General features: G+C 71.3%; 41 protein-coding genes (2 of these 41 running past the window's edge). 17 read left to right on the top strand and 24 right to left on the bottom strand.

Features of this window, described 5'->3' with window-relative positions:
• From MQV74_RS26275 to MQV74_RS26235, 9 genes are all read right to left on the bottom strand, one after another.
• Window positions 1–51: the 5' portion of a DUF5936 domain-containing protein gene (locus MQV74_RS26275; RefSeq protein WP_242722056.1), read on the bottom strand. It extends 840 nt beyond the left edge of the window; the window shows 51 of its 891 coding nt (coding positions 1–51); it begins with the start codon at window positions 49–51; the stop codon falls past the left edge of the window.
• Between the two features lie 14 nt (window positions 52–65).
• Window positions 66–1,013: a type II secretion system F family protein gene (locus tag MQV74_RS26270; RefSeq protein ID WP_242722053.1), complete on the bottom strand. Its 948-nt coding sequence runs from the start codon at window positions 1,011–1,013 to the stop codon at window positions 66–68.
• 125 nt (window positions 1,014–1,138) lie between these two features.
• Entirely contained in the window at window positions 1,139–2,479 is a 1,341-nt protein-coding gene (locus MQV74_RS26265; protein WP_242722050.1) for a CpaF family protein, read from the bottom strand.
• Between the two features lie 5 nt (window positions 2,480–2,484).
• Window positions 2,485–2,835 (bottom strand): TadE/TadG family type IV pilus assembly protein, encoded by a 351-nt coding sequence (locus tag MQV74_RS26260; RefSeq protein ID WP_242722035.1) that lies wholly within the window; start codon window positions 2,833–2,835, stop codon window positions 2,485–2,487.
• 122 nt (window positions 2,836–2,957) lie between these two features.
• A complete protein-coding gene (locus tag MQV74_RS26255; protein ID WP_242722032.1) occupies window positions 2,958–4,577 on the bottom strand; it encodes an AAA family ATPase in 1,620 nt (539 codons plus the stop codon).
• A gap of 330 nt (window positions 4,578–4,907) precedes the next feature.
• Window positions 4,908–5,618, bottom strand: a complete 711-nt coding sequence (cpaB, locus tag MQV74_RS26250; RefSeq protein WP_242722029.1) for a Flp pilus assembly protein CpaB — start codon at window positions 5,616–5,618, stop codon at window positions 4,908–4,910.
• Window positions 5,619–5,720: 102 nt separating this feature from the next.
• A complete protein-coding gene (locus MQV74_RS26245; RefSeq protein WP_242722027.1) occupies window positions 5,721–6,620 on the bottom strand; it encodes a hypothetical protein in 900 nt (299 codons plus the stop codon).
• A gap of 1,290 nt (window positions 6,621–7,910) precedes the next feature.
• A complete protein-coding gene (locus MQV74_RS26240; RefSeq protein ID WP_242722024.1) occupies window positions 7,911–14,846 on the bottom strand; it encodes a polymorphic toxin-type HINT domain-containing protein in 6,936 nt (2,311 codons plus the stop codon).
• A gap of 96 nt (window positions 14,847–14,942) precedes the next feature.
• Window positions 14,943–17,651 (bottom strand): LamG domain-containing protein, encoded by a 2,709-nt coding sequence (locus tag MQV74_RS26235; protein ID WP_242729156.1) that lies wholly within the window; start codon window positions 17,649–17,651, stop codon window positions 14,943–14,945.
• Between the two features lie 1,594 nt (window positions 17,652–19,245).
• On the opposite strand from MQV74_RS26235, the gene MQV74_RS26230 reads away from it, so the two are divergent.
• The gene (locus MQV74_RS26230; RefSeq protein ID WP_374120691.1) at window positions 19,246–20,313 is read left to right on the top strand and encodes a chitinase; all 1,068 of its coding nucleotides are present in this window, start codon (window positions 19,246–19,248) and stop codon (window positions 20,311–20,313) included.
• 75 nt (window positions 20,314–20,388) lie between these two features.
• On the opposite strand, the gene MQV74_RS26225 is transcribed toward MQV74_RS26230, so the two are convergent.
• The gene (locus MQV74_RS26225) at window positions 20,389–21,720 is read right to left on the bottom strand and encodes an Nramp family divalent metal transporter (RefSeq protein WP_242722020.1); all 1,332 of its coding nucleotides are present in this window, start codon (window positions 21,718–21,720) and stop codon (window positions 20,389–20,391) included.
• A gap of 344 nt (window positions 21,721–22,064) precedes the next feature.
• Between MQV74_RS26225 and MQV74_RS26220 the strand changes: the two genes are divergently transcribed.
• Window positions 22,065–23,408 (top strand): M14 family metallopeptidase, encoded by a 1,344-nt coding sequence (locus tag MQV74_RS26220; RefSeq protein WP_242722003.1) that lies wholly within the window; start codon window positions 22,065–22,067, stop codon window positions 23,406–23,408.
• A gap of 530 nt (window positions 23,409–23,938) precedes the next feature.
• Here MQV74_RS26220 and MQV74_RS26215 read toward each other — a convergent pair.
• The 4 genes from MQV74_RS26215 to MQV74_RS26200 form a co-directional block, all read right to left on the bottom strand.
• On the bottom strand, window positions 23,939–25,450 hold the full coding sequence (locus MQV74_RS26215) for a GntP family permease (protein WP_242721990.1): 1,512 nt from the start codon (window positions 25,448–25,450) through the stop codon (window positions 23,939–23,941).
• Window positions 25,451–25,673: 223 nt separating this feature from the next.
• Window positions 25,674–26,093, bottom strand: coding sequence for a RidA family protein (locus tag MQV74_RS26210; RefSeq protein ID WP_138961538.1), 420 nt, complete (start codon window positions 26,091–26,093; stop codon window positions 25,674–25,676).
• Entirely contained in the window at window positions 26,090–26,854 is a 765-nt protein-coding gene (locus tag MQV74_RS26205) for an IclR family transcriptional regulator (protein ID WP_242721988.1), read from the bottom strand. The genes MQV74_RS26210 and MQV74_RS26205 overlap by 4 nt, the downstream gene beginning before the upstream one ends.
• Window positions 26,851–28,032 carry a sugar kinase gene (locus MQV74_RS26200; protein WP_308402319.1) on the bottom strand — a complete coding sequence of 394 codons (1,182 nt, stop codon included), beginning with the start codon at window positions 28,030–28,032 and terminating at the stop codon, window positions 26,851–26,853. Before MQV74_RS26200 ends, MQV74_RS26205 begins: the two co-directional genes overlap by 4 nt.
• A gap of 218 nt (window positions 28,033–28,250) precedes the next feature.
• On the opposite strand from MQV74_RS26200, the gene MQV74_RS26195 reads away from it, so the two are divergent.
• Window positions 28,251–29,576, top strand: a complete 1,326-nt coding sequence (locus MQV74_RS26195) for an alanine racemase (RefSeq protein WP_242721985.1) — start codon at window positions 28,251–28,253, stop codon at window positions 29,574–29,576.
• Between the two features lie 182 nt (window positions 29,577–29,758).
• Window positions 29,759–31,372, top strand: coding sequence for an N-acyl-D-amino-acid deacylase family protein (locus MQV74_RS26190; protein WP_242721982.1), 1,614 nt, complete (start codon window positions 29,759–29,761; stop codon window positions 31,370–31,372).
• Between the two features lie 23 nt (window positions 31,373–31,395).
• On the opposite strand, the gene MQV74_RS26185 is transcribed toward MQV74_RS26190, so the two are convergent.
• Window positions 31,396–32,295 carry a S1 family peptidase gene (locus MQV74_RS26185; protein WP_242721979.1) on the bottom strand — a complete coding sequence of 300 codons (900 nt, stop codon included), beginning with the start codon at window positions 32,293–32,295 and terminating at the stop codon, window positions 31,396–31,398.
• Between the two features lie 222 nt (window positions 32,296–32,517).
• On the opposite strand from MQV74_RS26185, the gene MQV74_RS26180 reads away from it, so the two are divergent.
• Together MQV74_RS26180 and MQV74_RS26175 are read left to right on the top strand one after the other, a co-directional pair.
• A complete protein-coding gene (locus MQV74_RS26180) occupies window positions 32,518–33,729 on the top strand; it encodes a pyridoxal phosphate-dependent aminotransferase (RefSeq protein WP_172383446.1) in 1,212 nt (403 codons plus the stop codon).
• 104 nt (window positions 33,730–33,833) lie between these two features.
• Window positions 33,834–34,238, top strand: a complete 405-nt coding sequence (locus tag MQV74_RS26175; RefSeq protein ID WP_242721976.1) for an SCO4983 family protein — start codon at window positions 33,834–33,836, stop codon at window positions 34,236–34,238.
• Window positions 34,239–34,307: 69 nt separating this feature from the next.
• Here MQV74_RS26175 and MQV74_RS26170 read toward each other — a convergent pair whose 3' ends face one another.
• Window positions 34,308–36,158, bottom strand: coding sequence for a phosphoenolpyruvate carboxykinase (GTP) (locus MQV74_RS26170; protein ID WP_242721973.1), 1,851 nt, complete (start codon window positions 36,156–36,158; stop codon window positions 34,308–34,310).
• Window positions 36,159–36,398: 240 nt separating this feature from the next.
• On the opposite strand from MQV74_RS26170, the gene trhA reads away from it, so the two are divergent.
• Entirely contained in the window at window positions 36,399–37,151 is a 753-nt protein-coding gene (gene trhA / locus MQV74_RS26165; protein ID WP_374120690.1) for a PAQR family membrane homeostasis protein TrhA, read from the top strand.
• Window positions 37,152–37,365: 214 nt separating this feature from the next.
• On the opposite strand, the gene MQV74_RS26160 is transcribed toward trhA, so the two are convergent.
• Both MQV74_RS26160 and MQV74_RS26155 read right to left on the bottom strand, forming a co-directional pair.
• A complete protein-coding gene (locus tag MQV74_RS26160; RefSeq protein WP_242721970.1) occupies window positions 37,366–37,887 on the bottom strand; it encodes a hypothetical protein in 522 nt (173 codons plus the stop codon).
• A gap of 265 nt (window positions 37,888–38,152) precedes the next feature.
• Window positions 38,153–40,177, bottom strand: coding sequence for a thioredoxin domain-containing protein (locus MQV74_RS26155; protein WP_242721967.1), 2,025 nt, complete (start codon window positions 40,175–40,177; stop codon window positions 38,153–38,155).
• 204 nt (window positions 40,178–40,381) lie between these two features.
• Here MQV74_RS26155 and MQV74_RS26150 point away from each other — a divergent pair, with 204 nt between their 5' ends.
• The 4 genes from MQV74_RS26150 to MQV74_RS26135 are packed head-to-tail and all read left to right on the top strand — an operon-like array spanning window position 40,382 to window position 48,479.
• On the top strand, window positions 40,382–43,609 hold the full coding sequence (locus MQV74_RS26150; protein ID WP_242721963.1) for a tetratricopeptide repeat protein: 3,228 nt from the start codon (window positions 40,382–40,384) through the stop codon (window positions 43,607–43,609).
• A 53-nt stretch (window positions 43,610–43,662) separates the two neighbouring features.
• Window positions 43,663–46,122: a tetratricopeptide repeat protein gene (locus tag MQV74_RS26145; protein ID WP_242721948.1), complete on the top strand. Its 2,460-nt coding sequence runs from the start codon at window positions 43,663–43,665 to the stop codon at window positions 46,120–46,122.
• Between the two features lie 6 nt (window positions 46,123–46,128).
• Window positions 46,129–47,421 (top strand): CHAT domain-containing protein, encoded by a 1,293-nt coding sequence (locus tag MQV74_RS26140; protein WP_242721946.1) that lies wholly within the window; start codon window positions 46,129–46,131, stop codon window positions 47,419–47,421.
• Complete coding sequence (locus MQV74_RS26135; RefSeq protein ID WP_242721943.1) at window positions 47,418–48,479, top strand: hypothetical protein; 1,062 nt, start codon at window positions 47,418–47,420, stop codon at window positions 48,477–48,479. The genes MQV74_RS26140 and MQV74_RS26135 overlap by 4 nt, the downstream gene beginning before the upstream one ends.
• A 24-nt stretch (window positions 48,480–48,503) precedes the next feature.
• On the opposite strand, the gene MQV74_RS26130 is transcribed toward MQV74_RS26135, so the two are convergent.
• Window positions 48,504–48,743, bottom strand: a complete 240-nt coding sequence (locus tag MQV74_RS26130) for a hypothetical protein (RefSeq protein WP_242721940.1) — start codon at window positions 48,741–48,743, stop codon at window positions 48,504–48,506.
• Window positions 48,744–49,625, bottom strand: a complete 882-nt coding sequence (gene mca / locus MQV74_RS26125) for a mycothiol conjugate amidase Mca (RefSeq protein WP_242721937.1) — start codon at window positions 49,623–49,625, stop codon at window positions 48,744–48,746.
• A gap of 122 nt (window positions 49,626–49,747) precedes the next feature.
• Between mca and MQV74_RS26120 the strand changes: the two genes are divergently transcribed.
• Together MQV74_RS26120 and greA are read left to right on the top strand one after the other, a co-directional pair.
• A complete protein-coding gene (locus tag MQV74_RS26120) occupies window positions 49,748–50,179 on the top strand; it encodes a DUF4307 domain-containing protein (protein ID WP_242721935.1) in 432 nt (143 codons plus the stop codon).
• 193 nt (window positions 50,180–50,372) lie between these two features.
• The gene (gene greA, locus MQV74_RS26115; protein ID WP_242721932.1) at window positions 50,373–50,870 is read left to right on the top strand and encodes a transcription elongation factor GreA; all 498 of its coding nucleotides are present in this window, start codon (window positions 50,373–50,375) and stop codon (window positions 50,868–50,870) included.
• Window positions 50,871–50,932: 62 nt separating this feature from the next.
• Here greA and MQV74_RS26110 read toward each other — a convergent pair whose 3' ends face one another.
• The 3 genes from MQV74_RS26110 to ilvA form a co-directional block, all read right to left on the bottom strand.
• Window positions 50,933–51,778: an ABC transporter permease gene (locus MQV74_RS26110; protein WP_242721929.1), complete on the bottom strand. Its 846-nt coding sequence runs from the start codon at window positions 51,776–51,778 to the stop codon at window positions 50,933–50,935.
• On the bottom strand, window positions 51,775–52,800 hold the full coding sequence (locus MQV74_RS26105) for an ATP-binding cassette domain-containing protein (protein WP_242721925.1): 1,026 nt from the start codon (window positions 52,798–52,800) through the stop codon (window positions 51,775–51,777). The genes MQV74_RS26110 and MQV74_RS26105 overlap by 4 nt, the downstream gene beginning before the upstream one ends.
• A gap of 210 nt (window positions 52,801–53,010) precedes the next feature.
• Window positions 53,011–54,240, bottom strand: coding sequence for a threonine ammonia-lyase (gene ilvA / locus MQV74_RS26100; RefSeq protein WP_242729150.1), 1,230 nt, complete (start codon window positions 54,238–54,240; stop codon window positions 53,011–53,013).
• Between the two features lie 145 nt (window positions 54,241–54,385).
• On the opposite strand from ilvA, the gene MQV74_RS26095 reads away from it, so the two are divergent.
• The 3 genes from MQV74_RS26095 (at window position 54,386) to MQV74_RS26085 (ending at window position 55,874) form a co-directional block, all read left to right on the top strand.
• On the top strand, window positions 54,386–54,898 hold the full coding sequence (locus MQV74_RS26095; protein ID WP_138961521.1) for a MarR family winged helix-turn-helix transcriptional regulator: 513 nt from the start codon (window positions 54,386–54,388) through the stop codon (window positions 54,896–54,898).
• Between the two features lie 239 nt (window positions 54,899–55,137).
• Complete coding sequence (locus tag MQV74_RS26090; RefSeq protein ID WP_242721922.1) at window positions 55,138–55,623, top strand: sigma factor-like helix-turn-helix DNA-binding protein; 486 nt, start codon at window positions 55,138–55,140, stop codon at window positions 55,621–55,623.
• A complete protein-coding gene (locus MQV74_RS26085; RefSeq protein WP_242721919.1) occupies window positions 55,620–55,874 on the top strand; it encodes a hypothetical protein in 255 nt (84 codons plus the stop codon). Before MQV74_RS26090 ends, MQV74_RS26085 begins: the two co-directional genes overlap by 4 nt.
• 36 nt (window positions 55,875–55,910) lie before the next feature.
• Here MQV74_RS26085 and MQV74_RS26080 read toward each other — a convergent pair whose 3' ends face one another.
• Entirely contained in the window at window positions 55,911–57,065 is a 1,155-nt protein-coding gene (locus tag MQV74_RS26080) for a cystathionine gamma-synthase (RefSeq protein WP_242721902.1), read from the bottom strand.
• 121 nt (window positions 57,066–57,186) lie between these two features.
• Between MQV74_RS26080 and MQV74_RS26075 the strand changes: the two genes are divergently transcribed.
• Window positions 57,187–57,671: the 5' end (the start) of a hypothetical protein gene (locus MQV74_RS26075; RefSeq protein WP_242721885.1), read on the top strand. 634 nt of this gene lie beyond the right edge of the window; the window shows 485 of its 1,119 coding nt (coding positions 1–485); its start codon is at window positions 57,187–57,189; the stop codon falls past the right edge of the window.

Below are 57,671 nucleotides of genomic sequence, written 5' to 3'. Positions count from 1 at the left end.
GACTCCCGCGACCGCCAGGCCCATCAGCAGGGCGAGCAACAACGCCGGCATCGTGTCCCCCTCCCTCAGACCTCGATCTTGCCCAGGCGTCTGATCACGAAGAAGCCCACCGCGTACAGGCCCAGCGAGATCAGGATCAGGGTCTGCCCCAGGGGCGAGCCCGTCACGCGCTCCAGCGCGCCCTCGTTTGAGGAATTGATCAGCAGGAGCGAGCCGAGGCCGAGGAGCGGCACCGTGAAGGCCGTGGCGTGGACCTCCGAGAGCATCGTGCGGACCTCGCGCCGGGTCTCCTTGCGGTCCTCCAGGGTCTGGGTGAGGTTGCGGAGGGAGTTGACCACCGAGCCGCCCGCCTTGTTGGACAGGACCAACGTCGTGACCAGCACTATCAGTTCGCGGGACGGCAGGCGCTTGGCCAGCTCCTCCAGGGTGTCGTCGATCGAGCGGCCGACCGTCAACTGATGGGCGACGTGCGAGAGTTCCTCGCCCGCCGGGGACTCCAGCTCCTCCGCCGCCATCGCCAGGGAGGTGCGCAGGGCGAGGCCCGCCGCCGTCGCGTTGGCGAGGATGCGGGCCACGTCCGGGAGCTGGTTGATGAACGCCTCGATGCGCTTCTGCCGCTGCCAGTTGAGGAAGATGACCGCTCCCCAGACCGCCACCACTCCCGCGATCGGGCCGAAGAAGGGGGCCAGGGATGCCGCCGCGATCAGCCACACGGCGGCCACGACGGCCGCGACGTACGTGAAGAACTCGCCGGGCGTCAGGTCGAGGCCCGTCGCCGAGAGCCGCAGGTGCAGGGCGCGGCCCAGGCGGGTGCGGCGCAGCCTGCGGTCGACCGCGGTGAACCGGCGCCTGCGCCCGCCGCCCTCCAGGGCCGCGGGCCCGCCCTCGGCGGACAGCCGGTCCACAAGGGCTTGGCGCTGGGCGCGGCCGGAGGCGTACGTCTGGATTCCGGCGACGGCGAGCGTGCCGGTGAGGAGCGTGGCGCCGAGGGCCAGGAGCGTGGGGTTGTTCATGGGCTGTCCTCAGGTCTCCTCATGTCTCCCGCCATGTCTCCCGTCACGTCTCCCCCCATGCCTCCCGTCACGTCTCCCCCCCATGTCTCCCCCATGTCTCCCGGCATGTCTCCCGTCACGTCTCCTCAGCCGATCGCTTCGCGCGTGTTCAGTACGTCGATGGCCTCGGCCACGCCGTACGCGGGCGGCACCGGCTCACCGGCGACGTACAGGCGCTCGGCGACGGGGCGCGGCAGCGGCAGGTGCTCGAAGTAGCCGTGGACGACCCGGTCGGGGCCGACCGGGTGCGGGACGAAGCGGGTGACGGGTGCGATGCGGAACTGCTGGCGGCCGTGCGAGACGAGCAGCACGATCTCGGCGACCTTGCGGGAGCCGTCGGCGTGCCGGGCGAGCTGGACGACGACGTCCACGGCGGAGTTGATCTGGTCGCGCAGGGCCTCGAAGGGGACCTGGACCTCCGACATGGAGCCCAGGGTCTGGAGGCGGGTGAGGGCGTCTTCGGCCGTGTTCGCGTGGACCGTGGCCAGGGAGCCGTCGTGGCCCGTGGACATGGCCTGGAGCATGTCGAGCGTCTCGCCGCCGCGGACCTCGCCGACGATGATGCGGTCGGGTCGCATGCGCAGGGAGTTCCTGACCAGGTCGCGGATCGTGATCTGCCCCTTGCCCTCGACGTTCGGCGGGCGGGATTCGAGGCGGATCACATGGTCCTGCTGGAGCTGGAGTTCGGCCGAGTCCTCGATGGTGATGATGCGCTCGTGGCCCGGCAGGAGGCCCGAGAGGGCGTTGAGGAGCGTGGTCTTGCCCGAGCCGGTGCCGCCACTGACGATGACGTTGAAGCGGGCCCGTACGAAGGCCGCGAGGAGCATCAGCATGTGCTCGTCGAGGGAGCCGAGGCCGATCAGCTCCGGCAGCGTGTACGCGCGCGGGAAGCGGCGGATCGTGAGGGTCGCGCCCGTGAGGGCGAGCGGCGGGATGATGACGTTGACGCGCTCGCCGGTGGGCAGGCGCGCGTCGACCATGGGGTTCGACTCGTCGACGCGGCGGTTGACCGTGGAGACGATGCGTTCGATCGTCTGCATCAGCTGGTCCTCGGACGCGAAGCGGAGCGGGAGCTGCTCCACGCGGCCCGCGCGCTCCACGAAGATCGAGTCGGGGCCGTTGACCATGATCTCGGTGATGGAGGCGTCGGCGAGCAGCGGCTCCAGGACGCCGAGGCCCAGGGCCTCGTCCACCACGCGCCGGATCAGGTGCGCCCGCTCGGAGGCCGAGAGGACGGGGCCCTCGCGGCTGATGATGTGGCCGAGGACCCGCTCCAGGCGGGCCCTGCGGTCGGACGCCGACAGGGACGACATCTCGGCCAGGTCTATCTCTTCGAGCAGCTTCGCCCGGTACGTCGCCACGAGGCCGTCGTCGCGGCTGGGCGCGGCGGCGTCGGCGGGCGACGCGATGCGGGAGCGCAGGCTCATGCGGGTCAGCCTCCTGTCCCGGGGGCGCCGGGTTCCGCGGGGTCGTCGTTGGGCATGGTCACGGTCTTCTCGACCTCCCAGTCCGTGTCGACGAAGGGCAAGAGCGTGGGGACCTGGACGGTGACCGTGGCGGTGGTGGTGTCGCCGCCCCCTCCGACCGATACGTCCGCGTCCAGGCCCGAGTCCATCGCGGCGTGCCCCGCGGCCTCGCCGCCGGATCCCTCGCGGGACTCGACGCGGGCGGCGGCGCGGGCACCGGAGCCCGCCTGGTTCGCCGCGTAGCCGACCAGGCCGAGCTGGATGGCGGCGAGGCCCACGAGGAGCAGGACGGGGAGGAAGCCGGCGAACTCCAGCATGGAGACGCCCTTGTCGCCTCGGGGGCGCCTGCTCGGCCCGGCAGGGGCTTGCGCGGGAGCAGGCGCGCGCCTCCGGCCGCGGCGGCACCGTAACGCCAGGTCCCTCACTGATGTCATGCCCCTCACGGCGTCGCCTCCTGCTCGTCCGCCGCCCCGGCCTCCGCGTCGACCGTCCAGCCCGCGTCCGTCCCGGGGAAGAAGACCGGCACCTGGAGCCGTACCCGGGCCTTGATGACCTCGCCGTCCTGCCCGCAGGAGATGTCCGCGCTGCCCTGCCACGCCGAGGGCAGGTGCTCCTGTCCGGCCTGGGAGCAGGCCCCGGCCATGTCGCCGTCCACGGCGCGTGCCGCGGCGGCGGCCCGAGCCGCCTCGTCCGCCGCGTTCCCCGCAAGGGAGTACGAATAGCCGTACAGCGCGCACTGCCACAGGATCCCGAGGACGGCGAGGAGCAGCGGGAACATGCCCGCGAATTCGAGGGTGACGGCGCCGCGGTCCGACTTCGGGGCGCGGCGCAGGCCGCGGCCGCTCTTGCGGCCGCCCCCGGTCTCCGGTTCCACGACGCCCAGTTCACCGGCGAGCCCCCACAGCGCCTGCTTGACGGTGGACTTGGCGTCGAGGTCGTGGAGGCGGCCCGCGTCGACGACGCCGTGGAGTTCCTTGGGGACGTCAGGAACGGTGGTGCGGGCGGCGCGCGTGCCGGTGACGCGGGCGACGAGTGCGGGCTGGATCTCGGTGCCGCGCGTGTGCCGGTTGACGACGGTGACCGTCTCCTCGGCCTTGCGGATCTGGAGCCGGTCCCAGAGCCGGACCATGCGTTTGGCGGCGCGTACGGCGACGACGTCGGGGGTGAGCAGCAGGACGGCCTGGTCGGCCGTCTCCACGACGGCCGCACCCGCGGGCGTGACGTACGTGCCGCAGTCGACGACCACGACGTCGTACCGTCCGCGCAGCGCGTGGACCGTCTGCCGGGCGACGCGTTCGGTGATCTCTTCGCCGCGCTCGCCCTCGGCGGGGGCGAGGAGGAGGCCGATGCCGGTCTCGTGGGCGTAGACGGCGTCCTGGACGACGCGCGGCGTGAGGTCGCTGATCGCGGCGAGGTCGGCGACGGAACGGCGGAACTGCACGTCGAGGTACGAGGCGACGTCGCCGGACTGGAGGTCCAGGTCGAGCAGCGCGGTGCTGCGGCCCGAGGCCTGCGCGGCGAGGGCGAGCTGCACGGCGGTGAGGGTGGTGCCGACGCCGCCCTTCGCGCCTGTCACGGCGATGACCTGGCCGCTGCCGGGGGCGGCCGCGCCGGATCCCGGGCCGTACAGCTCGACGGCGCCGGTGCCGAGGTGGCGCCGCATGCCGGTGGCCCAGCCCGCCGCGGCCTGGACGCGCTCGGCCAGGGCGTCGTACGCCGGCGGATGGGTGACGATGCCGCGCGCCCCGCAGTCCATGGCGGCGGTGAGCAGGGCCGGGCTGGTGTCGGCCGTGACGAGGACGACGCCGACGGCGGGGAAGCGCAGGACCAGGTCGCGGATGAGGTCGAGGGCGGGCACGGGGGCGATGCGCTCGTGCACGAGGACGACCTCGGGCAGCTCGTCGACGGACTCGGCGGCGAGGCGGGCGAGAGTGTCGAGGAGCTCGGTGGAGTCGGCGACGGGCGCGGCGGGTTCGGCGTCCGGGAGCTGCGCGGCGAGCCCGCTCAGGCTGCGGGCGGCCTCCGGGTCGCCGACGGCGGGGAGGATGCGGATGGTCATGGGCGGCCGCCTTCGGGCTGGGGGGCTCCTGGGCGCCCGCCCCGGCCGGCGAGCGCGCGGTGGTGGCCGCGGGCAGCGGCCCCGGACCCGGCCGACGGCCTCCCGCCGGGTGTGGTGCGCGACGGGCTCGGGGCCCCCGGCGGACGCGCGGGGTGCGCGGCGCGCGCCGGGCGCACGGGATGCGCGGGGCACGCGGGGTGCACGGGGCGGCAGTCACGGGCGGGGCGCCAGCGGACCGGCGGCGCCCCCGAGGACCCGCCGTGGCGCCGGGCACGCGCCACCAGAACCGCGCGAGCCACACCGGCCAAGGGAACGTTCACAGCGGGCCCCCTACTTGTCCTCGTCCAAGGTGTACGTACGGTCCCCGCGCGGTACGTCCGCGTCGCCGCCCCGGCCGACCAGGGCGAGCCGGACGTGCGAGGCGAACGACTCGGCGTACGCGACGCGCTGGGCGTCCCGCGTGTCGAGGGCGAACGTGATGGGCACGGCCTCGTCGGTGCGGCGGCGGCTGCGGTCGTCGCGGTCGGGTTCGAGGGCCGTCAGCTTGCCGACGTCGATCACCTTGGCCTGCTCGACGATGACCTTCGACTGGTCCTTGCCGCGGTCGGTCTCGGCCTTGAAGGTGGCGTAGATGTTGACGGTCGAGCCGGGGGTGATCTTCCCGGCGACGCCGGTCGCCGCGTCGATCATGATGGCGATCTCCTGCTGCCCCGGCGCGAGCCGGGGCCGCTTCACGATCATGTCGCTCTGCAGCAGGGAGCCCTTCCGCAGCTGGGTGACGGCGATCTTCCCGCGGATCGCCCGGAGGTCGGTGACGGCGTTGTCCGAGAGCCACCGCTCGGGCATCTCCACCTTCTTGAACTGGCCGGGCTCCAGCTCCTTGTACGGCGCGATGTCCGTCTTCAGCTCGTACGCCGCGGTTTCGGGGCCGACCTTCGAGTTCACGTCGCGGATCACGGAGAGGACGCCCGCGAAGGCGCCGATCGCGCACAGGACCGACAGGACCATCAGGATGACACCGCGGCGCTGGCGTGAGTTCATGGGCCGGACTACCTACCTCGTTCGATCGTGCAGCGAGTGCGTGTGGCTACGGACGGTGAGCGCGGTGGTGCGTGAGCCGGTGGGGCACGGACTGAAGGGGGCCTAGGTGGCGCCGCGGGGCAGCGCCCGCGTCCCGGTGGTCACCTCGGGAGCGGCGGCGGTCCGCTCGGACGGCGGGAGCAGCGGCGCCGAGCAGAACGCGCAGCGGTCGCCGATGAGTTCGAGACCGCACCAGTGGCAGTCCTCCCTCCGTACGGACGACACCAGTTGGTAGAGCACGGAGATGTCCGGGATGGCCGCGGCGAACTCGACGAGCTTGCCGGTGGCCCACCAGCGCGCGGACTCACCGGGCAGCGGCACGTCGACGGCGCCCTGCACCTGCCAGACGTCCGCGAGCGTGTCGGTCACCCAGCCCGGGGCGAGCTGGCCGGACGCGTACAGCAGCTTCGTACCGAACTCCGGCGCGGGCAGCACGGCGTCGGCATGCGCCTTCACCATCGCGGTCCGCGGCGCGGCGAGTACCGCGAACTGCGTTCCCGGAACCCATGACTTGGTGTGCGAGCGCAGCGTGACGGGCACGCGGTCGAGCTTGGCGACGGACCCGAGCAGGGCACCCGCGTAGATGTAGTGGGTCAACAGCCGCGCGGCGGAGGCGAGCACGCCGGGGCTGAAGTCGCAGATGGACAACTGCCGCAGCTGCAGGGCGAGTACGGAAAGCCCGAGCGGCGGCAGCTCACTCCGCACGAAGGCGATCCGATCGCTTTCGAGCACGGACCGGATCGCGTGCAGCCGGTGCCGCACCGCCTGGGGCGCGGACGCCGGACAGAGCACGATCACATACCCGTGGTACTCGATGAGCTGGTGCATCTCGGTGAGCGCCCGGTCCAGCGAGTACGTCTTCGACGACTGCCCGGCGCTCTTCAGGGCGACGGCGGTCGGGGTGTGACGATCGGGCGAAGGCAGCACCAGCTCCGGGCTGGTGACAGCTATCGCGGTCGGCATGCGCACACCCCCGGCTCCGAGTCCTCACGCTCCCGTCCGCGCACGCCGACGTTCACGTGCGCCCCTAGCTGTGCACCATATCCACGCGGGGGCCGCCCTAACACCCAACTTCCCACTGTTCACCTTGTGGTTGTCGTGATTGGCCGGCATCCAGGTTTGGCCAGGGCAGCCAGCGCGAGGCCGCTCCACCGCAAGGCTTTGCCTCCATCACACACCCAATGATTCACCGAGCGCAGCCGCCCCCCGACGGGACCGTCAGCGACGCAGGGACCCGCCTGATACATCCGCCGCACCAGCAGGGACGGCCTCACCGCGCTGCCCACCGGGATCCATGCCTCCGAACGCCGCATCGCCCTGCCCGTCCGCCACATCCAGTCGCTGCAGCTCCACCACGAACAGCACCAGCGTGAGTGCGAGGCAGCAGGCACTGCGGGGCAGCACAGCGGGCATATGTCCACCACTGCGCAGGCCGGATCGACCGACCTCACCCGCGCCTTCCCACGCTTCTCCGCAAGGCCGCCCTTCGCCGTATCCGCTTCCACGACCTCCGCCACTCGACCGCCACCCTGTTCCTGGACTAGGGCGTCGAGCTCGTCGCGATCAAGGAATTCCTCGGTATCGACGTCCAGGGCACCACGCTCGTCGACCGAGGGCCACCAAGACGGCGCACTCCGACGGCGAAGAACCGGCGCCGTGCGCCTCACTCGTCCGCTGACGTTACACGGTCAACTAGTGCCGTAAATTGCCCCTGAAGCCCCACCAGTCACACATGGCGGGGCTTCAGGTTTTTCGAGGCAGAAGCTTCGAGATGCGTTCAGGGATGATCAATCCCGGCCTCGGGAGTCCTTCGGGTACCGCGGCACCTACCCGCCAGCGCCCCGAGCTTGATCTCGCAGTTCTGGCGGCAGCCCCTCCGAGGCAGCCATTTCGACGAGAAGTACTCGAGTGGCCTCTTGGTCAAATTCCCCTCGCCGAGCCATCCCGATAGCCCAAATCGTGGCTAGCTCCATCCAGTATGACCGGCCGGACTTCCACGCCGTCTCCACTGTCAGTTCGATGAGCTTCTCAGGGGTTGGAACGCCACCCTGACCGAGATGCTCCCACGAGCGGGAAAAGTCGGCCAAGCATGCGGAGAGGTCACGCTCCAAATATGGCCACATGGGAACGAATCCCGATCCTTCAAGGGAGGACCGGGCTTCTGACTCCACGCCTACTCCGATCCGACCGTCGGGCATGACCCCAATCCAAGCGCCATCTCCCCGATACACTACTGGAGTCCAGTTTCCCATCTCAACCCCATGGCCTGTAATCGAAGTCAATCCCTTGATCGCTCATAAACTTCTGGAACTGCTGGCGTGTAGCATCCGTCCACCGATGGCCGTAGTGACCACTATTTTCGGTGAACACTAGGCGGCCATTATCCCGGAAGAGCGTGCCACCCAGCACCGTCCCTCTGTCCATGCCTGCCTTCTCTGCCAATTGCTCATGAGGACTGAGGCCTCCAGGAATTCTTTCACGATCTCCCCCCAGAAACCTTCCGGCGCCAGCGTCGAAGACGAACTCGGTCTCCGGCTTCGTTGAGGTGAAGGCCTTCAAGGCGTCAGCAGATCCCTCACCGCCCCCCAGAACGACGTCACCACAGTTACTGTTGTGAACCAGGACCGGCGTGGCGCCCGCCAGCACATAGTACGTGTGAATGTCCGCAACCGTAAGGTTGTACGTACGCGCACGCTGCGTGAAAGCCAGGTTCTTGGTCACGATGACGGTGTCGCCGTCATCCGTCCGCAGCGTCATGCCGGGTTTCAAGTCTCCGGCCTCAACCCAGCGGTCCTCAGATGGCGACCAGAACGGGTGCTCGTGGGTCGCCGTTAGCTTTTCGATCCCGTCGGCAGTCGCGATGGAGAGCTTATTGAAGTGTTTGTCGCTGTCCGTAACGATGAGGCGCGTTACTGCCTTTGGCTCTGTTCTGCCGGTTTTCGGGTCCGTGGCAAGCACCTCGTCGCCGAGCCTGACGGCTTCGATATCCTTGGTCTTACCGTCCGCCATGAGGACATTGGTTCCAGCGAGGAAGCACTTGCAATCAGCCAGTGCTCCTCCCGCCTTCTTCGCCTTGCTTGCGCCTTTCTCGCCCCTCTTGGTCAGTTTGAGGACGCCCTTGCCCAGCTTGAATGGCTTACCCGCCGGAGTATCAAGCAGAAGCACACCGCAGCCCATGCTCAGTTCCTTCGAGCAGCGCTTCCACGCCCCGAAATCAGGGAGGACAGCGGCGACCACAACACCCACGGCCTTGGTGAACCAATTGCCATTGTCGCTGGGGCCCTTTTTGAGTGAGTGCAGTCTGTCTATGCGTGGCCCGTAGCCCGTCACCCCACTGCTTGCGCAACCGACGTACCCGCACTGGTAGTCTCTTGCGGCGCCGTAACCGGAGTTGTTCGTGGGGAAGTTCGGGTACTTGTCACCCCACGTCTGGCCGGAAGAGAAGTCTGGCGCGGCGTTGGAGTCGATGAAGTCGGCTGCTCCACCACCACAGCCTTTGCCCTTGCACGTGAAGGAGCTGTTCAGACCCGACGGGTCGGATGCCGTAACGGGGTTGTTCTCCGCGTAGCTATAACCATTGAGGCTGCCCGTCTTGGCCACCTCCAGCAGCGGATCCACGCTGATGAACTGGCCGATGGCCGGGTCGTACTCCCGCGCCCCGACGTGTGTCAGCCCAGTCCCCTTGTCCACCGGCTTCCCCAAGAAGCCCTTGTCGTCCGGCCAGGCAGGGGTCTTCTCCCCGCGCGGGGAGCCGAAGGGCGTCGTGTAGCGCTTCGTCACCGCGTACGTCTTCGCGTCCAGCGCGATGCTCGACGTGCCGTGGTGGTCCGCTGCCAGGAAGCTGAGTTCCGTGTCCGTGGCGCCGCTCGTGCCGGTGCGGACCGCGATGGTCTGGCCGTTGGCGGTGTAGTAGCGGGTGCCGGTGAGGGTCTTCTTCGTGCCCTTCGTCGTCAGGCGGACTTCCGTGGCCCCGAGGTAGAGGACCGTGTCGCCGTCGCCCTTGGCCCGGCGGATGAGGAGTTCGCCGTCCGCGTCATAGAGGTAGGCGGTCTCTGCCGTGCCTTCGAGGGTCTTGGCCAGCTTGCCTTCCGTGTTCCATGACAGGGTCTGTTGGGCCTTCGGCCCGGGGCGCTTCGTCGTGTTGCCCGTCTTGTCGTACGCGTACGTGGCCGCACGGGACCCCGTCGTCTTGGTGAGCGGGTGGGGCTGGCCCTCCGGCGTGCCGTACCCGTACGACGTGGTCTCGTCGCCCGACGCCGTGTGCTGCGTTTCGGACTTGCGCTGGCCCGCGTCGTTGTACGTGTACGACGTCCAGTAAGGGGCCGCCCCGTCGATGTTGGCCTTCGTGCGCTTCGCCGCGGCGCAGTCCGCCGTCTTCGGGGTCCAGGCCTCGGTCAGGCGGCTGTAGCCGTCGTACTCGAAGCACTGATGGTCGGCCTTGCTGGTGCCGCCCTGCGTCGTGGCGTCGAAGATGGAGAGGACGTTTCCGGCGTCGTCCCGCTTGAACTTCAGCTCCTGCGGCATGTAGCCGTGCACGTCGTCGGTGACGTAGGAGCGGGTGAGGCGGCGGGTTCCCGCCTCGTAGTCGTAGGAGAGGTAGGCCTTCTTCTCCGTGCTGGCACCGCTCATGCCCAGCGTGAGCTGGCGCAGGTCGCCCTGCGGCGAGAAGGCGGCGCCGTGGAGGTAGCCCGTTGTGCCGTCCAGGCCGGTCTGCTGGCCCGTGGCGTTGTACTCGTAGCCGATCGTCTCGGCCTTGAGACCCGCCACGGCGGGTTGTGAGGCCTGGCTGATCGTGCCGTCGAAGCGGTAGCCCGTGCTGAAGGACAGCTTCTGCGGGACACCCGCCTTCACGATCGGATCGTCGTCGGGGAGGCTGAGCTCGCTCTCCTTGACCTCGTAGAGCGGGGTGTAAGTGGTGACCTTCTGGGTGTACGCCTTGCCGGTCAGGCCGCCGTCGTAGCGGGTGGCCGTGTCCTGCTGGCCCTTGGCCAGGTCATCGAAGGACCAGGCGGCGAGCTTGTTGGCGTCCGTCTTCTCGGTGTGCCACATGCCCGTCTTGCGGCCGAGGTCGTCGTAGCCGTACAGCAGCTTCCGATTCTCGATGTCCTTGGTCGTGACGGGCCGGTCGAGGCTGTCGTACGTCGTGGTCGTGACGCCCTTGTCCGGGTCGTCCGCGCTGGTCTGGCGGCCGAACAGGTCGTAGGAGTAGGACCACTTGGCCTTGTCCGGGCCGGTGATCGTCTCCTGCTGGCCTCCGGGCGTGTAGGTGTAGCGGGTGCTCGTGAAGTCGGTCCCGGCCGGCTTCGGGCCGCCGTACTCGCGGCGCAGCACGACCTGGCCGCGGGCGTCGGAGACTTCGGCCGTGGCCTGCCCGCCGTCAGGGGCGCTGGTGGCCACCGCGTCGCCGGAGTAGGTCGTCGTGGTCGTCCAGCGCGTCACGCCGAAGTTCTTCGTGACGGCCTTCGTGGCACGGCCCGCCGCGTCGAACGTGGTGTCGGTCTGGAGCGGCGCCTGACTGCCCTCGGTCTGTACGGGCGTGCCGCTCGGGGCCGACGTCTCGTCCCAGGTGTCGCCCTGGGCGCTGACGGCGAGGCCTCGCGTGTCATAGAGCGTGATCCCGATCAGACGGCCGCCCACCGGTGTGGGGGTCTGGGTCTGACGGGGACGCAGGAGGGAGTCGTAGAACTCGTACGAGGTGTTGTAGCCGGAGCCGTCGCCCTTGAGGGTGCCGGTGGACACCCAGGACATGGCCTTGCTGGTGACCTTGTAGTCGTAGACGTGGTTGGGGGTCTTGTCGAGCACGCGGAGCCTGTTGGGCAGCCAGACCTGCGTAGTGCGGCCGAGGCTGTCGTACGTCGTCTCCGTGATCTTGCCGTTGGGGTCGGTGACCTTCACCGGAGCACCGGTGGCGAACTCGACGTCCGTGGTGACCTTGTGGCCCTTGACGTTCGAGACGCTGGTCGACGTCAGCGGACCGGCGGCCGCGGGCGTGTAGGCGGTCTTCGCCGTCGTCAGACCGTTGGTGTCCTTGACCTCGGTCGGGCGCCCCAGCGAGTCGTACGTCGTCGTGGCGGCCTTCTGCCAGGACGCGACGTTGTCCGTGCCGTAGGACTTGGCCCGGCCGGTCCAGGTCGGCTGGCCCTTGGTCGGCTTCTGGGCGGAGGTCCACTTCGTGGCGTCGGGATCGTCGTAGACGGTCGCCGTGTCGGTCACGACGTCGCCCGGCTTGTCGGAGTCGGCGGGCAGATCGAGATCCGCGACCGTCGTCGAGCAGGGCTTGGCGACCGTACGGGTGCGAGAGGCGAGGGAGTTGATGCCCTTGTCGTCGTTGCGCGCGTACCAGGTGCGGGTGCAGGTCTCGTCACCCGTGACGTCGTCGTCGCCCTTGTCCTCGACGGACTCGGGCATGCCGTAGTCGTCATAGGTGGTCCTGACGGTGCGGACGCGGTCGCGCGGAGTGTCGCCGCTGGTGACGCGGGTGCGCTCGTGCGTGGCGGCCGCGCGGACGTAGTACGCCTCGGTGTCCGCGTACGACTTGTGCTGCGTGGCGGTCCGCTTCGACCAGGGATCGGTGATCGTCGCGGAGACCTCGGTGTCGCCGTTGTAGGTGACCGTCTCGCGCGTGAAGCCCGCGTACTGGTCGGAGTCGGTGATCTCCTCTGCCTTGATGCCACCGGCCTTGGCCGTCCTGCGCTTGTCCGGGTCCGGTGTCTTGCCGTCGGAGCCTGCGACGCGGTCGCCGTTCATGCCGCGCATGTAGATGTTGACCGTCTTCAGGCGATCGGCGCCCTTGTCACCGGTGTAGTGCGTGACCTTCTCGTAGCCGCGCCAGACCGACCAGGTGCGCTCCTTCGCGGGCGTCATCGGGTCGTCGTTGTAGTGCCAGGCGCCGCCGCCGGCGTACTCGTACGTGTGCTGCACGGCTTCCGCGCCGCCGCGGGGGTCCGTGGTGGAGACGGAGGTGACGGGGTACTTCTGGAACCAGTCGAGCTTCGGGGTCTTCTCGCCGTTCGGGGACCAGTACACGGGGTAGCAGCGCCGGGTGTTGTCGTCCGGCTTCGGCATCGTCTGGCCCGCCACGCAGTCGGCTGGCTGGTAGGACACGATCGTCTGCGCGCCCGTCTCGGACGTGACCGTGCGCAGGCGCGGCTTGTCCAGGGAGAGGATGTCGTCCGACGCGCCGTCGACCCTGTTGGGCAGGAAGGCGTGGGTGAACTTCACCGGGTCCAGCGAGATGTCGTCGCCGCGCTTGCCGGTGTGCTGGATCTCGTCGAGCCACAGGGCCTGGTCGGTGCTGTCACCGGTGTCGCCCGGGTCGAGGTAGAGATGCTTGAGCTTCCAGCTGTCGACCTGCCAGTAGGCGGGCACGTCCAGTGCGGCGTTCCACGCGTACGTGGTGACGGCCGTCATGCGCTTGCGGGTGAAGAACGACGGCCCGACGTTGCCGGTGCACTTCTTGTCGTCCTTGCAGACGCTGTCGAAGGGCACGTCCGGCCAGTTGTCCCGCTTGTCCTCGGTCAGCTCGTCGCAGCCGGTGCCGGACGCCAGGCAGCGTTCGGCATGGGTGAAGGTCACCTTGTTGGAGGCGGCGGGCTTGGCGGAGAAGAGCGCGTCGGCGCGCTGGCCGTAGCGGATCTCCTTGAGGTAGCCGCCGCGCGTGTAGTCGGTGCCGGTGTTGTCGTCGCCGAGCTTGTCGTAGTTGTTGTGCTCGGCCTCGTACCAGTACGTCATGGCGTTGCCGCGGGTGTCCGCGACGAGGTCGAGGTTCCAGCGCCAGGCCTGCTTCTTGTCGCGGTCCGAGAAGCCGCTGCCGTCCGCGTAGCCGGGCTCGCCCTCGTCGTCGCCGAAGACCGGCACGGTCCACACCGAGTCGGTGCGGTCGTCCGCACCCGCGCCTTCCAGCTTGTTGAGGCCGAACGTGTAGGTCGTACCGTCGCCGGTCGTGACCGTCCAGTACTCGCCGTTGTCGTCGCCGTTGCTCGCACCTGTGTGGTGCTTGACGGTGGACGCGTCGTCGTTCTTCAGGCGCCACTCACCGCTGGTGTCGTCCTTGACCAGCTCGGTGGCCTTGCCGTTCAGGACGAGGGACGCGTTGTCGTACTTCCAGCACAGGTCGTACTTCTTGTCGTGCCCGTCGTCCTCGCAGGAGCCGTACTTGCGCTCGATGTAGGAGGAGGTGAGGTCGAAGCCCTCGCCGATGGCCGTGCCCTGGTTGTTGGTGGAGGCGGTGCGGCCGTCCACGCTTCCGGAGTCGTACGAGATCGTCAGGTCGGGCGCGGGGCCCGCCGCTGCCGGGGGCGTGCGCAGCGGGTACGACCACGTGAAGGAGCCCGACGAACCGCCCGCCTCCCAGGTGGAGGAAGCCGCGAGCGGGGTCGCCTTGTAGTCACCGGCGCCCGACTTGGTGCCCGCGGCCAGGGCGAGGACCACGGTCCGGCCCGCCTGGGCGCCCGACGCGGCCGAGGGGAAGGACAGCTCCGCCTTCAGCCTCTCGTCCTTGCGGGCGTTGGTGAAGTCGACCGGCTCACGGGTGCGGCAGTCGGCCTTGGCCGGGCTCACGAGCGCGCAGTCCGGCAGGCGCAGCACCTGGAGGCGGCCCGCCCAGTCGCCGCCGTACGCGGAGGCGAAGGCGGAGTAGTCGATGCCCAGACCTGCCCTGCCGCCGTCCTTGGGGCCCGTCGCCGTGAGGACGACGCCCTTGACACCGAGTCTCCTCGCTTCCCGCTGGCCGAGGACCTTTACCTTGAGCCGGTCGACGGCCCGCTCGGGCGCTCCCTTCGCGGCCTTCGGCGCGGAGAGCGTGACCGGCAGGGATCCGGGGCCGGCCTTCGCCGCGCCCGAAGCAGGCAGCTTCAGGGCCGCCGTGCCGCCCTCGGGCCACGTCACGGTGCGTCGCTGGTCGCCGCGGGCCCGCTCGGCCGCCTTGCGGTCGGCGTCGGCGGACTTGCGGACCACACCCGCGTTCTTGTCGTTCGCCTCGGTGGTGAACGGCGAGACCTCGGCCGAGCGGGGGGCGTCCAGCTTTGGTCGGCCGAGCGGGTCCGTGGCCGCGGACGCCGTGTTCGTGAACATCACCGGGGACAGCAGCCCCGGCAGGAGGGCGAAGCCCGTGACGACGGCGATCCGCGAGCTCCATCGGCGTCTCGCTGATCTGCCGGTTCGGGGCAGCCCGAAGCCAAGCTGTTTCATGTGTGTCTCCTCGCGTGCGGCCGCCGTCGGGGCGGCCGCACGCCTTCGAAGCCAGTGAGGGAGAAGAAGGGAACAGGGGGGAGGGCCCGGTCAGGCCTACGTCGAGAGCTCCGCGATCTGGTCGGCGACCTGCTCCCGGTTCATCGCCCCGGCCCATACGCGCAGCTTCGCGAGGTCCCCCGGCAGGTAGTGGCCGGTCTTGCCCTGGGCGGATCCCCGGCCCACCGTCAGCGCGCCCTCCCCCTGCTGGGCCTTGGCAAGTCCGGCGTCGTCCTCGCCCTGCTGAACGAACCTTCCGACGTAGAGCCGGGCCACGCCGAAGCGCTGATCGCCCTCGTCGTCGGTGAAGTCGAGACCGGCGTCGAAGACTCCGGTCACGTCGACCCAGGTGTCCCACTCCTTCTCACCGATCGTGTCCTCGGCCGGTGCGACTGCCGTCGCGACGACCTTGCCGTCGGCGTTGACCGCGGTGCGTCCGAACTTCCACTGGTAGGAGTCGGCGGAGACCTTCTCCACCCACAGCGCCCAGGACGACTCCTTGCCGGCCGGCGTGGCCTGTCCGGCCACGAGCGACCGGTAGCCGATGTCCTTGCCCGCGAACTCGGCCTTGGTCAGCCGCACCCGTGCGGAGACGGTGAACGACCCGGTCTCGTCGACGACGGGGCCGCCGACCGAGGCGTATCCGCTCTTGCCGTCCAGGACGAGGGAGGTGGCGTCCTCACCGGTCAGGCGGGCACCGGAACCGGACAGGTCCAGTGGGCCCCGGCGGTAGGGGAAGGCAGCGCTGGACGGGTCGCCCGGGTCGGCCGGGCTCTCGACGACCTGGTCTCCGGAGGAGATGGTGGCGTCCCAGTGGCCGACGAGTTCGTTGGTGGGCAGGCCGCCTCGCTCCAGGCGGTTCTCCTCCCGGATCTGCTCGTCGGTCAGCGGACGCTGCCACGTGGCGACCTCGTCGATCCGCCCCAGGAAGTACTCGGCGTACGAACCGCCCACCTTGGAGCGCCCGACCATCATGTTCCGGTCGGCGGTCCACGGCGTGTACTTGGGCGCCTCGTCAGCCAGCACCACCGGCTTGCCCTGGGGCCTGCCGTTGAGGAAGAGCTGGATGGTGTCGTCCTTCTCGTCGGCGTTGTCCTGCGTGTTGAAGACGCCCACGAGATGCGTCCACACCTTCAGGGGCGGGTTCTCCGCGTCAGCCGTGGACCGGATGTAGACGGGCCCGTCCTTGTCCTGGTCGGTGCGGTTGAACACCCACTTCTTGAGGGCGGACGAGTAGTACAGCGTGAAGGCCGAACCGTGCTCTCCCGGAGCCGACAGCACGACGCGGTTGGACTTGTCGTCGGTCAGGTAGGCCCAGGCGGACACCGTGAAGGAGCTCTGTGTGTTGACCGGGACGCCGTCCGTGGAGGCGTAGCCGATCTGCTTGTCGGGGTCACTCTGGTTGTCGTTCAGACGCAGTGAGTAGTCCCCGGCGCCCCGGCGACCCAACGTCGACCAGTCGGTACTGGCCTCGTCGCGCATCACGATGTCATGGCGGCTGCCGACCTGGCCGGTGTCGTTCGCGACGGTCTTGCCGGACCCCGGCCCCGCGTCGTCGAAACGCCACCGCCCGGTCGTGCCTTCGGCCGCGCCGACCTTGAAGACGAACTCGGCGGGCGGGCCCCAGCGCACCCGGCCCTCCTTGTCCTTCTTCAGGTCACTGGCCTCCACGGAGAGGGTCTGCGTACCCGCGAGGCCGGGCTTGATGGACGGGACCATGGCGGAACCGTCGCCCATCGACTTCACCGTCCTGGTCGCGTCGGCGTCCGACGTCAGGAGGCGCCACCGGTACTCCTTCACGTCCTTGTCGGCCTTGTTCGGGCGGAAGAAGAAGACGCCGCCCTTCCCCGGCCCGCCGTGGGCCGCGCAGTCGTTGGTAGTGCACTCGGAGTACGGATCGAACGACTGGATCGTCGGCTCCTTCGGCGCCGTCGAGTCGATCCGCAGGTAGCACCACTTCGAGTACGGGGAGAAGAGGTCGCCCTTCTTGCCGCCGTAGACCCAGTGCGACTGGGTGCGGGCCTTGAAGCGGTACAGGCCGCCGTCCGCCCGCTTGCTGGTGGTGATCGTCTCCCGTGTGCCGTCCGGATCCCAGCCCGAATCCGGCTTGTAGTCCTTCCAGACGTCGTCCCACGATCCCGACGTCGTGTCCGTACTGGAGCGCTGCATCACGAACTCGGCCTGGAGGGAGCCCTCTTCCTCTCCCTGGTGCTGCTCGACCTTGGTCTGGACCGTGGCCTGGATCTTCGGAGTGTCCACCGTGACGGTCACGGGGTCCTTCGCCGGGCGGCACTGCGCCTTGCCGTTGCCCGTGCCGGGGATGGCGCCGACGGACGTCGGTACTCCCGGTTTGTGCATGTACCAGACTTTGAGCTCGGCGTTGTTGTCGAACCGCTTCCACGCCCGCGGCTCGCCCTCGTCCTTGGCCCGCAGCATCAGCGTGAGACGCGAGATCTTGCCGTTGGCGAGGGAGCGCACCGTGGAGGTGAGGTTCTCGTCCTTCTCGTCGGGGTTGTCGTTGAACTCGATCCAGGAGTTGGGCTGCTCGGGGCTGCACAAGTTGCCGCGCCCCGCGGAGACGTACCGGTCGCCCATCTGGTCGAGCCCCTTCGGGCCCGGCCAGCGCGTGCCCTCGGAGATGTTGTCCGTGCGCTCCAGGTCGACCCAGTGCGGCCGGCAGTTGAACGACCACGTCTCGTACGCGCGGAACGTGGCGTCGAGGACGTGCTTGCCCGCCAGCTTCGAGGCGCCGAACTCGAAGTACATCCGGTCCGTGTAGCCACCCAGGCTGCAGTAGTAGCCGTCCGCGATGCCGCAGCGCCCTACGCCCTTGGGCTCGCTGAACTTCCAGAACTTGTCGCCGTCCGACGACAGCTTGGTCCACTCGGACAGGCCCAGACCCACCGAGGGGTCGATGAAGACCGGGTACACGGTCTTCTTGCCGCGCAGCAGGTCCAAGTCGGGCGTCACCGAGACGGCACCGTCCCCGACGGTCACGGGCAGGTCGGCGGTCGTGTCCCCCTGGCCGGGCTGCGCCGGGTCCTCTGCGGCGCCCCTCTCCGTGGGGCGGTCCTCCGGGGCGATCGCGCGCAGACTCTTGCGGGGCGCGGGCGCGGTGTCGCCCGCCGAGTCCCACATCTGCCCGGACGGCCCCCGGAACACGGCGTTGCCGTCGGCATCGACCGCACGCAGACCGCCGCCCTCACCAGGGGTCACGCTCAGGCCCTCGCCGCGCGCGGTGAGCCTGACCTTCTCCAGCTCGGGGCTCGCGGCGGCCTCGGCCGACTTGACGACCAGGACCTCGCGGTAGCCCTCGGCCGTCGCCGTCATCTGCAGGTCCACGCCCTTGACCGGTACGTCCGCGTAGGTGGCGGTCGCACCGTCGAGGGTCGGCTCGGGCAGGGCGGCCGGCCATCCGAGCTTGAGGCGTTGGCCCTCGGCGCCCAGGGCCAGCAGCCCGGATCCGCTGCCGCCGCCCGAGAAGGCGAGGTCCACCACGGCGGACTTCGGCCCCACGGTTCCGTCGGCTCGCTTCTCCAGCGTGACGTCGATGCCCTGCCACGCGCCGTTCTTGTCGCGGGCCCGCTGCGGCTCCGTCGACTGGGTCATGACGAACGAACCGTCGGGGTTCGCCATCGTCGTCGTGTACTCGGTGCGCTCCGACGTCACCTCGACCGGATCGCCCGTCGCCGCCGCGCGTTGCGACGCGGTCTGCTCCGTCAGCGGCCCGGCGGGCGCCGAGGCACGCGCCTCACCGCCGGGAACAGCGAACGCGACCGCCGGAAGCAGCGACAGGAGGAGAGCCGTCGCCGACACTCCTCCGGTGACGCGTCGTGATCCTCTTCGTTTTCGGGCATGGCTATGCCCCCACCCCAACTCCACAGTCCCCACCCCAGAGTTACGAAAACTTCACAGTTTGCAGGTGGAGAGAGTTAACGCCCCCTGAGTTCCTTGCGTCAATGTGACCTGCGCCACAAAACAACATGTCTATGCAACCCCAAAAAGGCTCACACGAACGGAACTTGAGGGTCCGTTGACGTGCACCCACTCCCCCACCGCTACGAATCCGCCACACTGCGCAAATAGCACCCCAAGGCGGCGTCATGAATGCGCCATTCCCGAGACAGTCGGGATGCAGGGTTTGAAGCGTGCATTCTTTGCCAGAGCGACGTCATGAGCCAGTAGGCCGACCCGCACACCCGTCCACAATCGGCCACATGCGCCCGCCGGGGCTCACACCACGCACCCTCTTGACAACCACATTGGTCTGGACCAACTTGTACGACCAAGCAACAGCGGTGGCCACCGCCCCCTTCCGGCCCGTACGGGCCCCTCCCCCCATCCCCCCACGGAGGCAGAAGTGGACCGCGCACGCACACGTACACGCAGAGGCAGGAGCAGCGTTCTCGCCGGAATGCTGGCCGCGTTCGGGCTCGCGGTCGCGGGGCTCGCGACCGGTGGGGTCGGGAGTGCCGACGCCCGGGACGCCGGGGCGCCGGGGCAGGGCCAAGCCCAGGTGCGGGCACAGGCGCAGACCCGGGCCGTGCCCAAGCACGCCGTCACCGGGTACTGGCAGAACTTCAACAACGGCGCCACCGTGCAGCGGCTCGGCCAGGTGCAGGACCAGTACGACATCATCGCCGTCGCCTTCGCGGACGCCACCGGGACGCCGGGGAAGGTGACCTTCAACCTCGACTCCGCGGGGCTCGGCGGGTACACCGTCGCCCAGTTCAAGGCCGACATCAAGGCCAAGCAGGCGGCGGGGAAGTCCGTGATCGTCTCGGTCGGGGGCGAGCGCGGGGCCGTCTCCGTCACCAGCTCGGCCGCCGCGGCGAACTTCGCCGACTCCGTGTACGCGCTCATGCGGGAGTACGGCTTCGACGGCGTCGACATCGACCTGGAGAACGGGCTCAACGCCACCTACATGACCCAGGCTCTCAAGTCCCTGTCCCAGAAGGCCGGGCCCGGGCTCGTGCTCACCATGGCGCCGCAGACCATCGACATGCAGTCGACGTCCAACGCGTACTTCAGGACGGCCCTGAACGTGAAGGACATCCTCACCGTCGTCAACATGCAGTACTACAACAGCGGCGCGATGCTGGGGTGCGACGGCAAGGTCTACAGCCAGGGCTCCGTGGACTTCCTGACCGCGCTCGCCTGCATCCAGCTGCAGGGCGGGCTCGCGCCGTCGCAGGTGGGGATCGGGGTTCCCGCATCGCCGCGCGGGGCCGGATCCGGGTACGTCTCGCCGACCGTCGTGAAGAACGCCCTCGACTGCCTCGCCCGGGGCACCGGCTGCGGCTCCTTCAAGCCGTCCAGGACCTACCCGGGCATCCGCGGCGCCATGACCTGGTCGACCAACTGGGACGCCCTGAACGGGAGCGCGTGGTCCAACGCCGTGGGACCGCACGTCCACGGCCTTCCGTAGCAGCCACCGGAGGCCGTCCCGCCGCGGCGCCGCCGTTCCTCCGGCGGCGCCGCGGTCACGCGCTCGCAGGCGCCCCTAGAAGAAGCTGCCCCAGTCCTGATCCGTGATCTGCTTGACGCACAGCACCAGGAACAGCAGCCCCGCGATCGCCAGCATGCCGTTGCTCAGCCAGCCGTTGCGCCACTCCGCGGGCGTGCGGGACGAGTTGAGGAGCCAGATCAGGGTCAGGGCGAGGAAGGGCATGAAGGCCGCGCCCAGGACTCCGTAGATGATGATCAGACGGAACGGCTGGCCCTGGAAGAGCAGGATGATCGGGGGGAAGGTCAGCCAGAGCAGGTACGCGCGGAACGGGACCGAGCGCTCGCGGGCGCCCGAGGCCACCTCGGCGCCGGTCACGGCGGCGCCGTCCGCGCCGGCGCGGGACTTGCGGTAGCGCTCCACGAAGTCCGCGAACATCAGGCTCACACCGTGCCAGACCCCGATCAGGGACGTGAAGGACGTGGCGAAGAAGCCGATGAGGAAGAGCTTCGCCGTGGCGGTGCCGTACTCCTTCTCCAGGATGCCGCTCAGCTGGACCAGGCCCTTGTCGCCGCTCGCGATCGCCACGTTCGCGGAGTGCAGCAGCTCCGCGCCGACGAAGAGCATCGCCACGACGAAGACGCCGGTCGTGACGTACGCGACGCGGTTGTCCAGGCGCATCACCTTCATCCAGCCGGTGTTCGTCCAGCCCTTGGCGTTCACCCAGTAGCCGTACGCGGCCAGCGTGATGGTGCCTCCGACACCGCCGATGAGACCCAGGGTGTTGAGGACCGAGTCCTTCTCGTCGGGCAGGACGGGCAGCAGGCCCGCGACGGCGTCGCCGAGGTTCGGGGTCACGCGGATCGCCAGATACACCGTGACGACGAACATGACGCCCACCAGGACGGTCATGACCTTCTCGAACACGTCGTACTTGTTGAACCAGACGAAGACCAGGCCCAGCACGCCGGTGAGCACGCCCCACCACTCCAGGTCCATCACGTCGGGGAACAGGGCCTGGAGCGGCAGGCCCGACGAGGACATCGCGGCGGCGCCGTACGCGTAGCCCCAGACCACGACGTAGACGACGAAGAACCACGTCGTCCAGCGGCCGAGGCTGGCCCAGCCGTCGAAGAGCGTGCGGCCGGTCGACAGGTGCCAGCGGCCCGCCGCCTCGGCGAGGGAGATCTTCACGACGCAGCCGAGGACGGCGGCCCACAGGAGCGTGTAGCCGAAGTTGCTGCCCGCGATCAGCGTGGCCACCAGGTCACCGGCGCCGACCCCGGTGGCGGCGACGACGATGCCCGGACCGATGTACTTCCAACTGGACTTGCGGGGCGCCGACTCGACGTCCCCGGCGGCGATGGGTCCACCCTTGGTTTCGGCCATGCGATCAAGAAAGCGCAAGGACGCCCGGCGCACAAGAGGTCGTGCGGCAGCGGACTGTGAGACACCAGAGGCCGAAACGACGGCCACGCGACCGCCCCCGCCCCCGCCGGGCCCGCGCCGCTCCCCCACCGCCCAGGCGCCTTGAAGCCGCCGCACCTCGCCGCACGGCCGCCTCACAGTCACCCCACAGCCACCCCACAGTCGGCTCAAAGGCGTGTTGACCAGAACATGCCATGCCGCGACCATGGGCCAGCACGGACCGTGCCCATCCGGCACCCCGCGCGCTCGTGCCACCCGCACCACATGCGTCGCAATGCACCACTCCCACCCCCACAGGAGCATTCATGCGACTTCGCATACGCGGAAAGAGATCAGCGGCTCTCGCGGCCGTGCTCGCCCTCGCGGTCGCGGCGCCCCTCAGCGCCAACGCGTCCGACTCCTCGTCCCCTTCGGCCAGGAAGGCGGCGGCGGCCGCCGCGGCCGAGGACGAGATCCGCCAGTACTCCGTGCCCGGACCCGCTACGCGCGCCGCCCGTACGGTGCTCGCCGCGACCGGCGTGTCCATCGACGAGGCCGGCGACCACGGGGTCGTCGTCTCCGCGAACGCCGCCCAGGCCAAGAAGCTGCGCGCGCTCGGGTACACGCTCAAGCCGCTGGCCGGGCCGCCGAAACGCGCGGGCGACGGGCCGGTGCGGGTGCGGGACTTCCCGCCCGCCGACTCCCGCTACCACAACTACGCGGAGATGACCGCGGAGATCGACCAGCGGCTCCAGCAGTACCCGAACATCATGAGCAAGCGCGTGATCGGCAAGTCGTACCAGGGCCGGGACATCGTCGCCATCAAGATCAGCGACAACGTCGGCACGGACGAGAGCGAGCCCGAAGTCCTCTTCACCCACCACCAGCACGCCCGTGAGCACCTGACGGTGGAGATGGCCCTCTATCTGCTGCGCGAGTTCGGCGCGGGCTACGGCAGCGACGCGCGCATCACCAAGATGCTCAACGAGCGCGAGATCTGGATCGTGCCGGACCTCAACCCCGACGGCGGCGAGTACGACATCGCCACCGGCTCCTACCGCAGCTGGCGCCTGAACCGGCAGCCCAACTCGGGCGGCGCCACCGGCACCGACCTGAACCGCAACTGGAACTTCAAGTGGGGCTGCTGCGGCGGCTCTTCGGGCACCCCCGGATCCGAGACCTACCGCGGCCGCGCGCCCGAGTCGGGCCCCGAGGTCAAGGTCGTCGCGGACTTCGTGCGCAGCCGGGTGGTCGGCGGCAAGCAGCAGATCAAGGCGGCCATCGACTTCCACACGTACAGCGAGCTGGTCCTGTGGCCGTTCGGCTACACGTACAACGACACGGCGCCCGGTCTGACCCAGGACGACCACGACGCCTTCGCCACCGTCGGCCGCAAGATGGCCGCGAGCAACGGCTACACGCCCGAGCAGTCCAGCGACCTCTACATCACCGACGGCACCATCGACGACTGGCTCTGGGGCAACCAGAAGATCTTCGGCTACACCTTCGAGATGTACCCGCGGTCCGGCGGGGGCGGCTTCTACCCGCCCGACGAGGTCATCGAGCGCGAGACCTCCCGCAACCGGGACGCGGTGCTCCAGCTCCTGGAGAACTCGGACTGCATGTACCGCTCGATCGGGAAGGAACAGCAGTACTGCACCGGCCAGTGACCGGGCGCGCGTAGCCCCCTGGGGTCCTTGTTGATCACTCACAGGGGTTGATTCCCGGCGCCGCATGCATAGCGGGGCAGTTCAGGCGCAGCCTCTCGGCGGGTGATCACAAAAGCGGATCACCCGCTGACCGGACTACGGAGAGGAAGTGCTCTGTGCGCGCTGTGTCCTCCATGCTTTCGATGCTCTCGGCGTCTCCCGGACCCTCGCGGCGACGGGCCGCGCTGGCCGTCGCGGGAGCCGTGACAGGAGTGGTCGTCGCCCTGGCAGCGGACGTCGCCAGGGCGGCGGCGACCACCGGCTCCCGGGCGGGCCGCTGCTGCGGAATGCACCGCCCCCTGCGCGTGCTGCGCAGGCGGCGTAACGATCAGGCACGGTCGGTTCGGCGACCGGGCCAGGAAGGCGTGGTGCTGCGCCAGTCGTGAAACGGCGCCGGAGCGGGGGCACTCGGTGATCCACCGGGTGCCCCCGCTCCGCCTTGCCGTGTGCGGTGGCGATCGCCCGCGACGGCCCGTTGCCGTGTGCGGCGGCTACACGAAGAGGCTCACCACCGCCGCCACCGCGAAGCCCGCCACCGAGAGGACCGACTCCAGGACCGTCCAGGTCTTCAGGGTGTCGCGCTCGGTGATCCCGAAGTACTTCGCCACGATCCAGAAGCCGCCGTCGTTGACGTGCGAGGCGAAGATCGAGCCCGCGGAGATGGCCATGATGACCAGGGCCGTGAAGGCGTGCGAGTAGTCGCCCTCGGCGAGCAGCGGGGCGACGATGCCCGCGGTGGTGACGATCGCGACCGTCGCCGAGCCCTGCGCCACGCGCAGGACCAGGGAGATGAGGTAGGCGAGGACGATGACCGGCAGGCCCACGTCGTTGAAGGTGTCGGCGAGGGCGTCGGCGACGCCGCTGCCCTTGAGCACGGCGCCGAAGACCCCGCCCGCGCCGACGACGAGGAGGATGTTGCCGACGGGCTTGAGCGACGCCGTCGACACCGTCTCCAGGGACTTGCGGGACCAGCCGCGCCGGATGCCGAGCAGGTAGTACGCCATCAGGAGCGCGATCGTCAGGGCGACGAAGGGGTGGCCGAAGAACTCGATCACGCTGCGGAGCGTGGAGGGGTCGAAGGCGATGGAGGAGAACGTCGCGAGCAGGATGAGCAGCAGCGGGGTGCCGATGATCAGGAACACGGTGCTCAGCGCGACCGGCTCCTCCGTCGGGGTCAGGCCCTGCGCGCGCTGCTCCTCGGCCACGGCCGCCTTCGCCTCCTCGGAGGCCTCCAGCATGTCCTGCGGTACGGGGACGAAGATCCGCTTGCCGATCCAGGCGGCGTACGCCCAGGCCGCGAGCACGGCCGGGATGCCGCAGACGATACCCATGAGGATGACCCAGCCGAGGTCCACCTTGAGCAGTCCGGCGGCCGCCACGGGCCCGGGGTGCGGGGGCAGGAAGGCGTGCGTCATCGAGAGGCCGGCGAGCAGCGGCAGACAGTACAGGAGGATCGACTTGCCGCTGCGCTTGGCGGCGGCGTACACGATCGGCGCGAGGACGAAGATGCCGACGTCGAAGAAGACCGGGATGCCGAAGATCAGACCGGTCAGACCCATGGCCACGGGGGCGCGCTTCTCCCCGAAGAGGTCGAGGAGGCGCCGGGACAACACCTCGGCCCCGCCGGAGACTTCGAGGATCGCGCCGAGCATCGTGCCGAGGCCGATGATGATCGCCACATGGCCGAGGATGCCGCCCATGCCGGTTTCGATGAGCGAGGTCGCGGTCGACTTCTGGACCGTGCCGAAGAGTTCGGTGACCGACAGGCCGGCGGCGAGTCCGACGGCTATGGAGACGGCGAGCAGGGCCACGAACGGCTGGAGCCTGACCTTGATGATCAGGTAGAGGAGCAGCAGGATGCCGAGGGCCGCGACGGTCAGCAGTCCCGCCGTGCCGTCGATCAGGGCCATCAGGCCACCGGTGTGCGGGACCTTCTCCGGTTCTTCGGCGGCGGCGAGCGCGGTGAGGGCTCCGGTGGAGCCCGAGGGGGCGAACGGGGACATCGTTGACCTCGTAAGTGCATGGGGCTTTCTGGGCAGGGGGGATCGCGGCGTGGTCCTCACGCCGGACGGGTCGAGCGGTATCGCGCTGCGCGCTTGTCCTCAAACGCCGGACGGGCTGGGATGGTGCCGGTCAGCGGCTGTTCAGCCCGTCCGGCGTTTGAGGACGAGGCGCGAAGCGCCGATGGACGGGGGCACCGGGCGATGGTGCCGCGTGGGAAAAGCCTCAGCCGAGGACGGCCAGCGCGTCGATCTCGATGAGGAGGCCCTTGGGCAGGCCGACGTACACCGTGGTGCGGGCGGACGCGGGGGCCTTGAGGCCCTGCTCGTCGAAGTACTGGTTGTAGATCTCGTTCATCTCCGCGAAGTGGTCGACGTCCGTGAGGTAGACGCGCATCATCATCACGTCGTCCCAGGTGGCGCCGCCCTCTTCGAGGATGGCCTTGACGTTGGCGAAGGTCTGCAGGGTCTGCTCGCGCAGGGTGGGGCCCGCCGGGGTGGGCGCCTTGCCCTCCTCGGCGGGGAGGAAGCCGACCTGCCCGGCGACCTGGAGGATGTTGCCCTTCTTCACGCCGTGCGAGAACTTCGCGGGCGGGGCGGTGTGCGTGGAGGGCGTGATCGCGGTCTTCTGGATGTTCTCGCTCATGAACTTGCTTCCTTGATAGGGGCCTTGCCGGAGTACTCCCGGCTGATCGCCTCCGCCGTGCGACGGACCAGCGGGAGCAGGGTGAGGAGTTCCTCGGCGGTGACGACGACGTTCGGCGCGGACACCGACATGGCGGCGACGACACGGCCGTCCGCGCCCCGGATGGGCGCGCCGACGCAGTTGATGGACTCCTCGTGACCACCGAGGTCGGTGGCCCAGCCCTGTTCGCGCACCTGCGCCAGCTCCTTGAGGAAGGCGGCGGCGCCCGGTGTCGAACGGGACGTGTACGTGGGGTAGTCGAGCTTCTCGGCGATCACGCGGCGCTCGCCCTCGGGGAAGTCGGCGAGCAGGAGCTTGGCGACCGCGGCGACGGTGATGGCGACGGACTTGCCGATGCGCGAGTACATCCGTACCGGGTAGCGGCTCTCGACCTTGTCGATGTAGACGACCTCGCCCTCCTCATACACCGCGAGGTGGACCGTGTGGCCGCACTTCTCGTTGAGGGCGAGCAGGTGGGGGTGGGCGATCTCGCGGACGTCGAGGTGTTCGACGGCCTCCTGGGCGAGCGCGAAGAGCCGCGCGCCCAGGCGGTAGCGCTGGTCGGACTGGCGGAAGACCAGGCCGTGTTCGTGCAGGGTGCGCAGCAGGCGCAGGGCCGTGGACTTGTGCACTCCGAGGCGGTCGGCGACCTGCCCCAGATCAGCGGGGCCCTCGGCGAGCAGGGGCAGGATCGTCAGGGCTCGGTCGACGGTCTGGCTCATGGCGTTGGTACCTCCTCGGCGGCCCCGGGGCGGCGCGGCTCTGCCGTCCAGCCGGGGCCAAGGCGCAGTGTCTCCCAGGCGGCGGGGTCCAGGGCGGCGAGCGCGTCGGCGTGCTCGCGCGCGGGGGGCGTGGCGAGGTCGCCCGGCACGGTGAGGGCGGCGGCGGCCATCAGGTGGCCGTGCCGCAGCCGCTGCTCGGCACCGAGGCCGCGCAGCGTTCCTGACAGGTATCCGGCGGCGAAGGCGTCACCGGCCCCGACCGGGGCGACGACGTCGACGCGCAGGGCCGGGACGAAGGTGGCGGTGTCGCGCCCGGTGTCGGGGTCGGTGACGAAGGCGGTGGCGCCCTCGGACCCCTGCTTGACGACGAGTTGGGCGGGTTCGGGAAGTGCGGCGCGGATGGCCGCGGGGCCGCCGGTGATCTGCCAGGCGGCCGCGGCCTCGTCGACGCCGACGAAGACGAGGTCGGCGCCGCGCGCCAGGTCGAGCAGGACGGCGGGGCTGCGGCCGCCCTCGGGCCACAGGCCGGGGCGGTGGTTGACGTCGAAGGAGACGAGCGAGCGGCGGCGACGTCCGGCCGTGCGGTCGCACAGGGCGCGCACGAGCTCCAGGCAGTCGGGGGACAGGGCGGCGGTGATCCCCGACAGGTGCAGGACGCGTCCGCACCACAGCGCGTCGGCGGCCAGCGTCCGGGGCGACATCGCCGAGGCGGCGGAGCCCGCCCGGTAGTAGACGACCTCGTGGGCGTCGGTGTCGCGGTCGTCGGCGGTGCGGAAGTAGATGCCCGTGGGCCGGCGCGGGTCGCGCCCGACCGCGGAGGTGTCCACTCCGTACGCCCCGATGGCGTCGACGAGGTGGTCGCCGAAGCCGTCGGAGCCGACCCGGCTGACCCATCTGGTGCGGTGCCCGGCGGCGGCGAGGGCGCAGGCCACGTTGGACTCGGCCCCGCCGATGCCCCGTTCGAACGCGGGGACGTCGGCGAGCCGCCCCGGCCGCGTGGGCAGGAAGGTGACCATGGACTCCCCGAGCGTGACGACGTCGACGCCGTCGTCCGCGGCACCGCCGTCCGCGCCGCCGTGCGCGCCCTCGGCGACGCCGGGCGGGGCACCGGGCGCGGTCACGCCCTCGGGCACCTCGCCGGTCGCGGCCTCGGTCGCGTCTCGGTCTGCTCCGGTCACGCTCGTGTCAGCCCTTCATTCGTCGTTCGCCGCACGCTCGACGGCCGGGTGGGGGCACCGGATCAGCCGGTCCGAAGGGCCCGTGAGCCGGGCCGAACCCCGGTCCGAGGACCGGGCCCGGATCCGTTGACCCGGCGTTGGCTCGGATGTTAGACAGCAGTAAGCGACATACGCAATGAACGTTGCAGTATATGCAACGCATCTCTGAGGAGGCGCCCATGTCCGCCGACACGCCCGCCGGCACACCCTCCGGCGCGCCCGCCGAACGGACCGCGACCGCCCTCGCCCGGCTGGCCGAGGAACGGGTCGACCACCGCTTCAAGGGGCTGCCGCCCGACGCCGCGGGCCTCACCGTCGGCGAGCTCGCGGCCCAGCGCCGCAATCTGTTCACGGACGGCTTCACCACCCCCGTCCTCGCCCTCTCCGCCGAGCGCCTCGAACACAACCTCGCGCTCATGGAGGAGTACGCGACCCGCCACCGGCTCGCCTTCGCGCCGCACGGCAAGACCTCCATGGCACCGCAGCTCTTCCAGCGCCAGCTGGACCACGGCGCCTGGGGCATCACGCTCGCCGTGCCCCACCAGGTGCGCGTGGCCCGGGAGTTCGGCATCCAGCGGATCTTCCTGGCCAACGAGCTGGTGGACGCCGCCGCCCTGCGCTGGCTCGCCCAGGAGCTGGCGCACGACCCCGACTTCCGCTTCGTCGCTTACGTGGACTCCGTACGCGGCGTCGCGCTGATGGACGCCGCGCTGCGCGACGCCGGGGCCGGGCGCCCCCTCGACGTGGTCGTCGAGCTCGCCGCGGGCGAGGGCGCGCGCACCGGCGCCCGCACCGAGGCCGACTGCGCGGCCGTCGCCGACGCCGTGGCGGCCACCGCGACGCTGCGGCTCGTGGGCGTCGCCGGGTACGAGGGCGAGGTGCAGGGCCCCACCCCGGAGCGGGTCCGCGCCTATCTGCGGCGGCTCGTCTCGCTCGCCGCCGACTTCGACGCGGCGGGGCGCTTCAAGGCGGGCGGGCTCGACGAGATCGTGGTCAGCGCGGGCGGCTCCGCCTGGTTCGACGCCGTCGCCGACGTCTTCGCCGACGTCCCCCGGCTCTCCCTGCCCGTCCTGAAGCTGCTGCGCTCCGGCGCCTACGTCTCGCACGACGACGGCCACTACCGCCACCTCACGCCCTTCAACCGCGTGCCCGACGAGGGGGCCCTGCACCCCGCCTTCCGGCTGTGGTCCCAGGTCGTGTCGCGGCCCTCGCCCGAGCAGGCCTTCATCAACGCGGGCAAGCGGGACGCGGCGTACGACCTCGACCTGCCCGAGGCGCAGGCCGTCCGCCGGGACGGGGCGGAGCGGCCCGCGACCGGGGTCGAGGTGCACGCCCTCTCCGACCAGCACGGATGGGTGCGGACCTCCGCAGAGGCCGACCTGGAGGTCGGCGACTGGCTCGGCCTCGGGCTCTCGCACCCCTGTACGTCCTTCGACAAGTGGCAGCTCATCCCTGTCGTCGAGGCGGACGGGACGGTCACGGACTACGTCCGCACGTACTTCTAGCCCGCGTGGGATGCCCCAGACCCGCCCCTTCCCGAAAACTGTCGCCGGTTGCGGCAGAGTTCTGAGCCCCTCCGGCGTTTGAGGAGCGGGGGTCTGGGGGCGGAGCCCCCAGTTCGGGAAGGGGCGGGTCCGGGGCGCCACCCGCGAGGGCACCACCCGGCACCCACCAGAGAGGCACCCCCATGGACCTGGTCATCCGCGGAGCGCGCGTCGTCGACGGCTCCGGCGACGCCGCGTACACGGCCGACGTAGGGATAGAGGACGGACGGATCACGGAGATCCACCGCGAGGGGGAGGCGGGCCCCCGTCCCACGGGCGCCCGCATCCTGGACGCCGAGGGCCTCGCCCTGGCCCCCGGCTTCATCGACATGCACGCGCACAGCGACCTCGCCCTGCTCCGCGACCCGGACCACAGCGCGAAGGCGGCCCAGGGCGTCACCCTGGAGGTCATCGGCCAGGACGGCCTGTCGTACGCCCCGGTGGACGACCGCACCCTCGCCGAGGTCCGCCAGGCGATCACCGGCTGGAACGGCGACGGCAGCGACATCGACTTCGACTGGCGCTCGGTCGGCGAGTACCTGGACCGCCTGGACCGCGCGCACGACGGCCGCGGCATCCCGGTCAACGCCGCGTACCTGATCCCGCAGGGCACCGTCCGGATGTACGCGATGGGCTGGGAGGACCGCGAGGCCGGCCCGGCGGACCTGGAGCGGATGAAGGAGCTGGTCGCCCAGGGCATGGAGCAGGGCGCCGTCGGCATGTCGTCCGGCCTGACCTACACCCCCGGCATGTACGCCAAGGACGCCGAACTCACCGAGCTGTGCCGCGTCGTGGCCTCGTACGGCGGCTACTACTGCCCCCACCACCGCAGTTACGGCGCGGGCGCCCTGGAGGCGTACCGCGAGATGGTGGAGCTGACCCGGACCGCCGGATGCCCGCTGCACCTGGCGCACGCCACCATGAACTTCGGCGTGAACAAGGGCAAGGCCCCCGACCTGCTCGCCCTCCTCGACGAGGCGCTCGACGACGGCGCCGACATCACGCTCGACACGTACCCCTACACACCGGGCTGTACGACGCTCGTCGCGATGCTGCCGAGCTGGGCGAGCGAGGGCGGGCCCGAGGCGATCCTGGCCCGGCTCCAGGACGATGACACGGCCGACCGCATCCGGCACCACATGGAGGTCATCGGCGCGGACGGCTGCCACGGCGTGCCGATCGAGTGGGACACCATCGAGATCTCCGGTGTCTCCGACCCCGGGCTCGCGTCCTGCGTCGGCAAGACCATCCAGCGCTCCGCCGACATGCGCGGCGAGGAGCCATGGGTCACCGCCCGGCGGCTGCTGATCAACGACCGCCTCGGCTCGACGATCCTCCAGCACGTGGGGCACGAGGAGAACGTCCGGGCGATCATGCGGCACCCCGTGCACACCGGCGGCAGCGACGGCATCCTCCAGGGCTTCAAGCCGCACCCGCGCGCGTACGGGACGTTCCCGCAGTACCTCGGCAAGTACGTACGGGAGTTGGGGGTGCTGTCCCTGGAGGAGTGCGTCGCGCACCTCACCTCGCGCGCCGCCGCCCGGCTGCGCCTCCCCGACCGCGGGCACGTGCGCGCGGGCTACCGCGCCGACCTCGTGCTCTTCGACCCCGACACGGTCGCCGCGGGGTCGACGTTCGACGCGCCGCGCACGCCGCCCGTGGGCCTGCCGCACGTCCTGATCGACGGGAAGTTCGTGATCGAGGACGGGCGGCGCACGGACGTCATCGCGGGACGCGCCGTGCGCCGCACCGCCTAGCTCCGGCGGCGCTCAGGCCCGGGTCAGCGGCGCGCGGCCGCCGCGGGCTTGGGCAGGGCGCAGCCCGGCCGGTTCAGGTCAATCTTGTTGCCCGCGCCGACGCAGGGAACGATGGTGTACGTCTGCTGGCCGTAGTTGATGCCCTGGCGGACGGTGACCTTGCCGTTCTCGTCGACCTCGCAGGGGTTGTTGTCGGTGCAGCGCTGGCCGTCCTCGTTGCCGGTGTTGTTGACGGCCACGACCTTGCCGGTCTGGTCGTCGATCACCGGCGATCCTGAGGTGCCGCCGATGGTCTGGCACGCGGAGGTGTAGCGGACCGAGTCCTTCCAGGTCCACTGCCCCTCCTTCAGGCGGTAGACGAACCCGTCCACGTTGCACTTGTACATCCGCTTCCAGTAGCCGGACGCGACCGTGATGGCCCGGCCCGCCTGCGGGTGCGCGGAGTCGAGTTCGAGGGCCTTGATGCCGTAGCGGCTCTCTATGTCGCGGTAGGTGCTGGTCAGCTCGTACAGCGAGACGTCCGTGTCCGTCATCGTGCCGTACGCGATCTTGCTGGCGCGCACGGTGCCCGCGTTGCCGCCGCTGGCGTTCAGGAGCGTGAAGCTGCGGCTGGAGGCGCGGTTGACGATGACCTGGCCGGGGCCGGGGAAGCCGGTCTCCAGACAGTGGCCGTTGGACATCACAAGGGCGCGGTCGGTGGGCTGCGAGCTGGGCACGCGCACGACGGAGCCGGAGCAGTTGCTGAGCGCCACGGTGCCCGCGAAGGTCACGGCCTTGGCCTTGGCCTTCGTCTGCGCGACGGGCTGCGTCCGCGTCACCTGCTTGTCGGCCGTCGGCGCCTCGTTGCTGACGGCGGCCGCGGGCAGTGCCGTCGCACCCAGGAGCAGCGCGGTGAAGACGGCACCGACGAGAGGCTTGTTCATGTGGGGGTCCCCTCTGCATGACTACGTGACCGGAGGACCAACCGACCCCCCAGTTTTGTCATGCGCATTCTTGGGCCACCCGACCCCCGGGAACAAGGGTGCGCCCCGAAGGGGCGCGGGGAACTGCGCGACCGGCCCGAGACGGCCCGCACCCAGGAGAACAGCGGAACCACCCGAGCTCCCACCGTCCGGGGCGCCCCCGCCAGAGATAGGCTCGGGGGCATGCAGGTGATCCAGTCGACCAAGCTCGCCAACGTCTGTTACGAGATCCGGGGCCCCGTGCTCGAGGAGGCGATGCGGCTCGAAGCAGCAGGTCACCGCATCCTCAAGCTCAACACCGGCAACCCCGCCGCCTTCGGCTTCGAGTGCCCGCCGGAGATCCTGGAGGACATCCTCCGCAACGTCGGCGACGCCCACGGGTACGGCGACGCCAAGGGCCTGCTCGCCGCCCGCCGCGCCGTGGTGATGCACAACCAGACCCTCGGCATCGAGACCGACGTCGAGCACGTCTTCATCGGCAACGGCGTCTCCGAGCTGATCGTGATGGCCATGCAGGGCCTGCTCGACGACGGCGACGAGGTCCTGGTCCCGGCGCCCGACTACCCGCTGTGGACGGCGGCGGTCTCCCTCTCCGGCGGCACCGCCGTGCACTACCGCTGCGACGAGCAGGCGGACTGGATGCCCGACCTCGCCGACGTCGAGCGCAAGGTCACCGACCGCACCAAGGCGATCGTGATCATCAACCCGAACAACCCGACGGGCGCGGTCTACGACGAGGCCGTCCTGCGCGGCCTGACCGACATCGCCCGCCGCCACAACCTCCTCGTCTGCTCGGACGAGATCTACGACAAGATCCTCTACGACGGCGCCCGGCACACCCCGACCGCGTCCCTCGCCCCCGACCTCCTCACGCTCACGTTCAACGGCATGTCGAAGGCGTACCGGGTGGCCGGATACCGCGTCGGCTGGATGTCCGTATCGGGCCCGAAGGCGCACGCCTCCTCGTACATCGAGGGCCTGACGATCCTCGCGAACATGCGCCTGTGCGCGAACATGCCGGGGCAGCACGGCGTGGTCGCCGCCCTCAGCGGGCGGCAGACCATCAACGACCTCGTCCTGCCGGGCGGCCGCCTGCTCGAACAGCGGGACACGGCGTACGACCTGCTCACCCAGATCCCCGGCGTGACCTGCGTGAAGCCGAAGGGGTCCCTCTACCTCTTCCCGCGCCTCGACCCGAAGGTCTTCAAGGTCAAGGACGACCGCCAGATGGTGCTCGACCTGCTGCGCGCCGAGAAGATCATGGTCGTCCACGGCACCGGCTTCAACTGGCCCGAGCCCGACCACTTCCGCATCGTCACGCTGCCCACGGCGACGGACCTGGCGGAAGCGGTGACCCGGATCGGGACGTTCCTGGACGGCTACAGCCAGCCCTGACACCGCGGCGGCCGGGCAGCGCGGAGGACCCGGCTCAAGATCCGACTCAACTTTAGACAGAATCTAAGCTAAGATGGGTACTCGACAGCTTGGAGACCCATCCCATGTACGAGCCGATCCGCGCCAAGTCGGTCCACACGATGGCCGACCCGGGCGACTTCCCGCACCGCAGCCGCGAGGAGGAGCTGGACATCCAGCTCGCCGGACACCTGGCCGCACTGCTCGCCGTCACCGACGAGCTGCGCGCCCTCGCCCCCGACCCCGCTCTCGACTCCGCCGCCGAGCGCCTCGCGGCCCAGGTCGCCCGCCTGCGCGGGGGCCCGCCGGTCCGCTCGGCGGTCGCCGCCGCCATCCACGAACCGCATCTGTACGCCCTGCACCAGCGCGCCCACGCCCTCGCGGGCCGCGCCCTGGTCGTCGCCGCGTCCCGCGCCGACACGGGGGCGGCGATCCTGGCCGCCCAGCGCATGGAAGCCCACGCCCGGGCCACGGAGCTGGTCGGAGCCTGACCCCTCCCGCACCACCACCGCCCACCCGCCCCCTCCGGGGGACAGGTGGGCGGGCGGGAAGCAGGGGCGTCAGCCCAGTCGCGCGACCAGCGACCGGTACTCGTCCCACAGCTCCTTCGGCGTGTGGTCACCGAAGGTGTTGAGGTGGTCGGGCACGAGCGCCGCCTCCTCACGCCAGACCTCCTTGTCCACCGTGAGGAGGAACTCCAGGTCGGCCGCGGGCAGTTCGAGCCCGTTCGTGTCGAGGGACTCGGGCGTCGGCAGCACGCCGATGGGGGTCTCGACGCCCTCGGCGGTGCCCTCCAGACGGCCCACGATCCACTTCAGGACGCGGCTGTTCTCGCCGAAGCCGGGCCACACGAACTTGCCCGCGTCGTTCTTGCGGAACCAGTTCACGTAGTAGATCTTCGGCAGCTCGGACTGGTCCTTGTCCTTGGCCACGTCGACCCAGTGGGCCATGTAGTCGCCCATGTTGTACCCGCAGAACGGCAGCATGGCGAACGGGTCGCGGCGCAGCTCGCCGACTTTGCCCTCGGCGGCGGCCGTCTTCTCGGAGGCCACGTTGGCGCCGAGGAAGACGCCGTGGTTCCAGGTGAAGGACTCGGTGACCAGCGGGACCGCGGAGGCGCGGCGCCCGCCGAAGAGGATCGCCGAGATCGGCACGCCCTTGGGGTCCTCCCACTCGGGCGCGATGATCGGGCACTGCGCGGCGGGCGTGGTGAAGCGGGCGTTCGGGTGCGCGGCCGGGGTGCCGGACTCCGGCGTCCAGGAGTTGCCCTTCCAGTCCGTCAGATGCGCCGGGGTCTCCTCGGTCATCCCCTCCCACCACACGTCGCCGTCGTCGGTCAGCGCGACGTTCGTGAAGACGCTGTTGCCCCACAGCGTCTTCATGGCGTTGGCGTTGGTGTGCTCGCCGGTGCCGGGCGCGACGCCGAAGAAGCCCGCCTCGGGGTTGATCGCGTACAGCCGGCCGTCCTCGCCGAACCGCATCCAGGCGATGTCGTCACCGATGGTCTCGACGGTCCAGCCGGAGACCGTGGGCTCCAGCATGGCGAGGTTGGTCTTGCCGCAGGCGGACGGGAAGGCCGCGGCGACGTACTTCGACTCCCCCTGCGGCGGGGTGAGCTTCAGGATCAGCATGTGCTCGGCGAGCCAGCCCTCGTCGCGGGCCATGACGGAGGCGATGCGCAGGGCGTAGCACTTCTTGCCGAGCAGGGCGTTGCCGCCGTAGCCCGAACCGTACGACCAGATCTCGCGCGACTCCGGGAAGTGCGAGATGTACTTCGTGGAGTTGCAGGGCCAGGGGACGTCCGCCTGGCCAGGCTCCAGCGGGGCGCCCAGCGTGTGCACGGCCTTCACGAAGAAGCCGTCGGAGCCGAGCTCGTCCAGGACCGGCCGGCCCATGCGGGTCATCGTGCGCATGGACACGGCGACGTACGCCGAGTCGGTGATCTCGACGCCGATCGCGGACAGCGGCGAGCCGAGCGGGCCCATGCAGAAGGGCACGACGTACAGGGTCCGGCCGCGCATGGAGCCGCGGAAGATCCCCTTCTCCCCCGCGAAGACGTCCCGCATCTCCGCCGGGTCCTTCCAGTGGTTCGTCGGCCCCGCGTCCGCCTCCTTCTCGGAGCAGATGTACGTGCGGTCCTCGACGCGTGCCACGTCAGAGGGGTCGGAGGCCGCGTAGTACGAGTTCGGCCGCTTGATCGGGTCCAGCTTCTTGAAGGTGCCCTTGGCCACGAGCTCCTCGCACAGGCGCTCGTACTCGGCCTCGGAACCGTCGCACCAGACCACGCTGTCCGGCTGGGTCAGTTCGGCGATCTCGTTCACCCAGGAGATGAGCCCCTGGTGGTCGGTGGGGAGGGTACCCGCGGACTGCGAGGACTGCGAAGAAGGGGGAGCCGCGATATCGCGCGCCACGATTGCTCCTATACGAGGGGTTTTAGGTTGGGGCCCCGTGGGGGCTGCGACCCGGACGCTTCACTGCATTTCGATCTTCTGGCGCTCATCCGGTGCCGACCGCACTCATTTGATCATCCGTCCCGCTCGCGCATCTGTCCAGAGGGCTTCACACGTGAGCGGAGTGAGCATGGCCACTTGTAGGATGGGATTTCACCGCTTTGATACGTAACTTACGGTTCCGTAGGTACGATGCCGCGCATGACCGCTCCCGTCCCCGACGCGATCACCAGTTCTGCCGCAGGTGGCTCCGGTTCCGCCGTCCCCGCAGGCGAGGTCGCCGCCGCAGTCATCGAGCCCGTCGCCGCGGCCGTGCGCCCGGTGAAGCCCAAGCTGCGGGGCTGGCTGCACGCCGGCATGTTCCCCGCGGTACTGGTGTCCGGCCTCTTCCTGACCGCGCTCGCCGACTCCACCCGCGGCCGCGTCGCCTGCGGAATCTACGTCCTGACGGCGTGTCTCCTGTTCGGCGTCAGCGCGCTGTACCACCGGGGCGACTGGTCACCCCGGATGGACCGCGTCCTGCGCCGCCTCGACCACGCCAACATCTTCCTGATCATCGCGGGCACGTACACCCCGCTGACCATGCTCCTGCTGCCCGACGCCAAGGGGCAGTGGCTGCTCTGGGGCATCTGGGCGGCCGCCGCCGCGGGCATCGTGTTCCGCGTCTTCTGGGTGGGCGCCCCGCGCTGGCTGTACACACCCTGCTATCTGGCGATGGGCTGGGCCGCCGTCTTCTTCCTGCCCGACTTCATGCGCGCGGGCGGCATCGCCGTCCTCGTCCTGGTCATCGTCGGCGGCCTGCTCTACAGCGCGGGCGGCGTGGTGTACGGCTTCAAGCGCCCCAACCCCTCCCCGCGCTGGTTCGGCTTCCACGAGGTCTTCCACTCCTTCACCCTCGCCGCCTTCGCCGTCCACTACGTGGGCATCTCCCTGGTGGCCTACCAGCACGCCTGACGCCCCCAGGGGGGCGAGCCCACTCCCCGGCACCGCAGGGCCGCGGCCGACGCCGCGGCCCTCTTCTCTGTGCGCCGTCCCTCCGCGGGCGGGCGTTCGGTGGTTGCCCGCGCCGTTCCCCGCGACCCTTCGGGGCGCTGACACAGGCCCCTGACACGCAAAAACCGGGGTTCGAAAGGCCGCCGCCTTTCGAACCCCGGTCTCGCGTTACGGGCTAGTTGCCCCAGGTGCCCTGGTTCACGGCGCAGTTCCAGCCGTTGCCGCGGACCTGGAACTTCACCTTGTAGCTGTTCTTGTTCAGCAGCCGGGTGCGGACCTGGACGCCCAGCTTGGCCTTGCCGCTGAACGACTTGTCGAGGACGGTGATGGACCGCGACGTCTTGTGGGTGATCTTGCCGCCCTTGGCCGTCGCCCGGCCGAAGCGGATGTTCTTGACGTTCGTGACCGTGAACTTCACGTTCGTGAACTTCTTGTTGCTCTTGTTCTTGATGCCGAAGTACAGGCCGTTGCCCGTCACCCAGCCGCCCTGGCCGATGTAGAAGCGGGAGGTGTAGACGATGTCGATCGGGCAGCCGGAGCTGGTCGCCTTGGCGAACGGCGCGGCGCTGCTCGGCTTGTCGGCGGACGCGGTGCGCTGGGTGGCGTCACCCGCCGCGGAGGCGGTGCCGGCGAGGCCGAGCTGGGCGGCGGTGATGAGCCCGGCCGTGCCCAGGGCTGCGGCGGTCGTACGCGTCATGCGGTTCACTGCGGTGAGTACCTCTCCCCCGGTGCCCCTAGTGGGGCCAACTGACAGAACGATGCCAAACATTCACAGCGGCTCCTTACGCCACTGCGACGCCCGTATTGGTATCACGCCGATGGTCACACAAGGAGCACAAGGTGGCCGCTCGGCCCCGGCCGTGACAGAAGCAGGACAATCGGCAGGCATCCCCGGGCGGCACTTCACCGTCCGGGGCACGCCCGTGACCGCCCGGGGCCGCGCGGCGGCTCGGCGCGGCGGCTCAGCGCAGCGCGCCGAGGGCCGCCGCCAGTTCGGCCGGGTCCGTCGTCGGCCGGTCGCACACGAAGTCCCGGCACACGTACGCCGTCTCCCGGTCCGTCACCGGGACCCGGTCCGCGAGCAGCGGCAGTTCCCCGTCCGCGGGGCCGACGGCCACCGCGGCGCCGGGCGCCGTGCCGAGCAGCGCGACCCGGTGCATCGGGCCGTCCACCGCCCCCACCACGGCGACCTCGCGCGGCCCGTCGAGCGCGGCCTCGGCGACGGCGAGCCCGTGCCCGATGAACCGCGGCGCGCGCGGCGCGAGGGCCTTGACCACGCCGAGGGCCCGCTCGGCGGCGCGCCGGTGCGGTGCGGCCCCGGTGTGCGCGGCGTAGGTGAGCAGCGCCCCTGCGGCGGCGGTCCAGCCGGAGGGCGCCGCGTTGTCGGTGGGGTCCTGCGGCCGCCGGATGAGGCGCTCGGCGTCGGCGGCCGTGTCGTACAGGGCGCCCGTCTCCTCGTCGGTGAACTGCACCAGGACGTGGTCGAGGAGCAGGCCCGCGAAGTCCAGCCAGACCCCCTCGCCGGTCACCGACGCGAGCGCGAGGAAGCCCTCGGCGACGTCGGCGTAGTCCTCCAGGACACCGGCGTTGGCGCCGACGCGGCCGTCCTTGGAGGTGCGGGCGAGCCGGGCCCGGTCGTCCATGTGGAGGCGGACGAGCAGATCGCCCGCGCCGACGGCGGCCGCCACCAGGTCGGGCCGGTCGAAGTAGGCGCCGGTCTCGGCGAGCGCGGCGACGGCCAGGCCGTTCCAGGCGGCGACCACCTTGTCGTCCCTGCCAGGGGCGGGGCGCAGGGCACGGGCCGCGAGGAGGCGTTCGCGCACGGAGGCCACCCGCTCGGCGTCGGCGACCGCCCCGTCGCCCTGCGGCAGTTGGAGGACGGAGGCGCCCTCCTCGAAGGTGCCCTCCTCGGTGACGCCGAAGTACGCGGCGGCCAGCTCGGCGTCCGCGTCGCCGAGGACCTCGCGCAGCTGCTCGGGGGTCCAGACGTAGTACGCGCCCTCCACCGAGCGGCCGGTGGCGTCGGCGCTGTCGGCATCCAGCGCGGAGGCGAAGCCGCCCTCGTTCGTGCGCAGCTCGCGGACCATGAAGTCGGCCGTCTCCAGGGCGACCCTGCGGGCCAGTTCGGATCCGGTGGCGCGCCACAGGTGGGCGTAGGCACGGCACAGCAGCGCGTTGTCGTACAGCATCTTCTCGAAGTGCGGCACGACCCACTCGCGGTCCACCGAGTAGCGGGCGAAGCCGCCGCCGAGCTGGTCGTAGATGCCGCCGCGCGCCATGCGCTCGCAGGTGTCTGCGGCCATCTGGAGGGCGCCTTCCGCGCCGGTGCGGGCGTAGTGGCGCAGCAGGAACTCGATGACCATGGACGGCGGGAACTTGGGCGCGCCGCCGAAGCCGCCGTGCCGCTCGTCGTAGTCGCGGGTCAGACCGAGCAGGGCCTTGGCGAGGTCCTCCTCGCCGGGCCGCCGGTCGTCACCGAGGGTCAGTTGACGCTCCGCCAGATCCTTGACGATCTTCGCGGCGACCTCGGTGACCTCCGCGCGCCGGTCCTCCCAGGCCCGCCGTACGCCGTCGATGACCTGCGGGAAGGACGGCATGCCGTGGCGCGGCTCGGGCGGGAAGTACGTGCCGAAGTAGAAGGGCTCGGCGTCGGGCGTCAGGAAGACGGTCATGGGCCAGCCGCCCTGCCCGGTGGCGGCCTGCACGGCCTCCATGTAGACGGCGTCGACGTCGGGACGCTCCTCGCGGTCCACCTTGACGTTCACGAAGTTCTCGTTCATCAGGGCGGCCGTCGCACCGTTCTCGAAGGACTCGTGCGCCATGACGTGACACCAGTGACAACTCGCGTACCCGACCGAAAGGAGGACGGGGACGCCGCGCTCGCGGGCGGCGGCGAACGCGGCGGCGGACCAGGGCCACCACTCGACGGGGTTGTCGGCGTGCTGGAGGAGGTAGGGGGACGTCTCGTGGGCCAGTCGGTTCGCCATGCCCCCATCCTCGCGTACGCGGCGCCCGATCCGCGCTCTCCCTCGCACCCGTCGCGCGTTCGCAGGACACTGACACGTACATGTAGAGGTGACGGGGTACGTGCACCCGTGCAGGGCGGGGTGCGTGACACGTGCCGCGCGACGGTACGCGGGCACGGGCACGCGCGACGGCGGTGTCACGTGCTCCTCTTTGAGGGGGACCACATGCGGGACAGCCACCGGGCCGAAGCCGAGCGCCTGTTGGCACGGGCGGTCGAGGAAGAGGTCCGGCGCACCGGCGGCCGCACCGACGGGAACGTGCTGCTCTCCCGGGCACGGGCCTCCCTCGACGCCATGGAGCAGACGGCGGCGGAGGAGTACGCGGCGTACACGCGGGCCCTGGACGAGTCGGCCGCCGGACAGCTGACGTTCGGTCAGCGGTATGCGAAGGAGGCCGCCGGGACGCCCCTGCTCGTCGTGGCCGTCGCCGCGGTGGCCGCATGCGTGGCCGACCTCGTGCTCGGCACCGGCGGCGGCACCGCGCTCGGCGCGGGCGGGGCCGTCGCGGTCGCCGGATTCGCCGCGACCGTGGTGAAGGTGACCGCGTCCCACGTCCCCGCGGCGCAGCGGCACGCGGGCACCGTCCACCAGCCCGGCGGACCCGAGCAGCTCCGGCTCCAGTGGCTGACGGCCCTGGAGGTGCGGGGCATCCGGCCGTTCCTCGACCAGCAGCGGGTGCTCACGGCGGCGACGGCGGGCGGGGTCGGCGGCGCCCGCTCCGGACAGCAGAAGCGGGCGCCCCGGCTGCGCGGCGCCGACAAGAGCGCGGCCGCGCGGCGGCGCACCGTCCTTGAGCAGTCCTTCGCACAACTGCCGCAGCCTGAGGGCGAGTTCGCGGGCAGACGGGCCGAGCTCGGGCAGATCGCGCAGTGGGTGCACGCGGCCCGGGCCAGCACCCGGACCCGGCCGACGGTGGTGGTCCTGCACGGCGCGCCCGGCGCGGGCCGGTCCGCGCTCGCGGTGCGGGCCGCGCACGACCTGAAGGACCAGTTCCGCGGGGCCTGCGTGGTGGACCTGCGCGGCGAGAGCCCGGACACGCCGCCGCTGTCCACGCGCGACGCGCTCCTGCACCTCCTGAACCGCCTGGGCGCCCCGCGCGAACAGCTCCTCTTCCGTGAGCGCTCGACGCAGGAGCAGCAGGTCAAGCGGCTCAGCGAGCTCTACCACCAGCACCTCACCGGCCTTGAGGTCGTCATCGTCCTGGACGACGCGAGCGACCCCGAGCAGGTGCGCACGCTGGTGCCCGAGCGCTCCGACAGCCTCGTCCTCGTCACCGCCCGCGGACCCCTCGACCTGCCCGCCGACCTGCCCGCGCGCGTACACGAGATCGCGGTCCTGGCGCTGGACGACGCCGGGGCCGAACAGCTCATCCGGCAGGTGGCGCAGGACCTGCCGGAGCCGTACGACGCCCAGTCCCTGGACCGGCTTCGGGAGCTGTGCGCCGGGCTGCCGCTGGCGCTGCGCGTGGCGGGCTCCGCGCTCGGGCCGCGCACCCCCGAGGCGCTGGTCGCCGACCTCGCCGCGTACGGTCCCGTCGAGCCGGTCGAGCGCACCCTGTGGCTGCGCTACACCGACCAGCCCGAGGCCGCGCGCCGCCTCCTGCGCCGCCTCGCGCTCGCCGGGCGCGCCTCGCTCGGCACCGCGGCGGCGGCCGCGCTGCTCGGCGCCGACGAGCAGGAGGCGGCCCGGCAGCTCACCGCCCTGTCCCGCGCGGGCCTCCTCGACCAGGTGCGCGCCAGCCGCTACCGGCTGCACGACACCGTCCGCTCCTTCGCCCAGGCCAGGCTCGCCGACGAGGAGGAGCCCGCCGAGCGCAGCGCCGCGCAGGAACGTCTCATCGTCAGCTACGGCGAGCTCGCCGACTCCGTGATCCGCCTCGTCGACGGCAAGACGTCCACGCGCGCCGACCAGTTCGGGCAGCACGGCTTCACCTCCCTGGACGCGGCGCTGCGCTGGCTCGACGACGAGTCGAGCTTCATCACCGCGGCCCTGCGCCACGCCGAGGGCGTCGAGCCCCGGGCCGTGCTCGGCCTGCTCGGCGCGCTGTGCGACTACTGCCTGCTGCGCGGCGACCTGTACCGCCTGGGCGAGATCAGCGAGCTCGCGCAGACGGTCGACCAGGGCCTGCTCGGCCGGAACGTGAAGTGGCGCACCGGCATAGCGGCCCGCCACCTGGGCGAGCTCGACCAGGCCAGGTCCACGCTCACCTCGGTCGTGGACCTGTACTTCGAGGCCCACCAGGACGCGGGCGCGGCCCGCGCCCTCGGCTCCCTCGGCATCACCCTGCACCACCAGGGCAACCTCTCGGAGGCCGCCGCCCGGCTCCGCGAGGCCCTCGACCTCCAGGTCGCGGACGAGCTCGCGGGCGACCGCGGCTGGACCCTGCACGCGCTCGCCGCCGTGGAACGCGACCGCTCCCGTCTCTCCGAGGCGCAGGAGATGCTGCTCACCGCCCTCGACCTGCACCGCGACAGCGGGTCCGTGCACGGCGAGGCCTGGGCGCACTTCCAGCTCGGCCAGGTGTGCCTGCGCATGGGCGACGTACCGCGCGCGGAGACCGAACTGCGCCGGGCGATCGAGCTGTACGGGCGCACGCGGGACGCGCGCGGCGAGGCCTGGGCGCTCACCCAGCTGGCCCGCGCCCGGCTCGTCGCGGGCGACCCGTCCCCCGCGGTCGACGGCCTGCGCCAGGCGGTCTCCCGGCACCGCGACAACGAGGACGCGCGCGGCGAGGCCTGGTCCCTCTACTACCTGGGCCAGGCCCTGGAGGAGACCGGCGCCCTCGACCAGGCGGTACGGGACCTCGAGCGGGCCCGCACCATGTTCTCCCGCATGCGGGACGTCTACGGCCTGGCGTGCGCCCGGCACCACTCGGCCCGCGTCACCCGCGACCAGCGCGCCGCCCAGACCGGCTCGCTGCGCAACTCCGGCTTCGCGCGGCAGCTCCTGGTCGACGCCCGGGCCGACTTCCAGCGCATCGGCGTCGCCCACGGCGAGGGCTGGACGTGCCTGGAACTCGCCGTCATCGACGCGGGCAACGCCCGGACGCAGGCGGCCCTGGCCCTGTGCGACGACGCCATCTCCCTGTTCGCCTCCTACGGCGACCGGCGCGGCGAGGACTGGGCCCACTTCCTGCGCGCCACGCTCCTTCCGTACGCGTCCCCCGGCGGCTGGGACGTCGGCGTCGCCGTCGCCCAGGAGGAGCTGGCCCAGCTCACCCGCGCCGCGCACCCGCTGCGGGACGCCAAGCTCGACGGCTACACGGAGGCGTACGAGCTGTTCCTGGAGCGGAAGGCGGAGCTGGAGACCGGCTGGCAGGGGTGGCGGCTCGGCATGACGCCCGACCGGCACGCCAGGGAGATCATGGGCGTTTCGGTGACGCCCCCTCAGTAAGGGCGCGATAGTGGGGAGTCGACCGGTCGGGGCCGTCGGAGGGGGTGGGCGCGATGGGCGGCTGGGTGCCGGACGCGCGCGGGCCCTTCCCGGGGCCGCGGCGCGAGCAGGACCTGCCCCGGGAGCTGCGCTCCTTCCTGCGCGAGCACGGGGCGCCCGCGCTCCTTGAGCTGCACGGTCCGCAGCCGCTGCACACCTCGGCGTACGCGGCCCGGCTCGCGCGCTTCGCCCGGGACGCGCCGTCGCGGTGGCGGTCCGATCCCGTGTGGCTCGCGGTGGGCCCGACCGACGTGGCCGCGCCGGAGCGGCTGCTGCTGCGGCTCCTGGAACAGACCCTGGAGGAGAACCCGCCGTGGGGCGGCCCGGCGGACGGGCTGCCCCACTTCCGGGCGGCCGGGCCCGAGCGGCTGCCCGAGGCGCTGTCCGCCCTGTGTCACGCACGCCTCACGCGGCATCGGTGGACGGTGGTGCTCGACGGCGTGCCCGACGGCGAGCCGGGCGACGAGCTGCTGCTCCTCGCCGAACAGCTCGTCCTGAACACCGAGGCCCGTGTCGTGGCCGTTTCGCAGCGCCCTCATGACGGGACCGGGGAGAGGTGGGTCCGCAGCGCAGTGGCGGCGACCGCCCCCGACGTACCGGGCAAGATGCTCACTCACGCCGCCTTGAAGCTGCTCATCGCCGTCGAGCCTTGGGAGGGCGACGAGTTCGACGCGACGGTGGCGGGCGCGCTGTGCGCGGACACCCGGATGACGGACCGGCTGCGCGACGCGGCGCTGCGGGAGCTGACCGCCCACGGGCTGCTCCAGCAGACGCGGCCGGGCTGGTACCGGCGCACCGGCAGCCGCTTCGAGCACGGCGGCGCGGCCAAGGACCGGGCGCTGGCCAGCGCCGTGCTCGACGGGACGGCGGACCCGCGCCGCGGCGTCGACGCGTACCTCGATCTGGCGGTACGGCTCCTGCGCCGGGACGACCCGGAGGGCCCGGCCCTCCTCGAACGCCTGGAACCCCAACTGATCACCCAGCAGGGCCTCTTCCGGCTCCTGCGGGCCAAGCAGACCCTGTGGCGCGCGACCGGCGAGTGGAAGCCCCTGTGCGTCACGGCGGCCGTGGCCATCCGGGAGACGGGCGCGCCTCAGCAAGCCCTGGACGCCCTTGAGCGGCTCAGCGCCCCGCGCGCCGTCCGGGAAATCGCCGTCACCCTGCGCCACTTGGGCGAGCTGCCCTTCGCCATCGGCGCGCTCGACGCCCTTGAGGCCTCCGAACCCGGCCCCCGCACCGCCCCGGACGGCTGGGTCCTGCACACCCGGGCCGCCATCCAGTGCGACCAGGGGCGGCTGAAGGGCGCCGACCGGCTCCTGCGCCGGGCCGTGGAGGCCCACCAGGTCCGCGGGGACGTGCGCGGCGAGGCCTGGGCCGTGCACCACTACGGCCGTCTGCGGCTGCTGCGCGGCGACGTGGAGGAGGCCCGCAAGGTCCTGGAGGACGCCCGGAACAGGTTCACCGGCCTCGGCGACCTCCAGGGCGAGGCCTGGACCACGACCGAGCTGGGCAAGGCGGCCCTGGTCCACGACGACTTCCCGGCGGCCGTCGAGATGCTGTCCGAGGCGGCGGGGCGGCACCACGCGAACGGGGACGTGCGGGGCAGGTGCTGGACCGAGCTGTATCTGGGCATCGCCCACGCCGTCTCGGGCGGCCTGGCGGAAGCCGTGCTGAAGCTGGATCAGGCGTGCCGGGGCTTCTCCGGCGTCCGCGACCTGCTGGGGCGGGCCTGGGCCGACCACTGTCTCGGAGCCCTGCCCGCGTACACCGCCGCGGACCGGCTGGCCGCGGCGGCGGAGCTGGACGCGGCCCTGACGGGGTTCCGACGGGCGGCGTGTCCCCACGGCGACGCGTGGACGCTCTTGGAGCAGTCCACCCAGCGGTCGTACGAGGGGCACGCCACCCACGTGGTACGGGACCAGGCACTGCGCCTCTTCGAGAGCATCGACGACCCGTCCGGGGCGCGCTGGGGCGCCGGTTGGGAAGAGCTTGGTGCGGGGCCGGGCCGCATCCCCCTCACCGCCCGCCTCACCGTCCCCGAACCCGACGCGGACTTCGAGCACGCCACCCTGTCCCCCGCCACGCACGCCCGCGTCCGTCTCACCCTCCTCGACGACCGCTCCACCGCGGGCACCGCGTCCCGGATCATGCTGCGGATCCAGCCCGGCGCCGAGCACGCGTGGTCGGACCGGTCCTCGGGGCTGCCCTGGCTCACCGTCCGGGCCACCCCGCTCACCGGCGCCGACGTCGAGCCCGCGCACGCGGTGACCCTGCGGCCCTCGCCCCGCGCGGCGGACGCCGCCGAGTTCCTGTTCACGCCCCGGCGCGCGGGCCGGCACCGGCTGCTCTTCACCGTCGAGCACCTGGAGACGGCGACCGTGCTCCAGGAGGTCGAGACGTACATCGACGTCGTCGAGAGCGACGGCGAAGAACCCCGTTCGGGCCACGCCCCCCAAGCCCTGCGGAGGTCCTGAGTCCCCATGGCCCACGACCTCCCCGTCCACGTCACCCAGGACCCCAGCCACGGCTACACGCGGCTGCCCCGGCACGTCGTCCGCCATCCCGACCTCGTCGTCGGCTTCGACGCGCGGCGCGAGGACGAGCCGATCAGCGCCCGGATGTACGGGCCCGCCGTGCCCGCGGTCAGCGGCTCCGAGCACACGGTGACGCTGCGGGTGCTGCCGGGCGAGGTGCGGGCCCTCGCGGCACGCCTGCGCCGGGTGTGGAAGGACGAGTTCGTGGCGCTGCGGCCGGTGGGCGCGGACGGGCTCCCGCGCGGCGCGCCCTTCCCGTACGCCAGCCGCGTCGACCTCACCGGCGAGCCGGGGGACGAGCTGCGCGCCGCGCTCGACCGGCTCGCCCTGTACGGCTCCCAGCTCCTCTTCGACGTACTGCTCGGCGGCGAGGACGAGGCGCTCAAGCTGTTCCGCGGCTTCCTCACGGACGCGCTGACCCGTGCCGCGCCGCTCCGCGTCCGCTTCCACTCCGACCTGTTCCTGCCGTGGCCCATGCTGTGTCTGCCCGCCGTGCCCGAGGAGCCCGAGGACCCCTCCCTGACGGCGGTGTTCGCACGGTTCCTCGGCTACCGGCACCAGATCGAGCAGACCGGCGGCCACGCCTACGCGTGCGTCGCCGACGACCGCGAGCCGCCGTCCCGCGCGGCCCCGGCCGTGAGCCTCAACCACGACACCGCCGTGGACGCGGCGGGCCTGACCCGGGCCGCCGAGGTCGCGGCGGCCCTCGCCGCGGGCGGCGACCTGGTGGAGCGCACCACCCGGGACGAGCTGGAGCGCGCCCTGCGCGACCGGAGCCTCGACGAGCAGCTGATGTACTTCTGGTGCCACGGCCATTTCACCGCGTCCGGCGACGAGGCCCCGTACCTCGTCCTGAAGCTGACCGACCAGCTCGCCATCGACGGCTACACGCTGCGCGCCCACCGCCCGCCCCCGCGCGCCTGCGTGCCCTTCCGCCCCTTCGTGCTGCTCAACGCCTGCTACGCGGGCCTGCCGGGCAACGCCGACCTGGCCTATCTCGGCCGGGCCCTGTTCGACGCGGGCGCGTGCGGGGTGCTGGGGCCGCAGATCGAGATGCCGCAGCGGTTCGCCGCCGAGTACGCCCTCGCGTTCGTCACCCGCTATCTGACCGGCGAGGAGACCGCGGGCGCGATCGCCCACTCCCTGACCCGGCACTTCGCCGACACCTGGCACAACCCGCTGGGCCTCGCGTACGCGCTGCACAGCGGCATGGACAGCAGACTGGAGCGGACCGCGTGACGGCGACCGGGGACGACGAGGACGCCACGGGCGACTGGGACGACGCGGTCGCCGTCGTCGACCTCGACGAGCGCGGCTGGCCGCTGCGGGACACCCGCGCCGGGCCGCGCCCCGTGCCGCCGCCCGGACTCCTCGACCACTTCGCCGCCCGGCTCACACCGCCGTCGTGGGCGACGGACGTCGTCGTGTACGTCCACGGGTGGCAGACCTCGCGCACGTCGTCCCGGCAGGCCGTGCGCGAGCTCCTGGGCCTGGCGGAGCGACAGCTCGCACGGCGGCCGGAGCTGTACCCGGCGCTCGGCGGGGCGGGCGGGACGCGGCCCGACGGGGCGGCGGGGCGGGGCTTCGCGCCCTGGCCGGTGCTGATCCGCTGGCCTTCCCGGTCGCTGCCGTCCCTCGGCGGCTACCGCCGCGTCCGCGACCGCGCGCACGCCATGAGCACGGCCGGGCACGCGGCCGACGTCATCGGGCAGCTGCTCGGCTGTCTCGACGCCCGGCGCGGCGACCCGCGCGAAGCGCCGCTCCTGGCCGGCCGGGGCGGCCAGTATCTGCACCTCGTCGGGCACTCCTTCGGCTGCCGCTTCCTCTGCGAGGCGGTGCAGTGGGCGGCCGGGGCGCCGGGCGGCACGCTGGGCTGGTCCACGCCCGCGCCACCGGGGCGGCCGTTCACCGTGGACTCGATGCTGCTGTTCCAGATGGCCGCGCCGCGCGACGCCTTCGCCGAGACGTTCACGGAGCTCGCCGGGGCGCCACTGCGCGGCCCGGTCGTGGCGACGTACGCGCAGGGCGACCGGGCCACCGGCTTCTGGCACCTGCGGGCCGAGAAGCGCACCGGCATCGGGCACGCGGGCATCGGCACGGCGCCCGCGCCCGTCTCCGGCATCCGGATGCGGGGCACGGACGACGGCTATCCGCACGCGGTCCTCGACCACCGGTTCGTCAGCGTCGACGCGAGCCACGTGTTCGTCCGCGGGCGGGGCCCGGCGGGCGCGCACTCCGACCATCTGCGGGCGGAGTCCGCGCACCTGCTGCTCTCCCTGGCGGACCACTCGCGGTGAGTCCGCGGCCCGGGCCCCGGGGGGTCAGCCCCGCTCGGCCTTGGCCTCACCGGCGTCGACCGGCTCGCGGGAAGGGGCCGCCGGGTCCGGCGCCTCCTTGAAGTCGACCTTGCTCATGTGCCGGTTCATGGACTTCATCAGCCGCCACACGGCAAGGGCCATCACCGCGAAGACGATGAAACCGAGGACACCGGGGGTCACCTTGTTCTCGTCCACCTCCTTGGCGAGGGGGACGAGATGCGTCATTGCCAGGCTTGCGCTCATTTAGGCATTGTCGCGGATGCCCGCGAAGAGGTCGTCCTCGGGGAGGGAAGTATCGACGAGGGACTTCGCCAGCTCGTACTCCTCCGTGGGCCAGACCTCCTTCTGGACGTCCATCGGGACCCGGAACCAGCCGCCGTCGGGGTCGATCTGCGTGGCGTGCGCGATCAGCGCCTTGTCGCGGATCTCGTAGAACTCCGCGCACGGCACGTGCGTGGTGAGCGTGCGCTCGACCCGCTCGAACTCGTCCCAGCGCTTGAGCCACTCGCCGTACGGGGACTCCAGGCCGCGGTCCAGCATCGCCTGGTGCAGGGCCTCGGTGCGGGGGCGGTTGAAGCCCTGGTTGTAGTAGAGCTTCTGCGGCTGGAAGACCGGGCCGAACTCGCCCTCCGGGTACTTCTCGCCGTCCGCCGCGCCCTCGAAGGCCACCATCGAGATCTTGTGGGTCATGATGTGGTCCGGGTGCGGATACCCGCCGTTCTCGTCGTACGTGGTGATCACCTGCGGGCGGAACGAGCGGATCTGCTTCACCAGCTCGCCCGCCGCCTTGTCCACGTCCTCCAGGGCGAAGCAGCCCTCCGGCAGCGGGGGCAGCGGGTCGCCCTCGGGCAGGCCCGAGTCCACGAAGCCGAGCCACTCCTGCTTGACGCCGAGGATCTCGCGGGCCTCGTCCATCTCCTTCTTGCGGACCTCGTGGATGTGCTCCTGGATGTAGGTGTCGCCCTGGAGCTTGGGGTTGAGGATGTCGCCGCGCTCCCCGCCCGTGCAGGTCACGACGAGCACGTCCACCCCTTCGGACACGTACTTCGCCATCGTGGCCGCGCCCTTGCTCGACTCGTCGTCGGGGTGGGCGTGAACGGCCATCAGTCGCAGCTGCTCAGTCAAGACTCGATCCTCGATGAATAGGGCGCCCTCGGTCATCCACTGCAATGGGCGGCTTCTATAGTGACGGAACCGGGGGGTGGAAAATTCCGGCACCCCTGTCCAGTGTCCAGTGGAGGACGAGCATGACCGCGGTCAGCGGCCGTGACACGAGCGGCCCCGCCACCAGGCCCCCGGAGGGCCGCTACGGCACCTCCCTCACCGCCGACCAGCGCGCCGACCGCAAGCTCAAGGTCGTGGGCGCGGTCCTCGGCGTCCTGCTGCTCGGCGTCGTCGGCTGGTTCGGCTACGACTCCCTCGCGGGCTCGAAGATCAACGCCGAGATCATCAAGTGGGACGCCGTCTCGGACAAGGCCGTCGAGATCCACCTGGAAGTGCGCAAGGACGCGGACGCCAAGGGCTACTGCACCCTGCGCGCCCAGGCCGAGAACGGGGCCGAGGTGGGCCGCGGGGACTTCCGCTTCGACCAGAACAGCGGACGCGTCGACAAGACGGTCACCCTCCGCACCACGGAGCGCGCCACGAGCCCCTCCCTGGTCTCCTGCCACACGGACTGACCCGGCGAGCGGGCCGCCAGGCCCGGGGCACGCGCGGGAAACAGGGCAGTGACCAGCGCTAATGCTTCTCTGATGACATATGTCCTCCCCCTCGGGCACCGAAATTGTTAGGCTCGTGGTTTCGCCCACCCATAGGGGAACATCCTTCTGGGTAGGGCGATGCTTTGTATTCAAGGACCTACGAGGAGCACCTGTGACCCAGACCAGCGACAACGTCACCTGGCTGACCCAGGAGGCGTACGACAAGCTCAAGGAAGAGCTTGAGTACCTGTCTGGTCCCGCGCGCACCGAGATCGCAACCAAGATCGCGGCGGCGCGTGAGGAGGGCGACCTGCGCGAGAACGGCGGGTACCACGCGGCCAAGGAGGAGCAGGGCAAGCAGGAGCTCCGCGTCCGCCAGCTGACGCAGCTCCTGGAGCACGCCAAGGTCGGCGAGGCGCCCGCCGCGAGCGGCGTCGTCGCCCCCGGCATGGTCGTCACGATCGCCTTCGACGGCGACGAGGACGACACCGTGACCTTCCTCCTCGCCTCGCGGGAGTACGCGAGCGACGACATCGAGACGTACTCGCCGCAGTCCCCGCTCGGCTCCGGTGTGAACGGCAAGCGGGTCGGCGAGGACGCCCAGTACGAGCTGCCGAACGGCAAGCTCGCCTCGGTCAAGATCCTGGAGGCCAAGCCCTACCAGGGCTGAGCCCGCCCCGATCCGCCCAAGAGCCCCCGGCGCGCCCCGCGTGCCGGGGGCTTCGCCGTGCGTCAGGACGTCGCCGTGCGGTACTTGCGGACCGCGAGCGTGCGGAAGATCAGGATGATCAGGATCGAGTAGAGCACCGAGGCCCAGACGGGGTGCTGCATGGGCCAGGCGTCGGACTGGGACACTCCGGGGTTGCCGAAGAGCTGGCGGCAGGCCTGGACGGTGGCGCTGAAGGGATTCCACTCGGCGAGGTGCCGCAGGAACGTGGGCATGTTGCCGGAGTCCACGAACGCGTTCGAGATGAACGTGACCGGGAAGAGCCAGATCAGGCCGCCGGACGTGGCCGCCTCCGGGGTGCGGACCGACAGGCCGATCAGGGCGCCGATCCAGGTGAACGCGTACCCGGACAGGAGCAGCAGGCCGAAGGCGGCGAGCGCCTTGGGGAAGCCCTCGTGGATCCGCCAGCCGACGAGGACCGCGACCACGGCGAGGACGAGCAGCGTCAGGGCGGTCTGCACCAGGTCGGCGATGGTGCGGCCGGTGAGGACGGCACCGCGCGCCATGGGCAGCGAGCGGAACCGGTCGATCAGGCCCTTGTGCATGTCCTCGGCGATGCCCGCGCCCGCTCCCGCGGTGGCGAAGGTGACGGTCTGGGCGAAGATGCCCGCCATCAGGAAGTTGCGGTACTCCTCGGCGCTGGTGCTGGTGCCGATCTTCATGGATCCGCCGAAGACGTAGCTGAACAGGACGACGAACATCACCGGCTGGATCAGGCCGAACAGGATGATCTCGGGGATCCGGCTCATGCGGATCAGATTCCGCTTGGCGACGACGAGGGAGTCGCGGACGGACGAGCTCACGCCGCCCGCGGGCCTCGCGGCGGGGGCGGTGTCGCTGAGGGCGCTCACTTTCCGGCCTCCTTCTTGCGCTTGTCCTTGGCGGCCGCCCGGGCCTTCCCCGGGGCGGCGTCCGTACCGCTGCCCTCCTCGGCCTCGGCGATGTGGCCGGTGAGGGAGATGAAGACGTCGTCGAGGGTGGGGCGGCGCAGGCCGATGTCGTCGATCTCGATGCCGCGGGCGTCGAGGTCGCGGATGACCTCGGCGAGCAGCTTGGCGCCGCCGGTGACGGGCACGGTCAGCTTGCGCGTGTGCTGGTCGACGGTGGTCTCGCCCTTGCCGAAGCCGGTGAGGATCTCGCGGGCGACGGCGATGTGGTCGCGCTCGTGCACCACGACCTCGACGCGCTCGCCGCCGGTCCTGGCCTTGAGCTGGTCGGAGGTGCCGCGGGCGATGACGCGGCCGTGGTCGATGACGCAGATGTCGTGCGCCAGGTGGTCGGCCTCCTCCAGATACTGCGTGGTCAGGAGCAGGGTCGTGCCGCCCGCGACGAGCTCCTGGATGACCTCCCACAGGGCCTGGCGGTTGCGCGGGTCCAGGCCGGTCGTCGGCTCGTCCATGAACATCACCGGGGGCGAGACGACGAGCGCCGCGGCGAGGTCGAGGCGGCGCCGCATGCCGCCCGAATACGTCTTGGAGGGGCGGTCGGCGGCGTCGCTGAGGTTGAAGCGCTCCAGGAGCTCGCCCGCCCGGGCCTTGGCCTGCTTGGTCGGCATCTGATAGAGCTGGCCGACCATCTGGAGATTCTCGCGGCCGGTCAAGTACTCGTCCACGGCGGCGAATTGACCGGAGAGGCCGATCGAACGCCGCACCTCGTTCGGATGCTTCAGTACGTCGATCCCGGCGACGACGGCCTTGCCGCTGTCGGGGGTCAGCAGGGTGGTCAGACAGCGGACCGCGGTGGTCTTCCCCGCGCCGTTCGGCCCGAGGAGGCCGAGCACGGTGCCTTCCGGGACATCCAGATCGACGCCGTCCAGAGCCCTTACGTCGCCGAAGGTCTTCACCAGACCTTCGGCATAGATGGCGCCTGGCATAGAGGTCTCCCATAGCTTGGGTCGGTACCTGGCGAAAAGCCTAGATTCGCCGGACCTCGCTCGCCCGGCGGCCAGTGGAGTGGGTCACACAGTAACGCGATACATCGCGTCTCCTCAACCGGTTCTGCCAAGCCTGTGGAAAACCCTGGTGCCCCCGTGCCGGGGCTCGCCCGCCCCGGCCGGAAGCCCGGCCGGGCGCGGGGGCGGCGGTCAGTCCAGGACCGTGTAGCCCGCCTCCCGCAGCGCCGCGCCCACCTCGGCGCAGTGCTCCGGCCCCTTCGTCTCCAGGTGCAGCTCCACCTCGACCTCGGTGAGCCCGAGCCGCGGGTCGGTGCGGACGTGGCTCACGTCGAGCACGTTGGCGTCCGCCACGGACAGCGAGCCGAGCAGCGAGGCCAGGGCACCGGGGCGGTCGGGCAGCCGCAGCCGCAGCGACAGGTAGCGGCCCGCGGCCGCCATGCCGTGGCGCAGGATGCGCTGCATCAGGAGCGGGTCCACGTTCCCGCCGGACAGCAGGGCGACGACGGGCCCCTCGAAGGCCCGCGGGGCGCTCAGGAGCGCCGCGACCGGGCTGGCGCCCGCCGGCTCGACGACCATCTTGGCCCGCTCCAGACACAGCAGCAGGGCGCTGGAGAGGGCGTCCTCCGAGACGGTGACGATGTCGTCGACGAGCTCCTCGACGAGCTGGAAGGGCACGTCGCCGGGGCGGCCCACCTTGATGCCGTCCGCCATGGTCACCGGGTTGTCGATCGACACCGGCCGACCCGCGGCCAGCGAGGGCGGGTACGCGGCGGCCCCCGCCGCCTGTACGCCCACCAGCCGCACGTCGGGGCGCAGCGCCTTGACGGCCACGGCGATGCCCGCGGCGAGCCCGCCGCCGCCCACGCCGATCAGCAGCGTGCGCAGCTCGGGGCACTGCTCCAGGACCTCCAGGCCCACGGTGCCCTGCCCGGCGACGACGTCCGGGTGGTCGAAGGGGTGGATGAAGACGGCGCCGGTGGTCCGCGCGTACTCCTGCGCCGCGGCCAGCGTCTCGTCGACGACCTGGCCCTCCAGACGCACCTCCGCGCCGTAGTCCCGGGTCGCCGCGACCTTGGGCAGCGGGGCGCCGACCGGCATGAACACCGTCGAGCGCACCCCGAGCAGCGCGGAGGCCAGCGCCACGCCCTGGGCGTGGTTGCCCGCGCTGGCCGCGACGACGCCCGCCGCGCGCTCCTCCGGCAGCAGCCCCGCGATGCGCACGTAGGCGCCGCGCAGCTTGAAGGAGCCGGTCCGCTGGAGGTTCTCGCACTTCAGGTGGACGGGGGCGCCGACGAGCCCGGACAGGTATCTGCTGCCTTCCATGGGCGTGACCCGGGCGACGCCGCCCAGCATCTTCTGCGCGCCGCGCACGTCGTCCAGGGTGACGGCCGGCAAGGAGCGTGTCGTGCGGTAGCTCATGACGGCAGTCTCGCAGTTCACGCCAGTCTCCTCCCCGTCCGACCAAGCGGCGAGACGGGTTTGCGCAGCGCCGGTACGGGTAGCGCCCGGACCCCGTACCCTGTCCCCCAACCCACCACCCTTCCCATGAAGTGAGCCCACGGCCATGCCCACAACTCCGGACATGACGACCGCCAGCGATCCCGGCCTCCTCGACACGCTCCAGCACCAGGTAGCGGTGTTCGCGCGGCGTGCCGAGCAGACCCGTCTTGGCGGCGTCGGACAGGTCCGCAACTCCATGGACCGAGCCGCGTACCTCCTGCTCAACCGTCTCGACAAGGAAGGCCCGATGGGCGTCAAGGCGCTCGCGGCGAGCATGGGCATCGACTCCTCGACGGTGACCCGCCAGGTCGCGCCGCTCGTCGACACCGGCCTGGTCAAGCGCACCTCGCACCCCGAGGACGGGCGTGCGGTGGTGCTCCAGCTCTCACCGCGCGGCCAGTCGCGCCTGGACGACGTGCGGTCCTCGCGCCGTGAGCTCATGGCCGAGCTCACGCAGGACTGGACGCCCGAGGAGCGCTCGGGCTTCACCGCGCTGCTCACCCGCTTCAACACCGCGCTCTCCGCGCGGCAGAACGCCCACGCGGTGCCCGACGCGGCGGCGCAGGCCGACTCCTGAGCCCGGGGCCGCGGTTCGCCGACTGCCGCGGCCCCGGCCCTCGTGCGGGAGGGCGCTGACGAGCGCCGACCGTGCGGAGTCCGCTCCGCACGGCCCGTACGGGGGCGTGGCTCATGACGACCTGCTCCACCCCCGGGTGCCCGAGCGCGGAGTTCCGCTCGTGCCGGGCTCTTGACCTGGGCGCCGCGCCTGGCCTCAGATGAAACCGGGTCCCCCTACGCCGGACGGCGGGAGGCACGGTGCGAGAGCGGCAGGCCGCCCAACAGGCCCGCCGCGCCCGGGAGTTCCAGGCGTTCGTCGCGGGCGCGGCAGGGCGTCTCCTGCATGCCGCCACGCTGCTCACCGGTGAGCCGCCGGACGCCAACCCCCGCGCGCGGGCGCTGCTGACCCGCGCGCTCGCCGCGACGTACGCCTCCTGGGACCGCATGCGCGGCGAGGACCCCTACGACCGCACCCGTACGCACGTGGCCGTGCACTACGCGCGCGGTGCCTGGTGGCGCTACCGCGGCCACGGAGGGCTGCTCGCCCGGCTGTCCCCCCTGGAGCGGCTCGTTCTCGTCCTGCGTCTCTACGAAGGCGTCGCCGAGGAGCAGACCGCGGCGCTGCTCGGGCTGCCGCCGGAGCGCGTGCGCGCCGTGAGCGCCCGCGCCGTGGCCACTGTCCTGCACCCGCCCCGGGGGCCCGCCCCCGCGGTACCGGCCCTGGGGGAGGCGACCTCGTCATGAGTCAGCAGGAGCGCGGCGAGGCGGCCGTGCGTCAGCTCCTGGACGCGGGGGCGCCCGCGTCCGTGCCGCCCGACCTGCACGCGGACGCGGTGCGGCGCGGCGCGCGCTCCCTGCGGCGCCGCACGGCCGCGCGGCGCCTGCTCTGGGTGCTGCTGCTCGCGGCCGCGGTGGCCTTCGCCGTGTGGGCCTCGACGGCGCAGCCGTGGGTGGAGCCGCCGTCGCGGACGACGCCGCCGCTCACGCGCTGGTAGCCCGCGAGCGGCGGCCCGGGTGTCCGGCCGACCGGACTAGCCCAGGGCCTGCTTGAGGTCCGCGAGAAGGTCGTCGACCGCCTCGATGCCCACCGAAAGGCGCACCAGGTCGGCAGGGACCTCCAGGGCCGAGCCCGCCACGGAGGCGTGCGTCATGCGGCCGGGGTGCTCGATGAGGGACTCCACGCCGCCGAGGGACTCGCCCAGCGTGAACAGGCGGGCCCGGTTGCAGACCTCCACGGCCGCCTCTTCGCCGCCCTCGACCTGGAACGACACCATGCCGCCGAAGGCCTTCATCTGCTTGGCGGCGATCTCGTGGCCCGGGTGCGAGTCGAGGCCCGGGTAGAAGACGTTGGTCACGCGCGCGTGGCTGGTCAGCATCTCGGCGACGCGGGTCGCGTTCTCGCTGTGCCGGTCCATGCGGACGGCGAGCGTCTTGACGCCGCGCAGCACCAGCCAGGAGTCGAAGGGCCCGGCGACCGCGCCCATCGCGTTCTGGTGGTACGCGAGCTCCTCGCCCAGGGCGTCGTCGTTGACGATCAGGGCGCCGCCCACGACGTCCGAGTGGCCGCCCATGTACTTCGTCATCGAGTGCACGACGACGTCGGCGCCGAGGGCGAGCGGCTGCTGGAGGTAGGGGCTGGCGAAGGTGTTGTCGACGACCAGGCGGGCGCCCGCCTCGTGGGCGATCCGCGCGACCGCGGCGATGTCCGTGATGCCGAGCAGCGGGTTGGACGGCGTCTCGACCCAGACGGCCTTCGTCTTGGGGGTGAGGGCCGCTCGTACGGACTCCGGGTCCGAGGTGTCCGCGACGGACCACTCCACGCCCCACCGCGCGACGACCTTCGCGAAGAGGCGGAACGTACCGCCGTACGCGTCGTTGGGGATGACCACGTGGTCACCGGGAGCGAGCAGCGTACGCAGCAGGCAGTCCTCGGCGGCGAGGCCGGAGGCGAAGGCGAGGCCGCGGCGGCCGCCCTCCAGGGCGGCGAGGTTCTCCTCCAGCGCCGTGCGGGTCGGGTTGGCGCTGCGGCTGTACTCGTAGCCGCCGCGCAGTCCGCCGACTCCGTCCTGCTTGTACGTGGACACCTGGTAGATGGGCGGGACGACGGCGCCCGTGAGCGGGTCGGCGGTGTTGCCCGCGTGGATGGCTACGGTCTCGAAGCTCTGGCTGCTGTGCGAGTCACTCATGCGGCCTGAGCGTAGTGCGGGACGGCTGCGGGGGCCGTACGGGGCGGCCGCCACGAGCCGTTTGGCCTGCGCGGACGGTCAGGTTGGCCAATTGTCACAGACGTCTGGTTCGCTTGGAGGCATGGAGATTCTCTGGGTCCTGATGGCAGTGGTCATGATCGGGGCGGTCCTCGGGCCGGTCCTGCTGCGCAGGCGCGCCGGAATCCGCCAGGTGCACCCGGGCGCCCCGGACGCCGCGGACCCGGCGAACTACGGCTTCGCGCGCCAGGAGGACCTGGACGTCCGCATGCCGGGACCGGACGCCGACCTGGTCGAGGTGCTCGACCTGGTGCAGCGCACCCAGGACTGGCGCGGCGCCTCCCAGCTCCTCGCCGGGACGGAGGTGCACGGTGAGCAGCGCTGGCAGCGCGTGCAGGCCTTCGCGGGCGCCGCGTCCCTGGAGCTGCAGCAGCGGCCCGGCGGGGTCAGTGACACCCCGGGCGGCCAGTGGCTGCGGGTGTGGCGCGCGGAGGCCGAGAAGGACGCGGGTGGCGCGGCCGTGCACGCGGAGTTCCTGGTGCAGCAGGCCTGGCGCACGTCGACACCCGGGACGGACGAGTTCCGCAT

Source organism: Streptomyces sp. AN091965, from assembly GCF_022698285.1.
GTDB lineage: Bacteria > Actinomycetota > Actinomycetes > Streptomycetales > Streptomycetaceae > Streptomyces.
Note: the sequence above shows the minus strand (reverse complement) of the source record. Positions and strands in the feature narration are given on the sequence as shown.

Coding starts and splice junctions, on each gene's coding strand:
- ilvA (WP_242729150.1), bottom strand. CDS start 54,240: ATGAGCTACCGCACGACACGCTCCTTGCCGGCCGTCACCCTGGACGAC.
- cpaB (WP_242722029.1), bottom strand. CDS start 5,618: ATGAACTCACGCCAGCGCCGCGGTGTCATCCTGATGGTCCTGTCGGTC.
- MQV74_RS26180 (WP_172383446.1), top strand. CDS start 32,518: ATGCAGGTGATCCAGTCGACCAAGCTCGCCAACGTCTGTTACGAGATC.
- MQV74_RS26105 (WP_242721925.1), bottom strand. CDS start 52,800: ATGCCAGGCGCCATCTATGCCGAAGGTCTGGTGAAGACCTTCGGCGAC.
- MQV74_RS26120 (WP_242721935.1), top strand. CDS start 49,748: ATGACCGCGGTCAGCGGCCGTGACACGAGCGGCCCCGCCACCAGGCCC.
- MQV74_RS26160 (WP_242721970.1), bottom strand. CDS start 37,887: ATGACGCGTACGACCGCCGCAGCCCTGGGCACGGCCGGGCTCATCACC.
- MQV74_RS26240 (WP_242722024.1), bottom strand. CDS start 14,846: ATGAAACAGCTTGGCTTCGGGCTGCCCCGAACCGGCAGATCAGCGAGA.
- MQV74_RS26130 (WP_242721940.1), bottom strand. CDS start 48,743: ATGAGCGCAAGCCTGGCAATGACGCATCTCGTCCCCCTCGCCAAGGAG.
- MQV74_RS26255 (WP_242722032.1), bottom strand. CDS start 4,577: ATGACCATCCGCATCCTCCCCGCCGTCGGCGACCCGGAGGCCGCCCGC.
- MQV74_RS26225 (WP_242722020.1), bottom strand. CDS start 21,720: ATGGCCGAAACCAAGGGTGGACCCATCGCCGCCGGGGACGTCGAGTCG.
- MQV74_RS26205 (WP_242721988.1), bottom strand. CDS start 26,854: ATGAGCCAGACCGTCGACCGAGCCCTGACGATCCTGCCCCTGCTCGCC.
- MQV74_RS26210 (WP_138961538.1), bottom strand. CDS start 26,093: ATGAGCGAGAACATCCAGAAGACCGCGATCACGCCCTCCACGCACACC.
- MQV74_RS26270 (WP_242722053.1), bottom strand. CDS start 1,013: ATGAACAACCCCACGCTCCTGGCCCTCGGCGCCACGCTCCTCACCGGC.
- MQV74_RS26265 (WP_242722050.1), bottom strand. CDS start 2,479: ATGAGCCTGCGCTCCCGCATCGCGTCGCCCGCCGACGCCGCCGCGCCC.
- MQV74_RS26220 (WP_242722003.1), top strand. CDS start 22,065: ATGCGACTTCGCATACGCGGAAAGAGATCAGCGGCTCTCGCGGCCGTG.
- trhA (WP_374120690.1), top strand. CDS start 36,399: ATGACCGCTCCCGTCCCCGACGCGATCACCAGTTCTGCCGCAGGTGGC.
- MQV74_RS26155 (WP_242721967.1), bottom strand. CDS start 40,177: ATGGCGAACCGACTGGCCCACGAGACGTCCCCCTACCTCCTCCAGCAC.
- MQV74_RS26185 (WP_242721979.1), bottom strand. CDS start 32,295: ATGAACAAGCCTCTCGTCGGTGCCGTCTTCACCGCGCTGCTCCTGGGT.
- MQV74_RS26095 (WP_138961521.1), top strand. CDS start 54,386: ATGCCCACAACTCCGGACATGACGACCGCCAGCGATCCCGGCCTCCTC.
- MQV74_RS26175 (WP_242721976.1), top strand. CDS start 33,834: ATGTACGAGCCGATCCGCGCCAAGTCGGTCCACACGATGGCCGACCCG.
- MQV74_RS26085 (WP_242721919.1), top strand. CDS start 55,620: ATGAGTCAGCAGGAGCGCGGCGAGGCGGCCGTGCGTCAGCTCCTGGAC.
- MQV74_RS26195 (WP_242721985.1), top strand. CDS start 28,251: ATGTCCGCCGACACGCCCGCCGGCACACCCTCCGGCGCGCCCGCCGAA.
- MQV74_RS26260 (WP_242722035.1), bottom strand. CDS start 2,835: ATGCTGGAGTTCGCCGGCTTCCTCCCCGTCCTGCTCCTCGTGGGCCTC.
- MQV74_RS26150 (WP_242721963.1), top strand. CDS start 40,382: ATGCGGGACAGCCACCGGGCCGAAGCCGAGCGCCTGTTGGCACGGGCG.
- MQV74_RS26140 (WP_242721946.1), top strand. CDS start 46,129: ATGGCCCACGACCTCCCCGTCCACGTCACCCAGGACCCCAGCCACGGC.
- MQV74_RS26190 (WP_242721982.1), top strand. CDS start 29,759: ATGGACCTGGTCATCCGCGGAGCGCGCGTCGTCGACGGCTCCGGCGAC.
- MQV74_RS26235 (WP_242729156.1), bottom strand. CDS start 17,651: ATGTACTTCGAGTTCGGCGCCTCGAAGCTGGCGGGCAAGCACGTCCTC.
- MQV74_RS26145 (WP_242721948.1), top strand. CDS start 43,663: ATGGGCGGCTGGGTGCCGGACGCGCGCGGGCCCTTCCCGGGGCCGCGG.
- MQV74_RS26215 (WP_242721990.1), bottom strand. CDS start 25,450: ATGTCCCCGTTCGCCCCCTCGGGCTCCACCGGAGCCCTCACCGCGCTC.
- MQV74_RS26245 (WP_242722027.1), bottom strand. CDS start 6,620: ATGCCGACCGCGATAGCTGTCACCAGCCCGGAGCTGGTGCTGCCTTCG.
- MQV74_RS26080 (WP_242721902.1), bottom strand. CDS start 57,065: ATGAGTGACTCGCACAGCAGCCAGAGCTTCGAGACCGTAGCCATCCAC.